Annotated in this window: 50 protein-coding genes, 2 tRNA genes, 2 pseudogenes, 1 riboswitch and 1 other annotated feature (2 of these 56 only partly in view); of the genes and pseudogenes, 19 read left to right on the forward strand and 35 right to left on the reverse strand. The window is 34.1% G+C overall.

Annotated features, from left to right (window positions below):
- Positions 1-1,978, forward strand: the 3' portion of a protein-coding gene (locus tag BB045_RS03710; RefSeq protein WP_070581806.1) for a DEAD/DEAH box helicase family protein. 1,052 nt of this gene lie to the left of the window's left edge; the window shows 1,978 of its 3,030 coding nt (coding positions 1,053-3,030); its start codon lies beyond the left edge, outside the window; the stop codon is at positions 1,976-1,978.
- A gap of 377 nt (positions 1,979-2,355) precedes the next feature.
- Here the strand turns inward: BB045_RS03710 and rlmH are convergent, their stop codons facing one another.
- The 17 genes from rlmH to serS form a co-directional block, all read right to left on the reverse strand.
- The gene (gene rlmH, locus BB045_RS03715; RefSeq protein ID WP_037552500.1) at positions 2,356-2,835 is read right to left on the reverse strand and encodes a 23S rRNA (pseudouridine(1915)-N(3))-methyltransferase RlmH; all 480 of its coding nucleotides are present in this window, start codon (positions 2,833-2,835) and stop codon (positions 2,356-2,358) included.
- A gap of 404 nt (positions 2,836-3,239) precedes the next feature.
- Positions 3,240-4,040, reverse strand: coding sequence for an MBL fold metallo-hydrolase (locus tag BB045_RS03720; RefSeq protein ID WP_070581800.1), 801 nt, complete (start codon positions 4,038-4,040; stop codon positions 3,240-3,242).
- 680 nt (positions 4,041-4,720) lie between these two features.
- Positions 4,721-5,512, reverse strand: coding sequence for a two-component system regulatory protein YycI (locus BB045_RS03725; RefSeq protein ID WP_075140480.1), 792 nt, complete (start codon positions 5,510-5,512; stop codon positions 4,721-4,723).
- A complete protein-coding gene (locus BB045_RS03730) occupies positions 5,513-6,844 on the reverse strand; it encodes a YycH family regulatory protein (RefSeq protein WP_053036258.1) in 1,332 nt (443 codons plus the stop codon).
- On the reverse strand, positions 6,834-8,660 hold the full coding sequence (walK, locus tag BB045_RS03735) for a cell wall metabolism sensor histidine kinase WalK (RefSeq protein ID WP_037552504.1): 1,827 nt from the start codon (positions 8,658-8,660) through the stop codon (positions 6,834-6,836). The genes BB045_RS03730 and walK overlap by 11 nt, the downstream gene beginning before the upstream one ends.
- 12 nt (positions 8,661-8,672) lie before the next feature.
- Positions 8,673-9,374 (reverse strand): response regulator YycF, encoded by a 702-nt coding sequence (gene yycF / locus BB045_RS03740; protein ID WP_011274375.1) that lies wholly within the window; start codon positions 9,372-9,374, stop codon positions 8,673-8,675.
- Between the two features lie 522 nt (positions 9,375-9,896).
- Positions 9,897-9,969: transfer RNA gene (locus BB045_RS03745), tRNA-Asp, on the reverse strand.
- Between the two features lie 7 nt (positions 9,970-9,976).
- Positions 9,977-10,051: transfer RNA gene (locus BB045_RS03750), tRNA-Glu, on the reverse strand.
- 491 nt (positions 10,052-10,542) lie between these two features.
- Complete coding sequence (locus tag BB045_RS03755; protein ID WP_048667871.1) at positions 10,543-11,826, reverse strand: adenylosuccinate synthase; 1,284 nt, start codon at positions 11,824-11,826, stop codon at positions 10,543-10,545.
- 278 nt (positions 11,827-12,104) lie between these two features.
- Positions 12,105-13,505 (reverse strand): replicative DNA helicase, encoded by a 1,401-nt coding sequence (gene dnaB, locus BB045_RS03760; RefSeq protein ID WP_070581794.1) that lies wholly within the window; start codon positions 13,503-13,505, stop codon positions 12,105-12,107.
- Positions 13,506-13,701: 196 nt separating this feature from the next.
- The gene (gene rplI, locus BB045_RS03765) at positions 13,702-14,148 is read right to left on the reverse strand and encodes a 50S ribosomal protein L9 (RefSeq protein ID WP_053036259.1); all 447 of its coding nucleotides are present in this window, start codon (positions 14,146-14,148) and stop codon (positions 13,702-13,704) included.
- Entirely contained in the window at positions 14,145-16,112 is a 1,968-nt protein-coding gene (locus BB045_RS03770; protein ID WP_070581792.1) for a DHH family phosphoesterase, read from the reverse strand. Before BB045_RS03770 ends, rplI begins: the two co-directional genes overlap by 4 nt.
- Positions 16,113-16,139: 27 nt before the next feature.
- Positions 16,140-17,066, reverse strand: coding sequence for a YybS family protein (locus BB045_RS03775; RefSeq protein ID WP_256268657.1), 927 nt, complete (start codon positions 17,064-17,066; stop codon positions 16,140-16,142).
- Between the two features lie 123 nt (positions 17,067-17,189).
- Complete coding sequence (gene metX / locus BB045_RS03780) at positions 17,190-18,158, reverse strand: homoserine O-acetyltransferase MetX (protein ID WP_049394865.1); 969 nt, start codon at positions 18,156-18,158, stop codon at positions 17,190-17,192.
- A gap of 70 nt (positions 18,159-18,228) precedes the next feature.
- Positions 18,229-18,330, reverse strand: a riboswitch (SAM riboswitch).
- Positions 18,331-18,454: 124 nt separating this feature from the next.
- The gene (locus BB045_RS03785) at positions 18,455-18,784 is read right to left on the reverse strand and encodes an AzlD domain-containing protein (RefSeq protein ID WP_070581788.1); all 330 of its coding nucleotides are present in this window, start codon (positions 18,782-18,784) and stop codon (positions 18,455-18,457) included.
- Positions 18,781-19,476, reverse strand: a complete 696-nt coding sequence (locus tag BB045_RS03790) for an AzlC family ABC transporter permease (RefSeq protein WP_070442129.1) — start codon at positions 19,474-19,476, stop codon at positions 18,781-18,783. Before BB045_RS03790 ends, BB045_RS03785 begins: the two co-directional genes overlap by 4 nt.
- A gap of 447 nt (positions 19,477-19,923) precedes the next feature.
- Complete coding sequence (gene serS / locus BB045_RS03795; RefSeq protein WP_049394867.1) at positions 19,924-21,210, reverse strand: serine--tRNA ligase; 1,287 nt, start codon at positions 21,208-21,210, stop codon at positions 19,924-19,926.
- 84 nt (positions 21,211-21,294) lie between these two features.
- Positions 21,295-21,493 (reverse strand) — a binding site (T-box leader).
- A 372-nt stretch (positions 21,494-21,865) separates the two neighbouring features.
- Between serS and BB045_RS03800 the strand changes: the two genes are divergently transcribed.
- Positions 21,866-22,678 (forward strand): NAD(P)H-hydrate dehydratase, encoded by an 813-nt coding sequence (locus BB045_RS03800; protein ID WP_037552514.1) that lies wholly within the window; start codon positions 21,866-21,868, stop codon positions 22,676-22,678.
- 101 nt (positions 22,679-22,779) lie between these two features.
- Here the strand turns inward: BB045_RS03800 and gyrA are convergent, their stop codons facing one another.
- From gyrA to dnaA, 6 genes are all read right to left on the reverse strand, one after another.
- Positions 22,780-25,479, reverse strand: a complete 2,700-nt coding sequence (gyrA, locus tag BB045_RS03805) for a DNA gyrase subunit A (RefSeq protein WP_070632379.1) — start codon at positions 25,477-25,479, stop codon at positions 22,780-22,782.
- A gap of 97 nt (positions 25,480-25,576) precedes the next feature.
- Complete coding sequence (gyrB, locus tag BB045_RS03810) at positions 25,577-27,511, reverse strand: DNA topoisomerase (ATP-hydrolyzing) subunit B (RefSeq protein ID WP_070632382.1); 1,935 nt, start codon at positions 27,509-27,511, stop codon at positions 25,577-25,579.
- 9 nt (positions 27,512-27,520) lie between these two features.
- Positions 27,521-28,636 (reverse strand): DNA replication/repair protein RecF, encoded by a 1,116-nt coding sequence (gene recF / locus BB045_RS03815; protein ID WP_070442117.1) that lies wholly within the window; start codon positions 28,634-28,636, stop codon positions 27,521-27,523.
- On the reverse strand, positions 28,633-28,875 hold the full coding sequence (yaaA, locus tag BB045_RS03820; protein WP_172458781.1) for a S4 domain-containing protein YaaA: 243 nt from the start codon (positions 28,873-28,875) through the stop codon (positions 28,633-28,635). The genes recF and yaaA overlap by 4 nt, the downstream gene beginning before the upstream one ends.
- A gap of 376 nt (positions 28,876-29,251) precedes the next feature.
- A complete protein-coding gene (gene dnaN, locus BB045_RS03825) occupies positions 29,252-30,385 on the reverse strand; it encodes a DNA polymerase III subunit beta (RefSeq protein WP_011274360.1) in 1,134 nt (377 codons plus the stop codon).
- Positions 30,386-30,685: 300 nt separating this feature from the next.
- On the reverse strand, positions 30,686-32,041 hold the full coding sequence (gene dnaA / locus BB045_RS03830; protein ID WP_075140481.1) for a chromosomal replication initiator protein DnaA: 1,356 nt from the start codon (positions 32,039-32,041) through the stop codon (positions 30,686-30,688).
- Between the two features lie 677 nt (positions 32,042-32,718).
- On the opposite strand from dnaA, the gene rpmH reads away from it, so the two are divergent.
- The 10 genes from rpmH (at position 32,719) to BB045_RS03880 (ending at position 40,789) form a co-directional block, all read left to right on the forward strand.
- Positions 32,719-32,856 (forward strand): 50S ribosomal protein L34, encoded by a 138-nt coding sequence (gene rpmH / locus BB045_RS03835; RefSeq protein WP_000240855.1) that lies wholly within the window; start codon positions 32,719-32,721, stop codon positions 32,854-32,856.
- 112 nt (positions 32,857-32,968) lie between these two features.
- Positions 32,969-33,319 carry a ribonuclease P protein component gene (gene rnpA, locus BB045_RS03840; RefSeq protein ID WP_178377501.1) on the forward strand — a complete coding sequence of 117 codons (351 nt, stop codon included), beginning with the start codon at positions 32,969-32,971 and terminating at the stop codon, positions 33,317-33,319.
- Positions 33,320-33,473: 154 nt separating this feature from the next.
- Entirely contained in the window at positions 33,474-34,853 is a 1,380-nt protein-coding gene (mnmE, locus tag BB045_RS03845; protein WP_075140483.1) for a tRNA uridine-5-carboxymethylaminomethyl(34) synthesis GTPase MnmE, read from the forward strand.
- A gap of 119 nt (positions 34,854-34,972) precedes the next feature.
- Positions 34,973-36,850 carry a tRNA uridine-5-carboxymethylaminomethyl(34) synthesis enzyme MnmG gene (mnmG, locus tag BB045_RS03850; protein ID WP_075140484.1) on the forward strand — a complete coding sequence of 626 codons (1,878 nt, stop codon included), beginning with the start codon at positions 34,973-34,975 and terminating at the stop codon, positions 36,848-36,850.
- Positions 36,850-37,572: a 16S rRNA (guanine(527)-N(7))-methyltransferase RsmG gene (rsmG, locus tag BB045_RS03855; protein WP_075140485.1), complete on the forward strand. Its 723-nt coding sequence runs from the start codon at positions 36,850-36,852 to the stop codon at positions 37,570-37,572. The genes mnmG and rsmG overlap by 1 nt, the downstream gene beginning before the upstream one ends.
- A gap of 45 nt (positions 37,573-37,617) precedes the next feature.
- Entirely contained in the window at positions 37,618-38,457 is an 840-nt protein-coding gene (gene noc / locus BB045_RS03860; protein ID WP_037552648.1) for a nucleoid occlusion protein, read from the forward strand.
- A gap of 220 nt (positions 38,458-38,677) precedes the next feature.
- Complete coding sequence (locus BB045_RS03865) at positions 38,678-39,040, forward strand: DUF3147 family protein (protein ID WP_053024873.1); 363 nt, start codon at positions 38,678-38,680, stop codon at positions 39,038-39,040.
- An 18-nt stretch (positions 39,041-39,058) separates the two neighbouring features.
- Entirely contained in the window at positions 39,059-39,457 is a 399-nt protein-coding gene (locus tag BB045_RS03870) for a DUF3147 family protein (protein WP_037551846.1), read from the forward strand.
- Positions 39,420-39,959, forward strand: a complete 540-nt coding sequence (locus tag BB045_RS03875) for a TetR/AcrR family transcriptional regulator (protein WP_037551843.1) — start codon at positions 39,420-39,422, stop codon at positions 39,957-39,959. Before BB045_RS03870 ends, BB045_RS03875 begins: the two co-directional genes overlap by 38 nt.
- 257 nt (positions 39,960-40,216) lie before the next feature.
- Positions 40,217-40,789, forward strand: a complete 573-nt coding sequence (locus BB045_RS03880; protein WP_037551841.1) for a helix-turn-helix domain-containing protein — start codon at positions 40,217-40,219, stop codon at positions 40,787-40,789.
- 56 nt (positions 40,790-40,845) lie between these two features.
- Here BB045_RS03880 and BB045_RS12335 read toward each other — a convergent pair whose 3' ends face one another.
- The 7 genes from BB045_RS12335 to BB045_RS03905 form a co-directional block, all read right to left on the reverse strand.
- A complete protein-coding gene (locus BB045_RS12335; RefSeq protein WP_226955443.1) occupies positions 40,846-41,412 on the reverse strand; it encodes a Spy0128 family protein in 567 nt (188 codons plus the stop codon).
- A complete protein-coding gene (locus BB045_RS12340; RefSeq protein ID WP_256722954.1) occupies positions 41,406-41,684 on the reverse strand; it encodes a hypothetical protein in 279 nt (92 codons plus the stop codon). Before BB045_RS12340 ends, BB045_RS12335 begins: the two co-directional genes overlap by 7 nt.
- Before the next feature lie 132 nt (positions 41,685-41,816).
- Positions 41,817-42,722: a YSIRK-type signal peptide-containing protein gene (locus BB045_RS12345; protein ID WP_371913842.1), complete on the reverse strand. Its 906-nt coding sequence runs from the start codon at positions 42,720-42,722 to the stop codon at positions 41,817-41,819.
- A 308-nt stretch (positions 42,723-43,030) separates the two neighbouring features.
- The gene (locus BB045_RS03890) at positions 43,031-43,225 is read right to left on the reverse strand and encodes a VraH family peptide resistance protein (RefSeq protein WP_075140486.1); all 195 of its coding nucleotides are present in this window, start codon (positions 43,223-43,225) and stop codon (positions 43,031-43,033) included.
- Positions 43,226-43,252: 27 nt separating this feature from the next.
- Positions 43,253-45,136, reverse strand: a complete 1,884-nt coding sequence (locus BB045_RS03895; RefSeq protein ID WP_075140487.1) for an FtsX-like permease family protein — start codon at positions 45,134-45,136, stop codon at positions 43,253-43,255.
- A complete protein-coding gene (locus BB045_RS03900) occupies positions 45,126-45,884 on the reverse strand; it encodes an ABC transporter ATP-binding protein (protein ID WP_075140488.1) in 759 nt (252 codons plus the stop codon). The genes BB045_RS03895 and BB045_RS03900 overlap by 11 nt, the downstream gene beginning before the upstream one ends.
- A 23-nt stretch (positions 45,885-45,907) precedes the next feature.
- Positions 45,908-46,315, reverse strand: a complete 408-nt coding sequence (locus BB045_RS03905) for a YxeA family protein (protein ID WP_075140489.1) — start codon at positions 46,313-46,315, stop codon at positions 45,908-45,910.
- A 352-nt stretch (positions 46,316-46,667) separates the two neighbouring features.
- Between BB045_RS03905 and lepB the strand changes: the two genes are divergently transcribed.
- From lepB to BB045_RS03930, 5 genes and pseudogenes are all read left to right on the forward strand, one after another.
- Positions 46,668-47,240: a signal peptidase I gene (gene lepB / locus BB045_RS03910; RefSeq protein WP_075140490.1), complete on the forward strand. Its 573-nt coding sequence runs from the start codon at positions 46,668-46,670 to the stop codon at positions 47,238-47,240.
- Between the two features lie 238 nt (positions 47,241-47,478).
- Positions 47,479-48,552, forward strand: a complete 1,074-nt coding sequence (locus tag BB045_RS03915; RefSeq protein WP_070442085.1) for a zinc-ribbon domain-containing protein — start codon at positions 47,479-47,481, stop codon at positions 48,550-48,552.
- A complete protein-coding gene (locus BB045_RS03920) occupies positions 48,552-49,958 on the forward strand; it encodes a zinc ribbon domain-containing protein (protein WP_075140491.1) in 1,407 nt (468 codons plus the stop codon). The genes BB045_RS03915 and BB045_RS03920 overlap by 1 nt, the downstream gene beginning before the upstream one ends.
- Before the next feature lie 181 nt (positions 49,959-50,139).
- Positions 50,140-50,340 (forward strand): annotated as a pseudogene (locus tag BB045_RS12575) (GNAT family N-acetyltransferase); the annotation flags it as partial.
- Between the two features lie 71 nt (positions 50,341-50,411).
- Positions 50,412-50,954 carry a GNAT family N-acetyltransferase gene (locus BB045_RS03930; protein WP_142236924.1) on the forward strand — a complete coding sequence of 181 codons (543 nt, stop codon included), beginning with the start codon at positions 50,412-50,414 and terminating at the stop codon, positions 50,952-50,954.
- A gap of 564 nt (positions 50,955-51,518) precedes the next feature.
- Here the strand turns inward: BB045_RS03930 and BB045_RS03935 are convergent.
- Positions 51,519-53,093: a BCCT family transporter gene (locus tag BB045_RS03935; protein WP_075140493.1), complete on the reverse strand. Its 1,575-nt coding sequence runs from the start codon at positions 53,091-53,093 to the stop codon at positions 51,519-51,521.
- Positions 53,094-53,277: 184 nt separating this feature from the next.
- On the opposite strand from BB045_RS03935, the pseudogene BB045_RS03940 reads away from it, so the two are divergent.
- Positions 53,278-53,880, forward strand: a pseudogene (locus tag BB045_RS03940) (GNAT family N-acetyltransferase).
- Between the two features lie 64 nt (positions 53,881-53,944).
- Here the strand turns inward: BB045_RS03940 and BB045_RS03945 are convergent.
- Together BB045_RS03945 and BB045_RS03950 are read right to left on the reverse strand one after the other, a co-directional pair.
- Positions 53,945-54,331: a VOC family protein gene (locus BB045_RS03945; protein WP_048667888.1), complete on the reverse strand. Its 387-nt coding sequence runs from the start codon at positions 54,329-54,331 to the stop codon at positions 53,945-53,947.
- 36 nt (positions 54,332-54,367) lie between these two features.
- Positions 54,368-54,835 (reverse strand): bacillithiol transferase BstA, encoded by a 468-nt coding sequence (locus BB045_RS03950; protein ID WP_048667889.1) that lies wholly within the window; start codon positions 54,833-54,835, stop codon positions 54,368-54,370.
- Between the two features lie 258 nt (positions 54,836-55,093).
- On the opposite strand from BB045_RS03950, the gene BB045_RS03955 reads away from it, so the two are divergent.
- Entirely contained in the window at positions 55,094-55,867 is a 774-nt protein-coding gene (locus BB045_RS03955) for an inositol monophosphatase family protein (RefSeq protein WP_075140494.1), read from the forward strand.
- Positions 55,868-55,982: 115 nt separating this feature from the next.
- Here BB045_RS03955 and BB045_RS03960 read toward each other — a convergent pair whose 3' ends face one another.
- Both BB045_RS03960 and metE read right to left on the reverse strand, forming a co-directional pair.
- Positions 55,983-56,726 (reverse strand): cyclase family protein, encoded by a 744-nt coding sequence (locus BB045_RS03960; RefSeq protein ID WP_053026818.1) that lies wholly within the window; start codon positions 56,724-56,726, stop codon positions 55,983-55,985.
- A gap of 155 nt (positions 56,727-56,881) precedes the next feature.
- A protein-coding gene (gene metE / locus BB045_RS03965) for a 5-methyltetrahydropteroyltriglutamate--homocysteine S-methyltransferase (RefSeq protein WP_075140495.1) crosses the window boundary here: on the reverse strand, positions 56,882-57,671 show its final stretch. 1,460 nt of this gene lie beyond the right edge of the window; the window shows 790 of its 2,250 coding nt (coding positions 1,461-2,250); its start codon lies beyond the right edge, outside the window — the gene reads right to left on this strand; its stop codon occupies positions 56,882-56,884.

Consider the following 57,671-nt stretch of genomic DNA (forward strand, 5'->3'; position numbering starts at 1 on the left):
TTTCGAGCATACCACTGGGCAAGTCGAAACTATTGGAGATAATAAAACTTCTCAAGATTTAAAAACAGCTATAAATGACCAAAAGAAAATTATTATTACTACATTACAGAAGTTCCCAGTAATTTATGATGAACTAGATGATACAGCAGGTAGAAGTTTTGCGATTTTGGTCGATGAAGCGCATTCTTCTCAAACAGGAAACAGTGCACAAAAATTAAAACATGCGTTAGCAGACAAAGAAGCTTCTTTAAAGGAATACCAAGAATTTGAAGAAAACGTTGAAGATCAATCGCTAGATGACCAAGATCAAATTGTTCAAACACTACTATCTCAAGGTCAACATGATAATTTAAGTTTTTTTGCTTTTACAGCTACACCAAAAGAAAAAACCATTGAAATGTTTGGAACAAAACAAGGAGATGGTTCCTATCATCCATTCCATATTTATAGCATGAGACAAGCCATAGAAGAAGGATTTATTCTAAACGTTTTACAAAATTACATGACATATAGTACTTCCTATAAAATTGCAAAGTCGATTGAAGAAGACCCGGAATTGCCAAAGACAGAAGCAGTTCGAGCTATCGCTAAATATCAATCTCTTCATCCTTGGGTACTTAGACAAAAGGCCGAGATTATGATTGAACAATTTAGATCAGTGACACAAAAAGCAATTCAAGGTAGAGGAAAGGCAATGATTGTAACAGCTTCTCGACTCCACGCCGTACGGTATATGCAAGAATTTAAAAAATACATCAAAGAAAAAGGATACACAGATATGGATGTGTTAATCGCTTTTTCAGGTACAGTAGAAGATGATGGAATTGAATATACAGAGCCAAAAATGAACTTAACGCATTCTGGAGAACGTATCCAAGAAAATCAACTGAAAGAAGCATTTCATAGTAAAGATTTTAATTTATTAATTGTGGCAGAAAAATACCAAACGGGATTTGACGAACCTTTACTTCATACAATGTTTGTCGATAAAAGATTACGCGGAGTAAAGGCAGTCCAAACATTATCTCGCCTCAATCGTACTATGCCTGGAAAAACAGATACTTTTGTTCTTGATTTTGTAAATACAGAAGAAGAAATATATGAAGCATTCCAACCTTTTTACGAAGCAACTTCTCTAAAAGAAGAAATTAATATTAATTTAATTTATGATACACAGAGTAAACTTCGTAAATTCCATATATACAATGATGATGACATTCAAACAGTCATGAAATTAAATCATCAAGCAAAACAAAAACAAAATGATCAATTACTTGGTCGATTGAGTAGCGTGTTACGTCCCGTTATTAGTAGATACAATGATCTTCCAGAAGATGTTCAATACGATTTCAGAGTTACACTAAGAAACTTCAACAAATGGTATAATTATATCTCTCAAATTGATCGTACTTTTGACAAAGAATTACTAGAAGAAAGTATTTTTACTGGTTTTTTATTAAAATTCATTCCTAAAAAACAACGCAACTATATCGATATAGGAGACAAAGTAAAGTTAGAATACTATAAATTACAAGAAGATTTCAGAGGAAATATAGAACTCGTCAATGAAGATATGGAAAGTGGGCAATTGGCTCACCCTTCAGAAGTGAGTGCAACTGTTGGACCTGAAGAAGAGTACGATTCTTTAAATGAAATTATACACAAAATCAATGAACGTTTCCCAGATGATTTTACTCAAGGCGATAGAGTACTCGTTGAAAATATGCGAGAAACATTGATAAACAATACAGATGCGAAACTTGTAAACATGGCTCAAAACAACAGCGAAGAAATGTTTGCGAATAGTTTATTCCAACAACAATTCCTAGACTTCTTGATTGATCAATATAATCAAGGAGAAGCTGCATACTCTAAAATGTTTGGCAATAATAGTGATTTTTATGACACTGTTTATCAACTACTAGCAAAAGATTATTACAGATGGCTACGATCACAAAAAGCAGATAATTTTGCTTAAATTAATTATTTTTAAACTAACTTAAAGATTGTTCACAGTCTTTAAGTTAGTTTTTGCTAAATTTTTAATTTAGCTATAGTCTCTCATCCCAAGTTCACTTTCATACGATATGTTTTTTAATATTTAGTTATTCTAAAATTTCTAAATTCTTATAGGATTTTTAAAAGGTCATATTTACTTGCATGGAGAAGCAAATCACCTACATACTCTAATTATAATCTACTCAATAAATGCCTCGTATCTTCATACGTCTCAATAAATTCCTATAACTCCAATTATTTCACTAACTATTTCACTTGCCATTGTTACTCACTTCTGATTTTCAAATAAATTAAAGGATTTTAATATCTGATTAAATTTTTCAAGAAAAAACCGCATCACTTATGATATGCTTCGCCTCGCATGATCTTAAATGCTCTATATACTTGTTCGATTAAGACGACGCGCATCATTTGATGTGGAAATGTCATTTTACTGAATGAAAGTGCGTAGTTGCTGCGTTTTAAGACGTCTTCATGCAATCCATTTGATCCGCCAATGACAAAGACGAAATCACTTTGTCCTTGTGTCATGCGTCGTTGCATTTCCTCAGCCAATCCTTCTGAGGACAACATTTTTCCTTGAATTTCTAAAGTGATGACTGTTGCTTGAGGTTTGATTTTAGCTAGTAGTCGTTGTCCTTCTTTTTCTTTCACTTGTTCAATTTCTTTATCGCTCATGTTTTCAGGTGCTTTTTCATCGGGTACTTCAATAATTTCAATTTTGGAATAAGCACCTAGTCTTTTTTCATATTCTGATATAGCTTGTTTCCAATATTTTTCTTTTAATTTACCCACAGCTAAGATTGTTATCTTCATAAAATCCTCCATAGATATTAATAGTTATCCCACTTATCCACAAGTTATCAACTTGTTAACAGAATTCCCTCTAATTATAACAGTAATGTATACGAATTAAGCTATATTTTTAAAAAATATCCCCATTTTATGTGACTATCCTTGTATATATGTGGATAAGTCTGTGAATAATGTGAGTATTTCTGTGTGTATTATACACAAAAGTGGATAACTTCATTGAATTTTGGGGATAACTTTAAATAAGTCTTAAATATTTATTCACAGATTTAGGCTAAATCTTGTTATTATAAGGTTCCTTTTGAATAATCATGTATAGTCCAAATTATTAGATAATTAACTCAATAAATTAAAAAACAACCTACTCACAAATACTAATTTTGTAAGTAGGTCGTTCGTCTAAATAATTACAATGTATATATCGGTGTAGCTTGTGCTTTATCTGTATCACATAATAGCACTTCTTTTTCAGTATCTATATCGTGTTCATTTAGCACCTGACTAACGCTCATACGTGCTAATTCTTTCATGTTGTTATCTTGTGATAAATGTGAAAGATAAATGCGCTTCGTATTACCTGTAATGACATCAGTCATCGCTAATCCTGCATCTTCATTAGACACATGTCCCATATCGCTTAAAATACGTTGCTTCGTCTTCCAAGGATAACGACACATGCGTAACATATCCACATCATGATTACTCTCAAACATAAAAGCATCACTGCCTTGAATCATACCTTTCATTCTATCTGACACATAGCCTGTATCTGTAATCATCGTAAATTTCTTATAGTTATTGTGGAAAATATAAAACTGTGGATCAATTGCATCATGAGATACATTAAATGATTCAATATCAAAACCTGCAATAGATTTTGTTTCATAAGGATTGAATATAAATTTTTGATCCATTGGAATTTTACTATCTTTCTTCTCAATTGCTTTCCAAGTGTTCTCATTCGCATAAATCGGCAAACCATATTTACGCGCAAGCACACCTAATCCTTTAATATGATCACTATGTTCATGAGTAACTAGAATGCCATTTAAATCTTTTATATTTCTATCAATTTGGCTAAATAAATCTTCCATTTTCTTGCCAGTGAGTCCAACATCTACTAATAGACTGCCATTATCACTTTCAACATAAGTGGCATTCCCCGTACTACCACTCGCCAATACACTCATTCGTATCAAGCGACTCATCCTTTCTACTTCCGACAACTTACTCTATATTTTAGAGTGCCTTCAGTCTAATTCCTTATATTTTGCACTCTATAATTAAAAAAATGAAGTTTCGAACAATCTACATCATTCGAAACAATCCAGTCCTATAAAATACCTTTATATTATACTATACCAATACAAAAATTAAAGTTCCAATTCCATGTTTATGTACAACACTAACATAGATAAATAAAATAAGTGCATGAGACACTAATAGACTCACACACTTATTATACTTCCCACACTCTAAACCACTCCTTCTCTTAAATAAGAGAAGAGAAAGGAGAAGCTTATTTATTTATTAATTATTGAAACAGTGTATTAAATTTTATTGAAGAAGTCTGAAGATTATTACGTAGCGATGTTGCCCAACACTATAAATAACATGTTATTTGTAGATTTAAGAGTTTATACATTTAAGTAAGTAGCACTGATGAGTGATAACGAATGACGTTGCGCGACTCTTATGTTGATTATTAATGTACATAAGTGCATTAGCACTTATGTAAGAAATTCTAAAAATAAACTACGAATGACGTTGTGTGACGCCTGAGGGAGTAGGATGAGTGTCGAGACCGAGGCTCGACCCAGCCCCCTAGGCAAGCATCACAACAGAATGAGTAAATATTCATCTAAGAATTTCTTTACAACCCTGCTCCCTAATTATCAATCACTTTTGGATTTGATGATGTTGCTTCAACATAATAAGTTTTCACGTCTTCTTTACCTTTATGCTTCACTTTAATTTCCCAGTTCGCCTGCAATAATTGCACATTCGTTTCTCTCACAACCGAGTAATATCCCAGTCTTGCGTCCATCACTTCATCGCCTGATTTCAAGTAACGATTAAAGTATAACGTTTCTACTGCTTTACGTGGTGTAATCACTTGCTTCTTAGGATTATTATCACTCTTCGCAGGTTCAATATTATTCATTAACGATTGTTCATAACTTGTCGCTTTACCATCATTGATATTAAAGCGTAGACGCGCTTTATTATTGTTCATCAACGGATAACCTTCATAAGCCTGTTCATATGTCACAGTATCAGATGTAACATCACCAAGTTGATACATCTTACCATTGTAAACATTACTCATGATGTAATCTTTTAAATCACTTAAATTACTATCACTCACATTAACTGTACTATCAATCTCACCAGTTAACGTATTACCAGAATCTTCCGCTTCTAATGACGACTTACCCTTCGCATAACTTTCGAAGTCTTTAGACTTAGCAGTAATCATCTGCATCTTCGTCCCACTTACATCTTTATTTAAAATATCCTTCGAAATTTTAATTTCTTCTTGCTGGAATTTAACCTCATTATCACTTTCAGATTCGTTAATTTGAGACTTCGTCACCTTATTCACGTAAATCAATACGAGTAGGATATTAACTAGAATAAACACGAAAATAAACAATGTCTTCGTTCGTTTCCAATTCATTTATTCAAGCCTCCCATCCTCATAAGCGTACCAATCGCCGTCATATTGAACATACCATGTTGGCACAAACTCACTATTACGTTGCACTTCTATATCATCTTTATCAGGTTGATCATCTTCTTTATAACCAATGACCATATTCGTTACCTTTTCAAAATCAATCGTATGATTATTTGCGAGTGAAGAACGAACACTTTCAACACTATCAAGTGACTTCGTTTTACCTTCTAAAGGTACACTAGAACGCAATAGCGCACGTTTGTAGTCATAAATGCCTTTATCTCCCCAAGTAACCTCTATATCATTTAATTGCTGATCATTGAATGTTGGGTGCCCATTGAGGAAAAGTTGGTACGTTAATTCACCCGATGAATTATCTGTATTGAAAAGACGAAAGTCATCATTGAAGAATCCACCATGTCCATTTATATATTCAAATGTACTTGGAATCGTTGAATCCATATCACTTGAGCTAGATTCATTTTCAGATAGATTTTTATAATGATATTTCTTACTTTCATCATTATAGTTCGCTACGCCAGTGTTATTATTGTACGTTGTCGAACCACTCTTACCGCTTCGAATAATCACTGAGTCGTCAAATAGAATAGCATTCATCGTTTCGACTGGAATCGTATCATAAACCATACGGTAAGAACGCATGTCTTTCGGACGATTTGGCGCAAATATATGCGTTGATTTATCAATCGTATCTTTATTTGTGATTACCTCTGAATATTTCTGCATTTCTTTATTCAAATGATCCATCACTTTAATAAAATGATTAGCTTTCGTAGTCAATGTTACTTTCATTACTTCATGACGATCTTCACTAATCGCATACAACTCTAAATTCTCTTTAGGATTTTGACTTACGATAATACGATTAAATTTGAAGTTTTTAGGTACCTTCGCTGATGAATTCAATACTTGACCTAAATATGTCGTTAGCGGCATATCATAAGTAAAATCTAGCACAGTAAAGTGGTCATTTAACATGGGAATATTTAAATTATAATCTCGATGAATATGTTCCACTTTACTGACTTCATGATTCTTCAATGTACCTGTTATTTGAGACAATTGAGCACGAGATGGTGCCAGCCCTTTAACCTTATCGCCTTTAACTTCTACAATTTGGTACGGAGATATCACATTCTCAATATTGGCAGACATGGGCTTACCAATCGTCTTAGTATTGCTCTTTTTACTATCTGTGCTATCAATATTATTTAAATCTGGTGAAAAATTCCACACCATAAACGTAAGCACAACACTCATCATAACTAATAGGAAAAGAATAATGGATTTAATATGCTCTTTACTCTTCATCCCAATCACCGTCGTCTATAACTTCACATGGAAGTGTAATAAATATCGATGTGCCTTGTCCTTCAACGCTATTCGCCCAAATTCTTCCATTATGCGCTTCTACAATCTCTTTCGAAATGGCAAGTCCTAAACCTGTACCACCCATTTTACGTGTACGTGCTTTATCTACACGATAGAAACGATCAAAGATTTTATCCACTTTGTTAATTGGGATACCTATACCATTGTCTTTAATACGAATCGTCATACGATTGTATAAAGCGTTTTGTTTCACGTGGAACTCGACGCGTTTTTCACCACGAGAATATTTCATCGCGTTAGTAATAACGTTATCAAACACTTGTGTCATCTTATCTGGATCAATTTCAGTAAAGATGGTTTCAGAAGGAATTTCACGTACAAACGTCGTGTCTTTCGCGGCCATTTCATGACGATTAATAATCTTATTAATGAACATGTTGAAGTCGACAATTTCCTTCGTAATTTGTTCAGATTCGTTATCCATTTTCGATAACTGTAGTAAATCATTAACAAGACGAATCATTCGCTCTGTCTCTTCACGTGTTACCGATAAGAAAGATGGTGCTAAATTATCATCTTTCCAAGCACCTTCTTCAAGTGCCTCTATGTAACTGTTCATTGATGTTAAAGGCGTACGTAATTCGTGAGATACGTTCGCAACGAATTCACGACGTTCACGTTCAACTTGTTGTTGTTCTGTAACGTCATGTAATACGGCGATGTAACCTGTCACAAATCCAGTTTCTTGAACAATCGTACTGAAATTCACACGTGCGATGATGCCTTCATCTTCATTCATATCTAATAAGAAGCTATCGTTATTCTCTTGAATTTCATCCAATGAGAATTCGTCTTCTAAATGCAATACACTTAGCATGTAATAACCGATTAAGTCTTCCTTAGACATACCTAACATTTTTATCGCCATATCATTGACGATACGCACTCGACCACGTCGGTCTGTTGCGATAATACCGTCACTCATATGCGTGATAACTGAGTCTAAACGACGTTTCTCACTCTCAGTATTCGCTTGTGCCTCTTGAACTCGCTTAGACAAGTTGTTGAAGGCTAAAGCTAATTCACCGATTTCGTCATTACCATATATCTTAACGCGTTGCGTATAATTACCTTTAGACATCTCTACCGTCTGATTACGCATGTCAGTAATCGGCCTTGTAATCGTCCTCGCGATAAAGAAACCAAGTATAACGGTAATGAAGAGGGAAATCGCAGTACCGATAATGAATATTTGGTTAATATTATTCAACTGATTATATACATCATTAATATTCGATTCTATGTAAATATTACCAATCGTCTCGTTGCCATTCTTTACGGGTAAGTTGTAAATCCAAATTCGCTCTTTACCGCTACCATAGTCTTTTAAAACATTGTGACTATTTGATTCACCTAGCGATAAGGCTTTTTGAACGGAGTTATCGTTAACCTTTTGATTAATCATATTATGTGATGATATCTTCGCTGTAGCCATGATAATTTGATCTTTATCAATAAAACGAATTTCTTCAATTTCTTGACGGTTGGCATACTCATTTAATAAACTTTGAACTTCTTTTTGAGCGTTAGAGGGATCATCTCTGTATATCCGCTCAATGTTAACTTCAAGCTGTGTCGCATACTGTTTAATATTCTTCATGAAGTTATTTGTCAGTTCTTTTTCTAAACTATTAGTGAAATACAGACCGATGATCTGCATTCCAATAATAATCAATAACACATAAACAATAACAAGCTTGGTGTGAAGGGATTGTAACTGTTTCAGCCACTTCATAGTCGCAAGCCCCTAATCATGTTGTTGGAGAAAGTATCCAACGCCTCTACGTGTCACAATATATTCAGGGTGTGAAGGATCATCTTCAATCTTCTCACGTAAACGACGAATCGTTACGTCTACTGTACGCACGTCACCGAAGTAATCATAACCCCATACTGTTTGTAGTAAATGTTCACGTGTCATGACTTGACCCATATGTTTAGAAAGGTAGTGGAAGAGTTCAAATTCTCTGTGTGTTAATTCAATATCTTCCCCACGCTTTTTAATCGAGTAAGCATCTGGGTAAATGACAATATCTTTAATTGTAATTTCATTTGTCGTACCACTTACTTCTTGAGCTGGTTGTGAATAATGGCGACGTAAGTTCGCTTTCACACGTGCGATTAATTCACGTGTGCTGAACGGTTTCGTAACATAATCATCCGCACCAAGTTCAAGACCTAATACTTTATCGATTTCAGAGTCTTTCGCTGTTAACATAATAATCGGCATTTCGAATTTCTTACGTACTTCACGGCACACTTCCATACCGTCACGACCAGGTAACATGATATCTAATAATACGATGTCTGGTTCTTCCTCGTAGATTAAATCTACTGCATCATTACCATCATAGGCACAGTAAACATCATATCCTTCTTTTTTCAAATTAAATTCTAAGATGTCCGCAATTGGCTTTTCGTCATCTACAACAACAACTTTTCTTGCCATATCTATAAACCTCATTTCTCAAATTGTAGTTCTATATTTTATTATTCGTTCTTATGAATTAGTAAAGATTAAACTGTGATTTGATGCGTTTTTAATAAGTTTATAGCGCATATTAATCTACTATATAATTTACCATTAATATTCATGTAATTCTATTTTCATATTTAAAATTATAGAATAATATTCGTTTAAAGTTTACCACTCTAATTTAATATTACAAATAAGTTGAACCCTTTGAATACGGGACAAAAGTCGTAGTGACGCCCATTTAACCCATTATTACAGAATGATGATACGACTCAATGGTTTAGTAGCAAGCTTTCAATTTTAAACATAAGAATAATATTAAGATTCTGTTGCGACGTCATACTTTTGTAATGCTAAATAATGTATTACGATATTAAGCTTTTAGTATATTTTTTGATTTTTTGAAAAGGATATCTAAAAAGTTTAAAATGTGGATTTACATGAGTAAGTAAAATGAAGGCATAAAAAAATGCCTATCCTTTTGGATAAGCAATACGGTCTCGACGGGAATCGAACCCGCGATCTCCTGCGTGACAGGCAGGCGTGTTAACCGCTACACTACGAGACCTAAAAAATGGTGACTCCTACGGGACTCGAACCCGTGTTACCGCCGTGAAAGGGCGGTGTCTTAACCGCTTGACCAAGGAGCCGTTCTTAAGCACAAGATAGATTATAGCACAGGCTTTATTTTGAAGACAAGACATTTTTTACATAATTTTAATATTTTTTTATAATTCCTTAATTTTTTGGATAAACGTTGTAATAACAATGGTTTTAAGGTTACAAATGCTATATTTATCGATTTTTTACACTTATATTTTTATAAAAAACGGGGGTGCGACAGAAATAAAATTTTCTCAAAGTTTATTTCGTTGTTACCTCGTCAAGGATGACTAGGTTTGAAAAAAGCTTGATTCAAGGGCATTTTTCAAATCAGTCAGCTACTGACAAAATGATAAAGTAGGCTGAGACATTTTATTTTGTCCCAGCCTCACTAATTATTAATATTGTTGGAATGATAGACGGGTTACAGTGAGCAGGTTTTTCGGCAGAAATACTCAAAGTTCGACAAAACCTGAGAAACAGTTTTGCTCACTTTTCGATTCTGCTCAAAACCTAAACGCTCACTTGCGCATCTTTTTTACCACAATTGTTCTAATAGGTTTGTTTGGTCACGGTCTGGACCTACTGAGAAGATTGAAATACGTACATTACATAATTCAGAGATGCGTTCTAAGTATTTACGTGCATTATCTGGTAATTCTTCTAATGTACGGCAACCAGTGATATCTTCTTCCCATCCTGGTAACTCTTCAAAAATTGGTTTACAACGACGTAATTGATCTAAGTTAGCAGGATATTCTGTAATTTCTTCTCCATCTAATTCGTAAGCAGTACAAATCTTCACTGTATCAAGACCTGTAAGTACGTCGATAGAGTTAATAGATAAGTCTGTAATACCACTAACACGACGAGAGTGACGTAATACAACTGAGTCAAACCAACCTACACGACGTGGACGTCCTGTTGTTGTACCGTATTCACGACCAACTTCTCTAATATGATGTCCATCTTCATCAAATAATTCTGTAGGGAATGGACCATCGCCTACACGAGATGTATATGCTTTACATACACCAATCACTTTAGATACGAAAGTTGGGCCTACACCTGTACCAACTGTTACATTACCTGCAACAGGGTTACTTGAAGTTACAAAAGGATATGTACCATGGTCAATATCTAACATAACACCTTGTGCACCTTCAAATAAAACTTTTTCTTCAGCTACAAATGCATCATCTAAGATTTTAGAAGTATCTGTAACAAACTCTTTCAAACGTTGACCTGCAGCATAGTATTCATCAAAGATTTCATCGAAACGTGGGCAAGTTTCATTAAACATGCCTTTGAAGTATGCATTTTTAACTTCAATGTTTTCTTTTAAACGTCTTTCAAATGTTTCTTTTTCTAATAAGTCAGCCATACGGATACCAATACGTTGCGCTTTATCCACATAAGCTGGTCCGATACCTTTCTTAGTAGTACCGATTTTATTATCACCACGACGACGTTCTTCATATTCATCTTGTGCTAAGTGATATGGAAGAATGACTTGCGCACGGTTAGAAATACGTAAGTTTGAAGTAGATACACCACGTTCATTTAAACCGTCTAATTCTTTTAATAATGCAACTGGATCTACAACTACACCGTTACCTATAACTGCAAGTTTATCTTTATAAAATATACCTGATGGCACTAAATGTAATTTATAAGTTTCTCCACCAAATTGAATCGTATGACCTGCGTTATTACCTCCTGAAAAACGTGCAATAACATCTGCTTGTTCCGCTAAGAAATCTGTAATTTTACCTTTACCTTCGTCTCCCCATTGTGTCCCAACAACTACGATTGATGACATGTGAGCACCTCCAAAGTTTTCTCAATTAACCATTAAGTATTCTATCAATACGAACCTCATAATGCAAATAAAAATCGAACATTAATTTTAGCGTATAATAGTTCTACACTCTAACGTCAATTTATTTAACAAAACTGTTAAAACCTTGATAATACAATGATTTAAACTCATTTACCAAAAAATCATTACACATACTTACGCTCAGATTCTATCATCAAAACAAAGTAAAAACCGTACATTAAATTATATTATTAATTTAATGTACGGAAAAATATTTTTTATGACATTTCTGCATGTGCATAATCAATGTCTGTAAATTTATTATATTGTTTCATGAAGTGTAACTTCACAGTACCAGTCGGACCATTACGTTGTTTAGCGATAATGATTTCAATTTCACCATTTTCATCATTCGATTGTGGTTCGAAATTTCCACCGTCACCGTCATCTTCGCCTTCACCGCGATTATAATAATCATCACGATATAAGAAGGCAACGATATCCGCATCTTGCTCGATAGAACCTGATTCACGAATATCACTCATCATTGGTCGTTTATCTTGACGTTGTTCCACGCCACGAGATAACTGACTTAGTGCAATAACTGGACATTCTAATTCACGAGCAATCGCTTTTAAAGTACGTGAAATTTCAGATACTTCTTGCTGTCTGTTATCAGAAGCACGTGAACCACTACCTTGAATTAACTGTAAATAGTCAATCACAATCATGTCTAAACCATGTTCTTGTTTTAAACGACGGCATTTAGAACGTAAGTCTGTAATTCGAATACCAGGTGTATCATCAATGAAGATCTTGGTACGTGATAATTTACCGACTGCTATTGTAAATCGATTCCAGTCTTCTTCTGTCATCGTACCTGTACGTAGTCGATTGGAATCCACATTACCTGAACTACAAATCATTCGTGTTGCTAATTGGTCTGCCCCCATCTCAAGTGAGAAAATGCCGACAGTATAATTACCTTCATGTGTCGCTACCTTTTGAGCAATGTTAAGAGCGAAGGCAGTCTTACCTACTGAAGGACGAGCAGCTAAGATAATTAAGTCATTTCTGTTAAATCCAGCTGTCATTTGGTCTAAATCACGATAACCCGTAGGAATACCCGGAGTTTGACCACTATTTTGGTCGAGCTCTTCAGCTGTTTCATAAACTTGTCCTAATACATCTCTAATATCCTTAAATCCATCACTTTGACGATTAGAGGATAATTCAAGAATACGTCGCTCGGCATCACTTAATATCGCATCTAATTCAAGTTCATTATCATAACCATCGTTGGCAATACTATCCGCAGTTTGAATTAATCTGCGTTTTAATGCATGGTTTGCGACGATATTAGTATAATACTGAATGTTACGTGTCGTAGGTACATTATTTGAGAGTTCCGCTAAATACTGAGGACCACCAGCCTCGCTTAATGTACCTTCTTTCGTTAATTGATCCATTAACGTTACGACATCAATTTCATCACCATCTTCATTTAAGTTCATCATTGCTCTGAAGATGTGTTGGTGGGCACCTCTATAAAAGGACTCAGGAAGGAGCACTTCCTGAGTCGAATTAATCAATTGTGGATCTAAAATAATTGCACCTAAGACAGATTGTTCAGCTTCATTATTATGTGGCATTTGCTTTTGCTCATACATATTATCCATTAATCATTACACCTCTAAATCCATCTTAATTTTCACAAATCATAGTGCAACATTGTTATTTGAAAATTTTTAGTCATTAGTTCACGTAGCGTAGTTGAATGACGCTCAAATACACAATTTTTAATGAACTTAAGTGCTTTAGCACTTAAGTAAGTAGTTCTAATGATTATAATCAAAGAACTACTTTACCCGCTTCTTACTTCTCTACAGTGTGAACACGGATTGTACCTTCAACTTCTTTGTCTAATTTAACAGGTACATTTGTATAACCTAATGCATGGATACCTTGAGGTAAATCCATTTTACGTTTATCAACTTTAATATCATGTTGTGTTTTAAGTGCTTCAGCAATTTGTTTAGTACTTACAGAACCAAACAATTTGCCTCCTTCACCAGTTTTAGCACTCACTTCAACTTCAATTTCTTCTAATTTTGATTTTAAGGCTTTAGCGTCATCAATTTCTTTTTGTCTATCCGCTTCAGCACGTTTATTTTGTTGTTCCAATTGTTTCAAATTACCTGGAGTTGCTTCAACAGCATAATTATTTTTAATTAAAAAGTTATTTGCATACCCTACTGGTACATCTTTAATTTCGCCTTTTTTACCTTTACCTTTAACATCTTGTGTGAAAATTACTTTCATGCGTCTTCACTCCTACTCATTTGTTCTGTAATTGCTTGTTGTAATTGTTCAATCGCTTCTTCAATTGATAATCCTTTCAATTGTGTTGCAGCGTTAGTTAAGTGACCACCGCCACCTAAGGCTTCCATCGTTAATTGAACATTAATAGAGCCTAATGAACGTGCTGATATACCGATTAAGTTATCTTCACGTTTAGCTACTACATAAGAAGCTTCTATACCTTCTAAACTTAACAACTCATCCGCAGCTTGTGCAACTGTAACAGGATGATAAATTTTTTCGTTAGAACCATGTGCAATTGCAATGCCATTATCTTGAACTTCAACCGTTCGAATAAGTTCTGAACGATTAATATACGTATCGACGTCATCTTTTAAGAAGTGTTGCGTTAATATCGTATCTGCACCATGGGCACGTAAATAGCTTGCCGCGTCAAACGTTCTAGAACCTGTACGCAATGTGAAGTTACGTGTATCAACAATGATACCTGCATACATAACAGTAGATTCTAAACGTGTTAAACGTTGTTCAGTTGGTTGATATTCTAATAATTCTGTTACAAGTTCTGCAGTCGAACTTGCATAAGGTTCCATATATACTAATAATGGGTTAGAAATAAAGCTTTCTCCTCGTCTATGATGGTCAATCACGACTTTACGATTAGCTTTATTTAGAATGTTCTCATCTAATACCATTTCTGGTTTATGCGTATCCACAACGACAATTGTAGATTTAGATGTCATCATATCCCATGCTTCATCTGATGTAACAAATCGTTCTTTCAACTCAGGTTTCTTATCGATTTCATCCATCACTCGGCGTAACGTTGGATCAATATCTTCCTCGTTTAAGACAACATAGGCCTCTAAATTATTCATTAATGCGAATCTTGAAACCCCAATTGCCGCACCTATAGCATCTAAGTCAGGACGTTTATGTCCCATAATGATAACTTTATCGCCTTCAGTTAAGATATCCTTTAATGCGTGAGAAATAACACGCGCTCTTACACGTGTACGTTTTTCCATCGGGTCAGTCTTACCGCCATAGAATCGCACGTTTCCGTTCATATTCTTGATAGCTACTTGGTCACCACCACGACCTAATGCTAAATCTAGACCAGATTGTGATAATTCACCAAGATCGATTAAGTTCTCTGTACCTTCTCCGACACCGATACTTAGTGTTAGTTGAGCACGATAACCGACACTCTTTTCACGTAATTGGCTAAGGATTTCAAAGTTAGATTCTTCGATTTCGGCTAATATTTTTTGATTTAAATACGCTACGAACTGGTCAGAATTATATCGTTTAAAGTAAATATTGTATTCTGATGCCCAACGACTAATCACTCGTGTTACCATTGAGTTGATTTCAGAACGTTGCGTATCGTTCATATTTTGCGTAATTTCATCGTAGTTATCTAAGAATAACGTTGCGATGATTGGTTTTGATTCTTCATATAACTCATTAGTTTGTACTTCATCTGTAATATCGAAGAAATATAAACAACTTTCTTCCTCTGAATGACGAACGTGGTAATGATATTGACCATGTTCGATTTCAACTTCTTGTACCTTTTCAAGCTGCTTTAAAATATTCGGAAAAACTTCATTGACTGGTTCTGAGATGACATTCGTTTCTAAGTGTTCAGACATGTACTGGTTAATCCATTCAATATGGTCATCAGCATCAAGCACGACCATACCAATAGGTAATCGTTTAATAGCTCTGTTGCTTCCAGCCGAGATGTGACCACTTAAGTTATCCACATAATTATCCATTTTCAATAAGGCTTGTCTGACTAACACGATGCTAATAATAATCATCACGACTAAAATAGCTGCTGCAATTATAGCGACTAATGGTTTAAAGATAAACCATACAACTACAAGTGCAATCGAAGTGAGTACCATTAAAATAAATGGTATCAGTAGAGCCTTCTTAGTGGATTGACGGTTCATTATTCCACCTCTATTCACTTTTTAAAGTCATTTTTTAATCATTCGTTTTAAATTAATTCCTAAATCAAGTACGCCAAGTAATGCAATGATATGTGTTGCTGGTGTAATAATTGTCCCCACAACCATCAGCAATATCGTTACAGCGTTTGGCATACGTTTTGCTTTACCAAAGAAATGAATTACACTCAATCCTTGGATATACATCAGTAATGATAACACAACTTCGAAATTTAACACGATACTTTGGAAAGTACTTGGTTCAGTAGCGAACATTACACAAAGTAAAACAACCATATATACCCATAGTAATGAACGGTTAAGCTGCCAAGCAAATAAAGGTTTAAAAATTGGTGTAGCTACTTTAAATTTACGAAGAATTGGAAATGTAATAATTAAGTTAATTAAGACTAAAATAAAGACCGTAATGATAATAAAACTTGGAAGTTGAACTGCCATTTGACGGAAGCCTTCTTCTAAGATTGTTTTATAATCTGCTTCAACACCTGATGTTACAACAGCATTATGCATTGTATCTTTAAAAGGCTTAATTAATGTCGTAGCGCTAGGTATCTTTTTAAACGTTTGTAATAACATAAATGCGACTAAAGTAAATATACTTAAATATGTTGTAGCTATAAATAAGATGCGTTCTTTAGAGACACGTTCTTTTAATAATTGGCCAATAATAAAGCTAAGTATTAAAACTAAAATCATGGCACTTAATACAAATGTATTACCCAACAATGTGGTAAGAATAACTGTGATCAAAGCTCCAATTCCAAATGATGGAATAGACTTATTCCATAAAATAATACCTGGAATTGTAGCGAATAAACATAGAATTAATCCAAGTACTGGTAATACATACGTAACTAAAGCAACCATAACAAGTGCAATTGTTCCTATAATTGTCGCTTTAGGATGTACTTTTGAAAACAAATTCGCCACTCCTATACTATTTTGACTATAACTTCTATTTTAACCTCTAAGCAAAATTAAAACAAATTGTGAAGATTGAGGTATAGCATAAGACTATAACAATGTGTTTTTACTTCCATAGCGACCTACCCGCTTCGTCTATTTCCGCTTAAATTTCGTTACTTTAAGAAAATGATACAAGTTAGGTGCCCAATCATTAAAATTTAATAAAAAGCCATCATGACCTACATTATCCGGAACAAAGAAATGACGATGATATTTAAATCGTTCCCCTACTGCCCTCACTTGATCATCTGGATATAATAAATCATCCGTAAATCCCATTGTTAAGACCTTAGTATCTAGAGATTGATAAACATCATCTACATTCGTACGTCCGCGATCAACATTATGGCTATCTAAAACATTTAGCATTGTTAAATAACAGGACAAATCATAAGTTTCTTTAAATTTATTACCTTGATGTCGTTGATAACTCACCACTTCATCTGGTGAAAAGCGTTGGTCATAACTTTTAGATGAACGATACGTTAGAAAGCCTAATTGTCGTGCAATACTAAGACCTTCTTTGCCACCAAGATGAATCGCTTCTCGTGCAATTTCATTGAAAGCACGACTATATGACGACGTCTTATCAGTTGCTGCTAGAATAACCGCCTTATCCACTTCGAATTGTTGATTATATAGAAGCTCCATGACTTGCATGCCACCTAGACTACCACCAATTAAAATATTAATCTTGTTGAAGCCAAGTGCGCGTATGCCCAATTCAATAGCTTTTACAATATCTCTCAAAGTTAAATGCTTTGGAAAATTTGGATTAGTTAAAGGAGAACTTGAACCAAAGGGACTACCAATAACATTAAACGTTAGAAATTGATAATCATAAATCGGCATATAACCACCGTCTATAATTTCACGCCACCAACCAGGCTCGTCATCTGTGCCATATGTTAGATGATTACCAGTAAGTGCGTGACACACTACAACAAGCGGTTGACCAGCATAGCCTACATGTTCATAACGTAATTGTAAATTATCAATCATTTCACCTGATTCAGTTGTAAAGGGTCCTAAATTTAATGTTTCTACTGTGTAATTGGTCATATGGTTACCTCCTTTTAAATAAAAAATCGCCTATACTCTATTATTAAAGTATGAGGCGATTTGTCTCCATTACTTATCATTCGAGTATCTCGTTGGTAGTAGCACCGTGCGTATGCATCGCCGGTTGCTGAAGTTTCTCAGGGCCGTGTCCCTCCACTTCTCTTAATAAGTTTTTTAACTCTATTCATTTACTGCGTATTTATAAAATAGTATCAATGTACCATTTACGTTCTAGACTTTTATTTTATCTAATTGTATAACCAATTTCAATCGTTAGTTGTTGGGTTCTGCCTTTTCTAAAAGAAGAAACGTAAATCTGCTATAAGAACAATACCCACTAATATTGTTGTCGTAAGACTTCGTGTAAAAAGTGCAACAAAAACAGTCGGAATTGTTACTAAAACAAATGGGATATTGAGTGTATATCCTGCTACGCCCTCTTGTTGCTCGATAATGCCATCTAAGATAAGTGCTGTAAATAATGTAATTGGTATAAACGATAACCATTTAATTACCGTTTCTGAAAGTTGAATACGTGAAATCATTAAGAATGGGACTACTCGAATAATTAAAGTTACAAGTCCACACAACACGATTAATATAAACATGTGCCAAGATGTTGTCATTTATCCATCACCACCCCTAATGTTGCTGCTAACATAGATGCAATTAAAATTGCGACGTATGACGGCATGAACCAGCTTAAACTGAGCATCATCACGATGACAAATACGATAAGTACTATGTAAATTTTAAGTTTAGATGAAGTGATTGATTCAAATTGTGCCATTGTTAAAAAGATAAACATCGCGGTAATCGCAAAATCGAGACCTAACATACCTGGATTAGATATGTATTTACCGAGTAACGCACCAACAATACTTGCTAGTGCCCAAAATGAATATGCAGTTAGATTCAATCCATGTAACCAACGATCGTTTATCTTCTCCCCTTTTAAATGAGGCGTGATTGCAACGCCAAAGGTTTCATCTGTCAAAATTGAAGATAAGCCTAGTCGATTCCAGATACCATAATCTTTATAATTAGGTGCTAACGTCATTGAAAGTAGGAAGAAACGTGAATTGACAATCAATGTTGTAAGGACAATGGCAGAAATCGGTGTTCCAGTAGCCACAAGCGCACATATAATAAATTGTGCTGCACCAGCATACACAAGCAAACATAATAATAGTATTTCGATGATACTAAAGTGTTGTGAAGCCGCCACTATTCCAAATGATAGTCCAATTCCAACGTAGCCTAATAAAGTAGGTATACATTCTTTAACGCCCTGTTTAAATGTCACATGTGATGGCATCTTTGTAACCTCCTTTATTCTTATTAATTTTATAAAGTAATATACTAATATTTTCAGTCTAATATACGGATGCTAGAGTGGCAACAACATTAGACGCAGGGTTGTGTGACATTAGACTGAACGACTACTTAGAAATGTTGATTTGAAAGGATTTTAAATGTGTCTGTTTTTGTAGACAACGGTTTATTTATCTCTTAAAAAGTAGTCTAAATTAGCCTTTTTACTTCATCCCTTTATTAAGAAAAAGTGGAATTTTATGCAATTAATTATTAGAAATATACTAAGAGGAGATGGACTAAATTTAATATATTAGAATCTCATATGTAAGGACGAAAAAAACTGAGAAAAGCTCGGTAAGAGCATTTTCTCAGTTTAGTAAGCTACTACGAATTTGCGATGTAGCCTTAACATATTTATTTTAATCTGTACTTCTTACTAACTAATGAATTAGTCGTTTACTGGACGGATTTCAGTTTTACCACCCATGAATGGTACTAACGCTTCTGGAATTGTTATTGAACCATCTGCATTTTGATAGTTTTCAACGATAGCTGCAAATGTACGACCTACAGCAAGTCCACTACCATTTAAAGTATGTGCTAATTCTGGTTTAGAAGCGGCATCACGTTTAAAGCGGATGTTAGCACGACGCGCTTGGAAATCAGTACAGTTTGAGCAAGAACTAATTTCTTTATAGTTGTCATAACTTGGTAACCATACTTCTAAGTCGTATGTTTTACTAGCACTGAAACCGATGTCGCCAGTACATAAGATAACACGACGATATGGTAAACCTAATTCTTCAAGAATTGCTTCAGCATTTTGTGTCATATCTTCTAAAGCGTCCCAAGAATCTTCAGGTTTTTCGATACGAACCATTTCAACTTTGTCGAATTGGTGTAAACGGATTAAACCTCTTGTATCTCTACCAGCTGATCCTGCTTCACTACGGAAACAAGCTGTTTGAGCAGTGAATTTTTCTGGTAATACGCCTGGTTGGATGATTTCATCTCTATAGAAGTTTGTTAATGGAACTTCTGCAGTTGGAATTGTGTATAAACCTTCTTTTTCAACTTTGAATAAATCTTCTTCAAATTTAGGTAATTGACCAGTACCAAACATTGTATCTGCATTAACTAATTGAGGTGTCATCATTTCAGTATAACCGTGTTGCGTTGTATGTTTAGTAAGCATGTAGTTCATTAATGCACGTTCTAATAATGCACCATCTTTAGTTAAGTATACGAAACGCGCACCTGAAATTTTTGCAGCACGTTCAAAATCTGCCATTTTTAATTCTTCTACTAAGTCCCAGTGTGCTTTTGGTTCAAAGTCAAATTCACGAGGTGTACCCCATTTTTTAACTTCAACGTTTTCTTCATCAGAATCCCCTTGTGGTACATCTTCAGCAATTAGGTTAGGGATACGAATTAAGATATCTCTAACTTTATTATCCACTTCGTTAAGTTTAGCGTCGTTTTCTTTGATTTCGTCACCAAGTTCACGCATTTCTTTGATAACGTCGTCTGCATTTTCTTTGTTACGTTTCTTTTCAGCGATTTCTTCACTTACTTTGTTACGACGTGCTTTCATTTCTTCAGTTTTACCGATTAATTGACGACGTTCATTATCTAATTCTAATACTTCGTCAACTACTTTAGGATCATCTCCACGTAGCTCAATTTTGCTCTTAACTGTGTCTGCTTGTTCTCTGAATAGTCTAATGTCTAACATGTAATACTCATCCTTCCCAATTTTTGAAAAATTTAATTTCGGATAACATGCGTATTTTCAATAAAAAAAGACCACATCCCCTTTACAAGGGACGTGGTCTACGCGTTGCCACCCTATTTAACAATTTAACACTACATATGTATCAAATTGCACTTTCCTTAAAATAACGGTTATTACCGGTTGTTCACAATTGTAGGTAGATTCGCATAACAATCAATTACTTGTTCACACTCAACACAAGCTCTCTGAAATTAATTAATTATGTTACTTGTCCCACGAACAATAACTTATTAAGTTATTTTTAATATAGCAAACTCCTTTATAATTAGCAAGTAAATTGTAAATAATATTATATTCATGCTAGTCGTAAACACCCTCTATTAACCAACATAATCACTTCCCATCATTCATTACAAAATAATCTTCATAATAGTGTTGACGAAAGTCATTCACAGGTATAATATTTTCTATTGTATTTAAAAAGGTCATAAACAAACATTCAAATTTAAAACTCAACAGGCGAGTTAGTTGTTGATGCTTTCGCTACGCATCTCATCGTCACTTAAAATTTGAGTTATATATAGAATTGACAATAATCACATTTTTACAATTTAGTATTATACGTTCGAAACATCTTCAAGGGAGGGTTTAATTCATGGAAACATTAACAACAGTTAATATTCCGAAAAGAAAAGAAGAGACACATAAAGGTGACTATGGAAAGATTTTACTTATAGGTGGGAGTGCCAATTTAGGGGGAGCAATCATGTTGGCTGCGCGTGCATGTGTTTATAGTGGGAGTGGATTAATTACAGTAGCTACACATCCTACAAATCATGCTGCACTTCATTCTCGTTGCCCAGAAGCGATGGTTATCGATATTAACGACACTAAAATGTTAACTAAAATGATTGAGAACACTGATAGTATTTTAATTGGGCCAGGCTTAGGTGTCGATTTCAAAGGTAATAACGCAATTACATTTTTACTACAAAATATTCAGCCACATCAAAACTTAATTGTTGATGGTGATGCTATAACGATATTTAGTAAATTAAAACCTGATATCCCAACTTGCCGTGTTATCTTCACGCCACATCAAAAGGAATGGGAACGTTTGAGTGGTATCCCTATTGAAGAACAAACTTATGAACGTAATAGAGAAGCTGTAGATAAGTTAGGTGCTGCAGTTGTACTGAAAAAACACGGTACTGAAATATTCTTCAAAGACAAAGAATATAGACTTGGCATTGGTACACCGGCAATGGCGACTGGTGGCATGGGAGATACGTTAGCTGGTATGATTACAAGCTTTGTTGGACAATTTGATGATTTTAGAGATGCGATAACTAGCGCAACTTATACACATAGTTATATTGGAGAAAAATTATCTGAATCTATGTATGTCGTACCACCTTCACGTTTAATTAGTGAAATTCCATACGTTATGAAAGAATTAGAAAACTAAATAAGCTATAAAAATAAGACTTCCCTGGTATTAGGGAAGTCTTATTTGTTGAAGGAATCAATATTGTTGTAACTTTCTATTATTGATTAACCTTCCATTCTTTAGTTTTCGTCATCTTCATCATTGTTAGGTGCATTTTCAATGTCTTCATTTACACGATCCATGAAGTCTTGTCTAACTTCAATACGTTCATCTGTTGCATCTTCATCAGATGAAACTGTAGTCTCTTCGTCCGCTTCAGTATGAAGTGCGTTACCTGGTGTATCATCATCAATTACTTCTTCACTAGAACTTTCTGTACTTTCTGCATTTGATTCGCCATTTTCAGTTTGAGCAGCCTCAGTCGCATCTTCATCTTCTGTTTTATCAATAACTTTAGCAACTGTTGATACAAATTGATCATCGCCTAATTTCATTAAGCGAACACCTTGAGTTGCGCGACCATTTTGAGAAATATCTTCTACTTCTAAACGAATGATAACACCACTATTTGTAACAATCATTAAGTCTTCTTCGCCATTAACAGTTGTGATACAAACGATATTACCATTACGTTCAGTAATCTTCGCAGTCTTGATACCTTTACCACCACGATTTGATAAGCGATATTCACTCACTGGCGTACGTTTACCATAACCATTTTCAGTGACGACTAGCACTTCATCTTCGCTATCGGCATGGGCAACATCTAGACCTACAACGACATCATCTTCACGTAATGAGATACCTCTTACACCTGCAGCAGTACGACCTAATGGACGTAAACTTGTTTCTGCAAATCTAATTAATGAAGCATGGGATGTTCCAATTAAGATATCTTGGTTACCATCTGTAAGACGTACTGCAATTAATTCATCGTCTTCTTTGAATCCAATCGCAATCTTACCGTTCTTATTGATATGTGAGAAATTGCTTAAAGCAGAACGTTTCACAATACCATTTTTAGTTGCAAATACTAAGTAACTATCTTCATCTTCAAGGTTTCTAACAGCAATCATCGTACTGATTGTTTCATCATTATCTAATTCAATCGCATTAATGACTGGAATACCTTTAGATTGGCGAGATAATTCTGGAACTTCGTATCCTTTAAGTTTATAAACACGGCCTTTATTCGTGAAGAATAGAACGTGGTCATGTGTACTTAACGTTACAAGTTGGCTTACGAAATCTTCTTCCAATGTATTCATACCTTGAACACCGCGTCCGCCACGGTGTTGTGAACGATACGTTGAAACTGGTAAACGTTTAATATAGTTATTATGGCTCAATGTGATGACGATTTGTTCTTCAGGAATTAAATCTTCATCTTCTAAATCATCTAAGCCACCTAATTGAATTTCTGTACGACGTTCGTCACCAAAACGTTCTTTAATATCAGTTAACTCATCACGAACTAATTGAAGTAAAACTTCGTCATCGGCTAAGATTTCTTCAAGTTCAGAAATATAACCGAGTAATTCGTTGTATTCATTTTCAATTTTATCTCGTTCTAAACCAGTTAAACGTCTCAAACGCATATCTAAAATAGCTTGCGCTTGACGTTCAGATAATTTAAAACGCTCTTGCAATGTTTCCATAGCGACTTTATCTGTTTCTGATTCACGAATTGTCGTAATAATCTCATCGATATGATCTAACGCTATACGTAAACCTTCTAAGATATGTGCTCGGTCTTTCGCTTTTTTCAAGTTGTATTCAGTACGACGACGTACAACTGTCTTTTGATGTTCTAAATATTCAACTAAAGCTTGTTTTAAATTGATTAATTTTGGACGTCCATTAACAAGTGCAATCATATTAACACCAAATGAAGTTTGTAATGGCGTCTGTTTATATAAATTGTTTAAAATAACATTGGCATTTGCATCTTTACGAACATCGATTACTACTCTAACGCCAGTACGTAAACTTGTTTCATCACGTAAATCAGTAATACCTTCAATTTTCTTTTCACGAACAAGTTCTGCAATCTTCTCAATCATACGCGCTTTATTAACTTGATACGGGATTTGAGTCACTACGATACGTTGGCGACCGCCACCTCGCTCTTCAATTTCCGCACGTGCACGCATTTGAATTGATCCTCGACCTGTTTCATAAGCACGTCGGATGCCACTTTTCCCTAGAATTAAACCAGCTGTTGGAAAATCAGGGCCTTGAATATCTTCCATAAGTTCTGCAATCGTTACATCTGGATTCTTACTTAAATGTAAAACACCATTGATGACTTCAGTTAAATTGTGAGGAGGAATATTTGTTGCCATACCTACAGCGATACCTGATGCACCATTAACTAATAAGTTAGGGAAACGAGAAGGTAAGACTTCCGGCTCTCTTTCAGTACCATCATAGTTATCTAGAAAATCGATTGTATCTTTGTTAATATCACGCAGTAATTCTAACGTAATCTTAGTCATCTTCGCTTCAGTATAACGCATGGCAGCGGCACCATCGCCGTCCATTGAACCAAAGTTACCTTGACCATCGACAAGTGGATAACGATAACTGAATGTTTGTGCCATTCTGACCATGGCATCATAGATTGATGAGTCTCCGTGAGGGTGATATTTACCCATTACATCCCCAACGATACGTGCTGATTTTTTATATGGTTTATCAGGAGTCATACCTTGTTCATTTAAGCCATATAAGATACGACGGTGTACAGGTTTTAAACCATCACGTACATCAGGTAACGCACGTGAAACGATAACGCTCATTGCATAGTCTAAGAATGATTCGCGCATCTCGCTGGTTATATTTCGTTCATTTATTCTTGATTGAGGTAAGTCAGCCATCAAGATATCCTCCTTCTATAATCAATTCACTTAAAATAGCAAGACTGCAAGCCATTATGCTGTACAGTCTTCAAGATTTTCAATACTAGACGTTAACTTAGAAATCTAGGTTCGCATATACTGCATTGTCTTCGATAAATTGTCTACGATTTTCAACTACATCACCCATTAACATTTCAAATGTTTGGTCCGCTTCAATCGCATCTTCTAATTTAACTTGTAACATCATACGGTTTTCAGGATTCATAGTCGTTTCCCATAATTGATCCGCATTCATTTCTCCTAAACCTTTATAACGTGATATTTGCCATTTAGGTGTAGGGCTTAATTCTGATTTCAATTTATCAAGTTCACGATCATTAAATACATAATATTTTTGTTTGCCTTGTGCTAATTTATACAATGGCGGTTGTGCAATATACACATATCCCGCTTCGATTAGTGGTCTCATGAAACGATAGAAGAACGTTAGTAATAAAGTTCTTATATGCGCGCCATCCACATCAGCATCTGTCATGATTACAATTTTATGATAACGTGCTTTAGAGATATCGAACTCGCCACCAATACCAGTACCAAAGGCTGTAATCATTTGACGTATTTCATTATTGTTAAGAATACGGTCTAAACGTGCTTTTTCAACGTTTAAGATTTTACCTCTTAATGGCAAGATAGCTTGTGTTTTAGAGTCACGACCTTCTTTTGTAGACCCCCCGGCAGAGTCACCCTCTACTAGGAAGATTTCACTTTCTTCAGGTTTCTTACTTGAACAGTCTGCAAGTTTACCTGGTAAGCTTGAAATTTCTAAAGCTGATTTACGACGTGTCACTTCACGTGCTTTCTTTGCTGCGACACGTGCACGTGATGCCATAATTCCTTTTTCCACAACGATGCGTGCAACATTTGGATGTTCATATAAGAAACGTTCAAAATGCTCGGCAAACAATCTATCAACAATTTGACGTACTTCAGAGTTACCTAATTTCGTTTTAGTTTGTCCTTCGAATTGAGGATCACCGTGTTTAATTGATACGACGGCTGTTAAACCTTCACGTGTATCTTCACCAGACAATCTTTCTTTATCGTCTTTAATAATCTTACTTTGTGTTCCATAGCTATTTAATATACGCGTTAAGGCACGTTTGAAACCATCTTCATGCGTACCACCTTCATAAGTATGAATATTATTCGCATAAGATAATAAGTTTGTTGCATAACCGCTGTTATATTGCATAGCAATTTCTATTTCTACATCATCTTTAGTTTGATGAATATAAATAGGTTCTTCATGAATAGGCTCTTTATTTTCGTTTAATAGTTCAACGTAAGATTTAATACCGCCTTCATAGTGATATGTATCTTCGCGTTGCTCTACATCTTCACGCTCATCTCTTAAAGTGATTGAAATACCTTTGTTCAAGAATGCAAGCTCTCTAATACGCTTTTGTAGCGTTTCATAGTTATAAACAGTTGTTTCAGTGAATATCTCACTATCTGCTTTAAAGCGAATGACTGTACCTGTTTTACCAGTGCTACCTACTTCTTTAAGATCAAATTGAGGTACACCTTTTTTATATGCTTGATGATAGATAGTATCGTTACGATGAACGTATACCTCTAAATCTTCAGACAATGCGTTAACAACTGAAGAACCTACACCATGTAGACCACCAGATACTTTATAACCGCCACCGCCGAATTTACCACCAGCATGCAGTACAGTTAAGATAACTTCAACTGCTGGACGACCCATTTTTTCTTGAATATCAACAGGAATGCCTCGACCATTGTCAGCTACTTTAATCCAATTGTCTTTTTCAATAATAACTTCGATTTGATTTGCATAACCAGCAAGTGCCTCGTCGATACTGTTATCCACGATTTCCCATACTAAGTGGTGCAAACCTCTTTCTGAAGTTGACCCTATATACATACCAGGTCTTTTACGAACGGCTTCTAACCCTTCTAATACCTGTATCTGTCCAGCACCATAGTTATCTATGTTGTTTACATCTGACAATGTATTCACCATCACTTTCTATTACTTTATAATTTCACCTTGATTGATTCGATAAAGCTTAGCATTATTCATAATTTCATGATCTATGCCGTCTACAGATGTTGTTGTTACAAAGGTTTGTACTTTATGTTGAATCGTGCTTAATAGATGTGTTTGTCGAGAATCATCTAATTCGCTTAACACATCATCCAATAATAAGATTGGATATTCTCCAACTTCAATATTCATTAACTCTATTTCTGCTAATTTAATGGATAATGCAGTCGTACGTTGTTGCCCTTGAGATCCATATGTTTGTGCATCCATATCATTTACATTAAAGCCTAAATCATCTCTATGTGGTCCAAATAAACAGACGCCTCTATCCATTTCTCGCTTAATATTGTCATTCAATAGCGTAATCACTTCGTCCAATAACGTCTGTTCACCTTTGCTCATATCACTGAGTTTAATACTTGGTAAATAAGTTAATGACAACGTTTCTCTCTCATTCGTGATACCTGCATGAATCGGTTTAGCCAATGATTCTAATTCTTTGATGAAATGCTCTCGTCTCAACGTTACATTTAAAGCATATTGTGCAAATTGTTGGTTTAAGACTTCTAACATTGTAGTGTCTTGCTTCTGGCCCAATTGCAGTTGCTTTAAGTAATTATTCTTCTGTTTGAGAATACGCTGGTATTGAGCCAAATCATTTAAATATACTGCAGATATCTGACCTAATTCCATATCAATAAAGCGTCTTCGTATCTGAGGGGATCCTTTAACAATATTTAAATCTTCTGGCGCAAAAAGAACCACGTTAAGATGTCCAACATACTGAGTTAGTCGACTTTGTTCTAAGTGGTTCACTTTTACTTGTTTACCTTTTTTAGTTATAAACATCGTTAGTGGCATCGTTCCATGTCTATAATTTAGTACACCGTCTATTTTAGCATACTCTGAGTTAAACCGTATAAGCTCCTTATCATTCGATGTACGATGACTTTTGGCTAAAGCTAATGTGTAAATTGATTCAAGCAAATTCGTCTTCCCTTGTGCATTTTCTCCGATCAGAATATTCACATCAGGATGACATTCGAGCGTAACTTCTTCATAGTTACGATAATTTTCTAATTGGAGTGTTTTAAGTTTCATTGTTCACCTTGATGAATAATGATTACAGAATCAATTTCAGGGATATCTGGGAAATCAATTCGATCTTGGTTAGCTAGTTTTTTACCACGACGTGTTTCGCGCTCGCCATTAATTAGAACTTCAACATCTTGTAAGAACCATTTAGCTTGTCCACCTGATTCAATAATGCCTTCCGTTTTAAGAAATTGGCCTAACGTAATATCGCCTTCAACTACTACTTCTTGAACCAAAATAATCACTCCGTTTCTTTATGTGTCATTAATATATTATACCTTTTTTAGGTTTAAATTTCATTTAAAATGGGATGTGAAACCGTTTACTTCACAATATCTTTTTACATATTTAATTTTAGTAGGAAAATTAGTTATAATTTTCAATTTGAAGCGGCTTTTTTAAAGAAAATTGAAGATTACAAATGAGGTTGTATAGAGAATAGCCTGATTTTTTAATTTTAAGGGCCATTTTAGCTTGATGATATATTATTTAGAGTTATCCCACTAGTGAATAACTTTTGTGTCTATATTAAAGGCTGATTGAGCTTAAATTAAATAAAAAAGGAGTTAGGACGGAATTCCTTTTGAATTCGTCGTAACTCCAAATTAATAGCTTTTAAAACTAATACGTTCTAATTGGTAAAATTAATTGTGTGACAGAATCATCTTCTTTTGGTTTAAGGATGAATGGTTTCATCGTACCAAAGAATTCAACTTCAACTTCATCATTATCAATCGCTTTTAACGCATCCATCATATAACGAGAGTTGAAAGAAATCTTCAAGTTGCCACCCTCTACATCCGTTGCTGTAACTTCTTCTTTTACAGTACCAATCTCAGGTGATGTAGATGATAATTCTACAACATCATTACCTGTACTTAACTTAATAACGTTGTTACCACCTTCTCGTGCCAATAAAGAAGCACGATCGATTGCGTGATAGAATTCACCGTTGTCTAAGCCTAATTTAATTTCGTAATTCTCAGGGAATAAACGTGTTGTATCAGGATAATGTCCTTCTAATAAGCGAGAAATAAAGTTTACATTTCCAACTTTAAATAAAACTTGATTTGAAGCAAAGAAAATATCAATCTCTTCATCGCTATCACTCATAATTTTATTTAATTCTGATAAAGCTTTACCTGGAATGATGACATTTTTATTTTCAGAGTCATCTTCTAATTTCAACTTTCTTACAGCCAAGCGGTGTGAATCGGTCGCAGTGCATATTAATTCATTATCTTGTATAAGCCAGTTAACACCAGTAAGTACTGGTCGTGTTTCTGAGGTGGACACTGCGAAATTTGTTTGTGCAATGATATTTTTTAATACTTTTACTGATAATTGGATTGCATCATCACGTGATACTTGAGGTAATAATGGATATTGATCAGGATCTAAACCACTTAAGTTAAATTCAGAATGTCCTGAAGTAATCAGTGTTTGAAATTGTTCATTTGTTGATAATTTAACATCTTTACCTGGTAGTTTTTTAATAATATCTACGAAGAAACGACCAGGAAGTACAACTGAACCTGTTTCAGAAATAGTGACAATATCCTCACCATCTACTTGTTTAGGGATTGTAATTTCAATAGATATCTCAGAATCTGAACCAGTAAGGATGACTTCGTTATCTTTAGCATCGATTTTGATACCCGTTAAAATTGGTAATGTTGTTCTTGGTGAGATGGCTTTTAATGTGTCATTTAATTGATTAATAAAATAATCTCTTCTAATTGTGAATTCCATCATTAATTTAAACTCCTTCCAGTCGTTTATATATAATTATATAGGTTTTAAATTCATAGTAATAGTAGTAGGGTTTGTGGATTAGTGGATATGTTAAGAAAATCCTTGTGTGCCAAAGTTATACACATGTGGATAAACTGTTGATGTTGTGTATTACTTTTAAACATTATCCACAATTACGAATAAAATGTTTATGACGTTTATCATTAATCAATGCTTCTTATACCATAATAACTTGTTACTATTTTTTATTTCCCACTTTATCATTCATAATCTGTTGTATAACAGTTTTCAACTTTTATTTTATTGATTGCGAATTTCTTTTTCCAAATCTTCAACTTCTTGTTTAAAAATCGTATCGGTTTTAATATCTTTAGCGATTTTTTCGTGCGCATGAATTACTGTCGTATGATCTCGACCACCGAATTCTTCACCAATCTTAGGTAATGAAAAATCAGTAAGTTCTCTTGATAAATACATCGCAATTTGACGTGGATAAGCAATTGATTTTGTACGTTTTTTTGCGCTGAAATCTTCGATGCGAACGTTGTAGTAATGTCCAACGACTTTTTGAATATCTTGGATCGTAATTTTTTTAGATTTAGGAACTTGAATAATATCTTTGAGCGCTTCTGCTGCTAATTCAGTCGTAATAGGTCTGCCTTGAAGTTTAGAATAGGCAAGCAAACGTGTGAGTGCGCCTTCTAATTCACGGATGTTTGATTGAATTTGATTAGCAATATAATTTAAAGCTTCAGCAGGAATTTCTAAATTCTCTTCTTCGATTTTTTTCTGAAGAATCGCCATACGCGTTTCATAGTCAGGAGGAGTAATATCAACGATTAATCCCCATTCGAAACGAGAACGTAAACGGTCTTCTAATTTTGCAATTTCTTTAGGTGGACGGTCACTTGAAATGACAATTTGCTTCTTATTTTGATGTAATTCATTAAATGTATGGAAGAACTCTTCTTGCGTTTGTTCTTTATTCTGAATAAATTGAATGTCATCAATCAGTAACACGTCGATGTTTCTATACTTCTCTCTAAAGGCTTCAGGTTCATTGTTACGAATTGATTTGATGAAGTCATTTGTGAATTTTTCACTTGAAGTATATAGTACTTTAGCATTTGGTTGATTGCTAAGAACATGATGACCGATCGCATGCATAAGATGTGTCTTACCAAGACCAACGCCACCATATATAAATAGAGGGTTGTATGCTTGTGCTGGTGCTTCAGCAACTGCAAGACTTGCTGCATGTGGAAATCTATTACCAGGTCCAATGACGAAAGTATCAAATGTATTGTGAGTATTGAATTGATCTGTGCCTTCATGACTATCTTCAATGATTTGACGTTGAGGTTCGCTTGGCGTGTTAGATTTACGACTTGTCTCATCAAGTTCAGCTAATTGTTCAGCAGTGAAAAATTTGGGTTCAACTTCATAACCAATAACATCTTTCATAATTGTTTGGATTACTTCTTTGTAGTTTGAATTTAACCATTCTGCGTAAAATTCATGAATTACAAAGATGATTGCAATATTATCACGAATTTCTTTGAGTTCTGTATCTTTCAAAAAAGTATTAAATGTCGATTTAGATATTTCTGATTCAGCAACTTCTAATACTTTTTTCCAAATTTCTTGTTCTGACATAAAATAAACTCCATCTTCTTTTAAATTTAGGACTTATACACAGACATTTAGACAAGTGGATAAAAATAATCACAGCATGTTAATAATTATCCACAAGTTAATAACATTCAGTGGATAACTTTATATATGCTATGATTTATTCACACTAAATACGTATATAAAATCAATAAATAAATCCTTTAAAAATAATGAGTTAGACGACTTATCCACATAATTATACTTTTTAACTTAGAGAGATGTCAAATAGGTGTGAATATGTTGTTAAATTTGGTATAAATCTGTTAATAATTAATATATTATCCACAGAAGCTTGAATCTCGTATGTGTATAAGTGGATAATTTTAAAAAACTAATTTTATGTACTACAACAGCTTTGGGAAATAATTTATAAAGATGAATTTAAAATGAATAAAGTGTGTGAGACGCACGTTTGACGAAATGTATAAATATTAAAAATGGTTGTTGACAAGTGATTAAAAAATAACATCTTAATGCAAATGCTACTTGCTTTATAAATAGTAATTTGTTATATTGTAGTAGTTGTTTGAATTATGACTAGATAAAATTGAATTAAAACAAGAATTCTGATATCAGAAATTATAATTTATCTATTAAAATAATCAGGATCACTACAAGAGCAAGTGAGCTGGATAAATATGTAGATGGAGGTGTTTTGCATGGTAAAACGTACTTATCAACCAAATAAACGTAAACATAGTAAAGTTCATGGTTTCAGAAAACGCATGAGCACTAAAAATGGCCGTAAAGTTTTAGCACGTCGTCGTCGTAAAGGCCGTAAAGTTTTATCAGCATAAGATCACTGACTTCTCAGTGGTCTTTTTTTTCGTTTGAATAGGTATAAATTGAGATACGCTATATCAAAACTAACTTTAGCTAAGATGGCAAAGAATAAAATAAGCGAGTGATGTGAACGTGGAGAAGGCTTACCGTATAAAAAAGAATACTGATTTTCAAATGATTTATAAAAGAGGAAAATCGGTAGCAAATAGACAGTTTGTTGTTTATACCTACAATAGTAATAAAGATCATTTTCGATTAGGTATTAGTGTATCTAAAAAAATAGGCAATGCAGTGATTCGAAATAGAATTAAACGTGCGATAAGAGAGAATTTCAAAATTCATAAAGAAGATATTATTGCACGTGATATTATCGTTATTGCTAGGCAACCAGCTAAGGATATGACTACACTTGAAATCCAGGGTAGCTTAGAACATGTATTAAAAATTGCAAAGGTCTTTAATAAAAAGATTAGATAGAAGGGTAGGGGGAGTTTTAGACGCCTGTTAGTCTGACGTTAGACAAACCGAAGTCTTACCTTATGAGCGATAAATCAACTTATTAGCAATTTTTATAGAAACAAATTACAATGTTATAATGAAATTTTACTTGAATAAGGAGGCGAGGATAATCATGGATTTTGATACGATAACTAGTATTTCAACACCTATGGGTGAAGGAGCAATCGGTATTGTCCGTTTATCTGGACCACAAGCCGTTGAAATTGGAGATAAGCTATATAAAGGAAAGAAAAAGTTGCAAGACGTAGATTCACATACGATTAATTATGGTCATATCGTAGATCCTGAAACAAATGAAGTTGTTGAGGAAGTTATGATATCTGTGCTAAGAGCACCAAAAACATTTACACGCGAGGACATTATTGAAATTAATTGTCACGGTGGTATTTTAACAATTAATCGAATATTAGAACTTACAATGACGCATGGTGCAAGAATGGCAGAGCCAGGTGAATATACAAAGCGTGCATTCTTGAACGGGCGTATCGATTTATCACAAGCTGAAGCTGTTATGGATTTTATTCGTTCTAAAACAGATCGTGCTTCTAAAGTTGCCATGAACCAAATCGAAGGGCGACTAAGTGATTTAATTAAGCGACAACGTCAATCCATTTTAGAAATTCTCGCGCAAGTAGAAGTGAACATTGATTATCCAGAATATGACGATGTTGAAGATGCTACAACTGAATTCCTATTAGAGCAATCTAAAAAGATTAAAAACGAAATTAATCTATTATTAGAGACTGGAACACAAGGTAAAATTATGAGAGAGGGTCTTTCAACCGTTATCGTTGGTAAACCAAATGTAGGGAAATCGTCAATGTTAAATAACCTTATTCAAGATAATAAAGCCATCGTAACTGAAGTTGCAGGTACAACTCGTGACGTTTTAGAAGAATACGTCAATGTTAGAGGTGTACCATTAAGATTGGTAGATACTGCAGGTATTCGTGACACTGAAGATATCGTTGAAAAAATTGGTGTCGAACGTTCACGCAAAGCCTTAAGTGAAGCAGATCTAATCTTATTTGTATTAAATAACAATGAGCCATTAACACAAGAAGATCGTACATTATATGAAGTTATTAAAAATGAAGATGCCATTGTAATTGTTAACAAAACTGATTTAGAACAAAACTTAGATATAAATGAAGTAAAAGAAATGATTGGTGATACTCCACTTATCCAAACATCTATGCTTAAACAAGAAGGTATTGATCAACTAGAATTACAAATACGAGATTTATTCTTTGGTGGCGATGTTCAAAACCAAGATATGACGTATGTATCTAATTCAAGACATATCTCTTTATTAAAGCAGGCTAGAAATGCCATTCAAGATGCGATTGATGCAGCTGAATCAGGTATTCCTATGGATATGGTTCAAATTGACTTAACGCGTACTTGGGAATTATTAGGTGAAATTATTGGTGAATCTGCTAGTGATGAATTGATTGATCAACTATTTAGTCAATTCTGCTTAGGAAAATAATAGTTTATACCTTATAGCTATGTAACGTTTAAGAAATGATAAATATTAAAGAAACTGAGACGGTAGGAAGTCTTATTTATAAAATTAAGGACAAAGGAAATTTAAAGGAGGTCAATTAGGTGGTTCGAGAATATGATGTAATCGTCATTGGTGCTGGACATGCAGGTATTGAAGCAGGTTTGGCATCTGCAAGACGTGGCGCAAAAACACTAATGCTAACAATTAATCTAGATAATATTGCATTCATGCCATGTAACCCATCAGTAGGTGGTCCAGCGAAAGGTATTGTCGTTCGAGAAATTGACGCATTAGGTGGACAAATGGCTAAAGCGATTGATAAAACACATATCCAAATGCGTATGTTAAATACTGGTAAAGGACCAGCAGTACGTGCGTTACGTGCTCAAGCAGACAAAGTGTTATATCAACAAGAAATGAAACGTGTCATTGAAGATGAAGATAATTTAGACATCATGCAAGGTATGGTGGATGAATTAATTATTGAAGACAATGAAGTAAAAGGTGTCCGCACAAATATCGGTACTGAATATCGCGCTCAAGCGGTTGTTATTACGACAGGTACATTCTTACGTGGTGAAATAATCTTAGGTAACATGAAATATTCAAGTGGTCCAAATCATCAACTTCCATCTATCACTCTAGCTGATAATTTAAGAGAATTAGGTTTTGAAGTTGTGCGCTTTAAAACGGGTACACCTCCACGTGTAAACGCGAAAACAATTGACTATTCTAAGACGGAAATTCAACCTGGTGATGATGTAGGTCGTGCATTTAGTTTTGAAACTACAGAATATATCCTAGACCAATTACCTTGTTGGTTAACATATACCAATGATCGTACACATAAAGTCATCGATGATAATCTACATTTATCAGCTATGTATTCAGGTATGATTAAAGGAACAGGTCCTCGTTATTGTCCATCAATTGAAGATAAATTTGTGCGTTTTAATGATAAACCTAGACATCAACTTTTCCTAGAGCCTGAAGGTCGTAATACAAATGAAGTTTACGTTCAAGGACTTTCAACAAGCTTACCAGAACACGTACAACGTCAAATGTTAGAAACGATTCCTGGTCTTGAAAAGGCAGACATGATGCGTGCGGGTTATGCCATTGAATATGATGCGATTGTGCCAACGCAATTATGGCCAACATTGGAAACTAAAATGATTAAAAATTTATATACGGCTGGACAAATCAATGGTACTTCAGGATATGAGGAAGCGGCTGGTCAAGGTATTATGGCTGGAATCAATGCTGCAGGTAAAGTGCTTGGTACCGGAGAAAAAATCTTAAGTCGTTCAGATGCATATATTGGTGTTTTAATTGATGACTTAGTTACAAAAGGTACGAATGAGCCTTACCGCTTATTAACATCTCGTGCAGAATATAGATTATTACTACGTCATGATAATGCTGACTTGCGTTTGACTGATGTAGGTTATGAATTAGGTATGATTTCAGAAAAACGTTACGCGCGTTTTAATGAAAAGCGTCAACAAATTCAAGATGAAATCCAACGTTTAACTGATATTCGTATTAAACCAAATGAACACACACAATCTGTCATTGAGGCAAATGGTGGTTCACGTCTAAAAGATGGCATTCTAGCAATTGATCTATTACGACGTCCTGAAATGACATATAATACAATCTTAGAAATTCTAGAAGAAAGTCATCAATTACCTGAAGCGGTTGAAGAGCAAGTTGAAATTCAAACGAAATACGAAGGCTATATCAATAAATCATTGCAACAAGTTGAAAAAGTTAAACGCATGGAAGAGAAAAAAATTCCGGAAGACTTAGATTATAGTAAAGTGGATAGTTTAGCGACTGAAGCTCGTGAAAAATTAGCTGAAGTTAAACCATTGAATATTGCACAAGCATCACGAATCTCTGGTGTTAACCCAGCAGACATCTCAATCTTACTTGTTTATTTAGAGCAAGGTAAATTGCAAAGGGTGAAAAATTAATGAATGGCGTAGAATGGCTAGCTAAAGAATTAAGTGAACATGGAATTGAATTGTCAGATAAACAAAAAGAACAATTTCAAACATATTATCGTTTACTTGTAGAATGGAATGAGAAAATGAATCTCACAAGTATTACAGATGAACATGAAGTTTATTTGAAACATTTCTATGATTCAATTACACCGAGCTTTTATTATGATTTCAATCAGCCTTTAACCATCTGTGATGTTGGTGCAGGTGCAGGTTTCCCAAGTATTCCATTGAAGATTGTTTACCCTGAATTGAAAGTAACCATTGTAGATTCTTTAAATAAACGTATTCAATTTTTAAATCATCTAGCTGCTGAACTTGGCTTAACACAAATTAGCTTTGTACATGATCGCGCTGAAACATTCGGTAAAGGCGTAAACAGAGAAACGTATGACGTAGTTACAGCACGTGCAGTAGCCAGACTTACAGTGTTAAGTGAATTGTGCCTTCCTTTAGTTAAAAAGGGTGGCCAGTTCATCGCATTGAAGTCTTCTAAAGGAGAAGAAGAATTAGAAGAAGCACAATTTGGGATTAGTATATTAGGTGGCGTCTTTAGTGATTCTTATACATTTGATTTACCAGAAGATGCTGGTGAACGACAAATGATTATTATAGATAAACGTCGTCAAACATCTAAAAAATATCCTAGAAAACCTGGTACGCCTAATAAATCTCCTTTACTAGAAAATTAATAGCACCTACATGTTAAAATTAATTTTAAGAGGAGTGAATGGATAATGAAAAAGCCTTTTTCAAAATTATTTGGATTGAAAAATAAAGATGACATCGTTGGATACATTGAAGAAGATCGCAATTCTAGCGTCGAATCCATTCAAATTGAGCGTATTGTACCTAACCGTTATCAACCAAGACAGGTGTTTGACTCAAGTAAGATTACTGAACTTGCTGAATCTATTGACGAGCATGGTTTATTACAACCCATCGTTGTAAGACCGATTGAAGAGAATATGTATGAAATTATTGCGGGTGAACGACGTTTTAGAGCACTACAGTCACTGCATAAATCTCAAGCAGATGTCATTATACGTCATATGAATGATGAAGAAACAGCAGTTGTTGCATTAATTGAGAATATTCAACGTGAAAATTTATCTGCTGTTGAAGAAGCGGAAGCTTATAAAAAGCTTCTTGAGATTGGTGGCACAACGCAAAGTGAATTAGCTAAAAGTTTAGGTAAAAGTCAAAGTTTTATCGCAAATAAATTGCGATTATTGAAATTAGCACCTAAAGTGATTAGTCGTTTAAGAGAAGGCAAGATTACTGAGCGTCATGCTCGTGCTGTCTTATCTCTTAAAGAGGACGATCAAGAAAAGCTAATTGAACAAGTGATTAGCCAAAAATTAAATGTTAAACAAACAGAAGCACGTGTTAAACAGAAAATTGGACCAGAAAAAGTAAAGGCTCAATCTTTCCAATTCTCTAAAGATTTAACACAAGCCCGTGACGAAGTTGGAAAAAGCATTCAAGCCATTGAACAATCTGGTATACGTGTAGAACAACGTGATAAAGAACATGATGATTATTACGAAATTAAAATAAAAATTTATAAAAAATAGATGAAAAGTGTGTATAATGCTATTCCTTGAAAAATAGGTTTTAAAGTTATACCACTTAATAATAGCACTAAGATGATTAAAAGTTGAATCATTTTAGTGTTTTTTATGTTCATATAGCATTCATTTTTATTATAAAGTGCTGTTTACATAGCTAATAAATAGATTTACAATATTATTAAACGAAACGTATCGTTTAATAATTAAAGAAGAAGGGTTTATTGTGTTCGGAATATCCATTTCTAGTGCTATTCTTCATTTTGTTATTGGAGGTCTTGCAGTGGCGATTGCATCTATAATGGCTGAGAAGGTCGGTGGTAAAATGGGTGGCATTATCGCTACTATGCCGGCAGTCTACTTAGCTGCAATTATAGCCCTTGCGATAGATCATCGTGGCAATCAATTAGTTCAAATGTCAATTCATCTTAGTTCTGGTGCCATTATTGGAATTATATCGTGCATCATAACAGTCTTTTTAACGTCTCTTTATATTAGTAAAAGAGATTATAAAAGAGGAACAGGATTTGCATTAATATGTTGGCTTGTAATTTCTCTAAGTATATTTGTTGTTAGACATATGAATTAATCATTGGAGGCTTTTGTAATGAAATTAGCATTAATTAAATTCTTGGTTGGGGGACTTGCAGTTACGCTGAGTTATATTATCTCTGTTATTTTACCTTGGAAAGAACTCGGGGGTGTGTTTGCTACATTACCTGCAGTATTCTTGGTTTCATTGTTTATCACAGGAATGCAACATGGCGATGTTATTGCTAAGCACGTAAGTAGAGGTGCAGTTTTTGGCATGACGGGCGTACTTATTAGTATACTAGCAACATGGGCGATGCTATATTTTACAAATCAATGGCTACTTAGTATTGTTATTGGATTTATTGCATGGTTTGTAAGTGCAGTAATTATTTTTGAAGCGGTTGAATTTATTACGCATTTAAGAAGGGGAAAACATGGCTGGAAGACCGAAAGATCCGACAATCAATCATAAAATTTTTAATGAATTAGATCGAATGTTGGCTACGACACATTTTAGAGACATCACTATCGATCAAATTTCTGAAAACACAGGTGTGTCTAAAGCTACAATATATCGACGTTGGAAAGATAAATCTTCAATTATTGTAGATATGTTCGTGAGTAGAACACAGATTTTTGAAAATGAAAATAAAGATCTACACACGGGGTTGTATCAATTCTTAATTAAAATAATGGAAATTTATAAAACGAATTTAGGGCGTGCGGTTATTGAAATATTAATTAGTAATCAACAAGTTGAAGCACGTGAGTTGTTTATGAAGGGTTATTTTAAAAGTAATCGAAAATTATTGAAATCAATCATAGCACATCACATAAAAGAAGAGGATCAAGATTTATTTATAGATATGATTTTCTCACCAATTTATTTCAATATTTTAATTAAACCGGAAACACTTGATGAAGCATATATTGAAAAAATGCTAGACGTTATCTTAAAATCTTTTAATCAATAATATCTTAATTAACAAAAGGAACTGCGTTTAAACAAATAGCGCAGTTCCTTTTTTAGACGTCGGGAAGTCTTATAAACACTGATAAATCAGCATGTAAAAGGACTTTGACAATGAAAAAGATGCGAATGACAAAGAAATTTGGTAGTTTTTTATATGAAGAAACGTTTCTATGGAGTTGAAGTGAGATACAACTATTAATGTCTATCTTGCTTCTAATCTAGGCAAGATTAATCTAAATGGTTAAGGAGTTATGGGTGATGGAAATCGGTCAACAAATTCGGAAATATAGAGAAAAAGAAAATTATTCTCAAGAGTACCTAGCTGAGAAATTATATGTTTCGAGACAAACGATTTCTAATTGGGAGAATGAAAGAAGCTATCCAGATATCCATAATTTATTAATGATGTGTAACTTATTTAATGTTTCATTAGATGATCTTGTCAAAGGAGACGTGAAACGTATGGAACATGAAGAAATTAAAAAAGACATGGATTTTTGGACATGGATGATGCTAATTTGGACGTTATTAGCATGTGTTTTAATAGGACCGCTTTTATTTTATTTAAGTTGGTGGGGTGTTGCGATAACCTATGTCATTTTTTCTATAGGTTTTTATAGTTCTACAAGGATAGATAAAATTAAATATAAACACGGCATGGATAATTACGATCGAATCGTAGCTTTTATGAATGGTCAAGATCCTAATGAAGTTCAGACTACTAAAACACGCAATTTCATTACGAGTATCTTATCATTTATCTTTGTAGTAGGCGCATTTGTAATCATATGCTGGTTGAGTATTTATCTATCATTTAAATTTTTACCATAACAATTTAAAGGCCTATGAAACGCAATGCTTCATAGGCCTTTAGTAATTATAAGTGATTATTTATTGCGTAATCTTCTTCTACCAATTAATAATACGCTACCTAAACCTGCAAACATTGTTGCTAATAATGATTTATTCATATTAGCGTCGTCGCTACCAGTATTTGGTAGGTGTTTCGGTTGATTTGGTTGTTTAGGTGTTGGTGGCACATGATGTATCGGTGGCACACCTGGTTTTTCAGGTGGGTTGCCTGGTGGGTTAACTGGAGGTTGACCCGGTGTTTTAGGCGGATTATGTGGTGGTTTGTTTGGCGTTGGTGGTACTGGTGGTTCAACAGTGTTGTTAAATTCAGTATCATTTACTCCATCGGATTTACCGCCTGAACTGTTGTAAGTTACAGCTGCTTGTAAATTATCTGTTTCTGGATTTTCAGTAACTACCACTGTTGCTTTGATAGACATTGTATCATAAGCAATATTTGAATCTGTTCTCACTTGTTCACTGATTCGGTAAACGTAAGTGCCTACTTTATTGAATTTAATTGGTAAGAAATTCACTTTACCATTCGCATCATTTGTTGCTGATTGTACTGGATGATCAGGATTGTTTAAATCCGTTAAGATGAATGTGTAATCTCCACCTTAAGTTGACCACCCTCCAATTTCTTAGTCACTTTGAATTCAAAGTTTACTGGTACTGGTTTTACTTTGTTTACACGTTTTTCTGATGGTTTAGGAGGTGGTACTTCATTGCCACCTTTGGCTGGGTTAAAGAACTGAACAGATTGGTTCGCTACTTTAGTGATGTTCTTGTTTGCTTTGGCACTGTCTTTAATGACCCCGATAATATCTAATTTGTAGTAACGCCCAAATGGAATTTGCGCATTATCTAACACATGATCTTTAACTAGACTTTCTTTAGATGTAGCTGTGATGACACCATTCTCATCTATATTATCAAATAAGTTTGTAACGTCTTGTCCAGTAATACCGTCATATACCTTAATACTTTGAACAACTACGCTTGTTTAATCATAGTCATTAGTAATGCCTAATTTATTAATTTTGTTCTCTTTTAAAAAAGTAAAATTAATATAGCCATATTTAGCTTTTTGAGGGTCACGAGCAGCTACTGCTCTTTCTAAAGAATTCTCACCAATGGATACTGTACCAGGTGAATTGATTTGTTTCGTTTCCACTACAGAATTTGTCTCACCGTTAACTAACTTAATCGTTACGTCATTAGAGTCGTCGTAGGGTTTAGATAAACGATAGTAATATTTAGTTTGATATGTAGCATTAAATTCTTTAAGATCTGTTATCTCAAATGTAAATTGATTTGGATCAGTACTTTTTTCAAATACGACGTTTGGTGTTGGGATAGTATTTGAATCTTTAGGTTGTGGAGTGATAACATCTCTACTTTTAACAGATGCACCATTGGCATCATCCATATTAGGTGTTGCAGTTGTTGTTGTGTCCTCTAGAACGCCTTCTGAAGCAATTGCTGACGTTGCAGAACGACGTGAACGTGTATGTGTTGTTGTCTTCTCTACTTGAGATGAAGCGGCAATGGTTTGTGCATTTGCATTTTCGTTACCTGAGTGAGTTGTCTTACTAGTTGTTTGTGGTTGCGTTTCTGTTTTTGTTGTATTTTCTAAATTTTTCAGGGGAATAGATTGAGATGGTAAAGCTGCATTTTGTACGTCTTCATGTGTTGAATTATTGACTTTCTTTTCAAAAGATTGTTGATTGGAAGCCGTGTCCGTTGTTGACGTACTATTATGTAATTCACTTGCATGAGCTACATCTTGAAAGTCCATAAATAAAAAGGCATCTAATAATACGGAGCCTGTTCCTATTGAAAACTTTCGAATAGAGAAGCGATACTTTGTTTTTTTATTGAATAACTTGATGTCTTTTCTTAAATAAATAAAATATTTCTGTCAATTTAATAATAAGATATATAAAATAAAAAACAATATTAATATATAATAATCATAATTATTAAAATAAAATGAAAAAGGGGTAGGATAGAATTCCTTTGAATTCTATCCTACCCTAACCTGCTTAGCTTGTAGAATTTCTTTGTGAAATTCTCTATGTTGGGGACCCGAACCCCGTATGTATGAATAGAGCTGAGAATCGCTTGATTTAAGGCACTTTCTCAGCTCAGTTAACTACAGTCTATTTGCAATGTAGCCCTTTAATATATTTGTTCTAAATGATTTGATTTTCAATATTAGTTATTAGTCTTTTCTTCATAACGTTTTAGAATATAACCACCACCAAGTAAGCCTACTGGTACTCCAATAAATGGTGTCGCAATGCCACTTAAGATCAAGACGATAAGTACTAACATAAGACCGTTAAACCAATTGACTTTCAAACTTAATAAATCCTCGTAAGATTTGCGAATTAATTCTTTAATATTCATTTAAACAACGTCCTTTCTTTTCAATTATTAAATAGAGTGTTTTACAATTCGATTTGCATGGATAAATGAGATTGTTGCAAAGATAAGGTAAACAAGTGAATAAACAATCATCACAATGATAATCGGTGTTGGAGAGTATTCTCCCATTATTTTCATAAATACCATTGCAGCAAATAGTGCGTGTAATAATGCGATGATTAAAGGTAAACCGAAGTTGAATAGAATCTTTAATGCTAGACCTTTCGTCATATCCGTGTGTGTGAAGCCGATACGTCTTAATATGCGATAATTGTTAATTTCATCTTCGGTTTCATCCATTTGTTTAATATAGATAATACATCCCGCTGCGATGAGAAACGCTAATCCCAAGAATGATGTGACAAACATTAGAATGCCGTTACTTTCATCTAGCATTTTCTTCGTGTCATTTTTTAATTCAACATTTGCACTTACTTTCTGAGCTAGTTTTTCCGCTTTAGAGAGGTCTTTATGATCTGTGATATTAAAACCGTAATGATGCATTAGTTGGTCCTTTATTTTCAATTTATTGAAATTATCTGGACTTACTTTTAAGACAGGACCTCCTATAGAAACGGTCGACGGAATTACCTCATTGTCATCCTTTTTATTCACGTTTAATGTCATTTTTTGTTGACCTTGAAGTGTCATATCTTCATTCGTATGAACACTTACAATGCCAGAAAGTGGTCCTTGTAGGTTAGTAATAGTAGCATGGTTACCATTAATATTTTTATCTGGCATAACAACGATACCAACATTTTGCATACCTTCGTTTGTTTTACTTTTTAAGGCATCATTTTTAAATAATTTCGTATTACTACCTTCAAAAGTTTTCTTGTCATATTGAATATGATTTTGTTTTAATAATTTTTCATACTTTTGAGCTGATTGCGCTTTAGCAAAGTTAACATCTTGAGGTGAGGATACTTGAATCATATAACCTGTATTTGCTTTGCTAATTGCACCAAAACATAGAATAGTTACTGTCACTGCTGAAATAATAGAAATAATTGTTAGTGACATCGCATTTTTCTTCATGCGATGCATAATTGATGAAGTAAATACGACATCTGTAATTGAAATGCGTCCATGTTTAGATTTTTTCAGTGATTTAAATATGATAGATACTGAACTTCTGAAAAACAAATATGCGCCTACTACAGTTAAGAATAAAATAATAAACGGCGTTAATAAGGCCATTGTTAATTCTTGAAATTTACCAAACATTTCTGTAGACATATAATAACCTAACATCATCATTATGAGTCCAAGAATACCAGCAATACATTCTGGCGTGGTGATTTTCGCTTTTACTGCTTCTGTTTTCATACTGTCTTTCATCATAGAAAGTATGGTTCTTCGTTTTAAAAAGATAGCATTTTCTAACATAATTAAAATAAACGCTAACATTAGCATTATCATTGTTTGAATTAAAGCAGCTACTTCAAATCCTATAGATGCATGAATGTGTAAATGCATCAGTTTTATTAGTATTGAAAGCAATAATTTTGAACCCAAAATACCAATAATAACGCCAATAATGCCTGTACTAATAACTAAAGTGATTTGTTCGATAGCAAGCATTCTAAGAATGTTACCATGTGTTAGTCCAATGAGTTCGAATAATGCAAATTCGCGTGTTCTACGTTTAATAAATAATTGGTTCGCATACATTAAGAAAATAATAATTGTAATAAATAGGAAAACTGCGCCTACTTTAGCACCTTCTTGGATTACTTTTGGAGAATCACCATTATTAATACTATCTGTGTACTGCAAAGTGACAAAGCTAAAGTATAAAATAATACTAAAAATGAGTGAAAAAAGATACAGTGCATAATTTTTAAAATTACTTTTTAAGTTTTTGAGTGTAATTTGATTAAACGTCATTTGCGACACCACCTAAGGCTGACTGTAATTGAATGATTTCATCATAAAATTCACGTTTAGATTTATCTTCTTGATGGATTTCTGAATGAATATTGCCATCTTTTAACATAATGACACGCTGTGCAAAACTCGCTGCAGATGGGTCATGAGTTACCATGATTATCGTGCTATTGAATCGCTCATTCATATCTTCTAGACGGTTAAGTAAGTCTTGTGCGCTTTTCGAATCAAGTGCTCCTGTCGGTTCATCGGCAAAGATGATAGATGGTTTATGAACGAATGCACGTGCGGCAGCGGTACGTTGTTGCTGACCTCCAGAAATTTCACTAGGATATTTATCACTTAAATCATAAATACCAAGTGCCTTTGTGATGTCTTGATAGTTTTTTTCCATTTCATCTTTTTTCATTTTTTGGACAGATAATGGTAACATAATATTTTCTTTGACTGTTAATGTAGGTAAAACGCTATAATCTTGGAAAATAAAACCAAGTTCTTTCTTACGAAATTGTGCTAATTGCTTATCTTTGAGTTGATTAACTTCATTGCCACTTACTTCTACAGTTCCTCCAGAAATACTATCGATGGAACTAATGACATTGAGGAGGGTAGTCTTACCTGAACCTGAAGGTCCCATTATGGCAACGAATTCTCCTTTATCCACTGAAAAGTTGATGTCGTTTAGGGCTTTATACTTTTGCTTACTTCCATATACTTTTGATAAATGATTGACGTTTAAAATTGGCATGTCGATCACACTCCTTGTTTGATTTATAATTTTTCTTTTGTTTTAGTTGGAATTTCTGATTTTTTAACTTCTTCGTATGACAGAATTGTGTGAGATTTTTCGCGTACAACTAAGTAATGATTTTGTTTTAATTTTTTGGATGCTGTGTATTCAATTTTTTTAGATTTACCATCTTTCGTGTAACCAGTTTGATTGTAATGATAGATATAGAAGTCTTTTTCTTTATTAATGACTTCCACTTTAGATGGTTTCTGAGTCTTAACGTAATATTCATATGTTTGGGCTAAAGGATTGAGCTTGTTCCAGTCATTGATTGAGCGATTGTTAGGATGTTGATTGGAATAAGCATTTAATCCAAACAATCCTCCGATAACAATAATTGCAATGACGGCAACTGCAATGAATATATTTCTTAAGGTTTTCAATATCATCACTCCTTGTTTCTATTACACTTATAATTGTAGAAGGGTTGCGTCAGTACTGCCTTTATCTAACCTTACAAAGTCGATGTCATTTCTTACGAATATGAAAGATTAGATTATTTTTTGAAAATGTAAGTAAGAAGGCATTCTTAAATGTGATAACTTGAATAGTAATCTTGTGAGAGGTTTGTTACGATGAAGCTATCAATAAGCACATTGAGGATGATTTTCTTGATGAGCTTAATTTTCAAAACGAAGTAAATTGATTAACGTTACGCTTTTTAAAGATGAGTGAAACGACTTTGCAATATATTTGTGATAAAGTAAGTTGTGTTTATAAAAGATGATAGGCGGGATTTAATTGAAAAAAGAGATAATTGAATGGATTGTAGCCATTGGTGGCGCACTCTTAATTGTAGGTATTGTATTAAAGTTTATTGGAACATCATACACAGTATCAGGTTCATCGATGTATCCAACTTTCCAAGATAGAAATAAAGTGATAGTTAGTAAGATTTCGAAAACATTGAACCACATTGATAATGGTGATGTCGTTGTCTTCCATGAAGATGCACAACGTGATTTTATTAAGCGTGTGATTGGTACGCCAGGTGATAAAGTTGAGTATAAAGGTGATCAATTATATGTTAATGACAAAAAGGTATCAGAGCCTTATTTAGATTATAATAAGAAGCATAAACAAGGTAAGTATTTGACAGGTACATTTAAAACAAGCCAAGTGAACGGTGCAAATGGCAAAAATAAAATCCCTAAAGATAAGTATTTAGTTTTAGGTGATAATAGACAAAATAGTGTAGATAGCCGTTTTAGTGAAGTTGGTTTAGTAGATAAAGACCAACTTGTAGGTAAAGTTGTTTTAAGATATTGGCCATTTAATAAATGGGAAGCTGGTTTTAACCCAGGCACATTTTAGAAAAAACAATTAAATAATTAAAATTTTATTGGCGGTGGAGTCTTAGACTTCATCGTTTTTTTATTTCAGTTTAGTCAAGGCAATATTTAGATTATTATATTAAATACGCACATCTAAATAATGCTTTTTAAAATATATAATTATTTTGATAAAAAGTTTAAAATAATATAGAAAGCAACACAAAATAAATGATATACTTTTTGAAGATTAAAAAAATAATAAAATTGGAGGGATTCCTATGCAATGTCCAAATTGTGGAAATGCTATCGAACCTAACGATTTATTTTGTGGAGAGTGTGGCCATAAAATAGATAGACAGTCTCATACTATTAATTCTGCTGAAAAAGATATCTCTAATGCTGAAGCTAATGGTAGACGACACGATTCAACTGGATCATTAGGTGAAGGTAACGAAACGACATCAAATCAAAGTGATTATTTATCAAGAACAAACGAATCGAAACAGGATAAACATCCTAATGAAGATGGTAAAGTGCGAGATCATCAGCATGTACCTGAACATACTACATCGACACAACAACATCAAATGCATCAACCTCAATCAAATCAGCACCAACAACCTCACAACAATGCATCACATACATATCACAATCAACCACAATACGATCAGTCATATTCAAACCATCAACAACCACAACAAACAAGCCAATTTAGTGACCATGCAAAAGAAGTGACAGAAGAAAGTAAAGGTTTCTTTAAAAGTGCTTTCGCTTCACCTGATCAAGTACTAAAAAGCCAACAAGCATTTAGTTTTAAATTGTTATTTTCTTTAATCATTGTCGGTTTATTAGTCGTAGCACTGTTGCTTGCTATTGTAATTCCTTCATCAGTTGGAATGTTTGAAACACCGAAAAGCCAAATTATCTTTTCTGTTGTTTTAGGTATCATTTTATTCCTAGCAGTGATAGTGGGAGCAACATATGGTATTACGCGCTTAGTAGTTAGACAGCCAATTACATTTAAAAAAGTATTGTCAGATTTTGTACTTATTAATAGTGTTTCAGTCGCAGTACTATTGATTGCACTTATTTTAATGTTCGCTAATTCTTTTAGCTTTGGTGGCGCATTATTTATACTATCCATTTTATTAATCGTTGTTTCAGGTGTTTACATGATTGCCAAATATAGTGCAAATCATCATACTCGCTTTTCAAGTTTTTACGGTGTGATTATTTACATTATTGTGTTTTTCTTATTTGTGACTATTTTCGGTGAATCTTTATTTAACCAAATCTTTGGAAACTTAATCAGTGAGTTCAATAATCTATTTGATGGGAGTTCGATTTACTAATGAAATATTGTAGTAATTGCGGTCAACCTCTTCGCGAAGGTGTGAAGGTATGTACAAATTGTGGGAAACCCGTTCAGCAATCTAAAACAAATCACTCTAACACACAGCAAGATCATCACAACCAAAGTCGACAAGATAAGCATGAGCAGCATCAATATCAAAGGTATAATAACCATAATCAAAACGGTTATACAGACAGACATGATCAACAACCACGTAAAGGCGATAATAAAAAGACTTGGATTATTATTGCAGTTATAGCTGTATTGCTAATTGCTTTGATTCTTGCATTTTCAGTATTAAAAAATCAATTTTCTCCGGAAAAGCAAGCATCTAATATTGCACAAGCAATCAAGAAAGATGACGAAAAGGCATTAGCCAAAGAAGTTACAACTCAAAATGACCAAAAATTAAGCAAACAAGAAGCACGCGCATATTTAAATTACATCAAAACAGAAGATGACTTAAATAATGTCGGTAGTAACGTAGAACAAAGCGCGAAAGAAATTAAAGATAATCGTTATAATAATTTATCTGTAGATGCTAATGGAAATAGTGTGTTAAATATTTCAAAGGATGGCAAGAAATTCCTATTTTTTGATAATTATTCATTCAATGTTCCACAAAAATCAGTGAGCATTTATCCAAGTAGTAGTGGAGATATTACTTACGAATATAATGGTAAAAAGCGTACGACAACGGTTACGGAAGATGACGAAAAAACGTTAGGTACGTTCCCAATCGGTGATTACAATTTAAAAGCAACAAAAGACATCGATGGTAAGAAATTCAAAGGTGCGTTAATGATTAACATGAGTGATGATGCTACTGCTTATGAATCATTTAAACAAAAACGTTTCACAGTCAGCGTTGATGGCGGCTATATGTTAAACAATGTGAAAATATACGCGAATGATAAAGAAATTGGAAGTGAATCATCTTCTGAAACATTTGGACCATATGACCCTGATGAAGAAGTAACTGTTTATGCACAAGGTACTTATGAAGGTAAAACGTTCAAATCAGATTCTGTTAATGTGACTAGTTCTGGGGAAGACGATGATGACGTAACAGATGTCACAGTTACGTTTGATGATGATGAGATTGATAAGTATATCGATGACAAAATGGATGCTGAGTCTGATAGTGATAGCGATGATTCTGATTCAAGTTCAGGCGAAGTGACACGTGATAACGTCATTGATAAAGTAGAATCATACGAAGGTCATACGTTAGATACGGATACTTACACATACAAAGAACCAGAAAAAACAGATGATGGTAAATGGGGCTTCTCATTTACTGACAAAGACGGAGATTTAGCCGGATCATATACAGTTGACACTGACGATGGTTATGTAACTGAATACGATGAAGATGGTGAAGAAGTCGGTTCTGGTTATTAATAAATGAATAGTTATTATCATAATGAGGTTGAGCGATTGAATTTAATTGCTCAGCCTTAATTTTTCAGGATTTTTGGAGCATAATAATTTATGAGCTTTAATACTAATTAAATCAATTTATGTTACTATATATTTAATTTACCGAATAATTTGAAAATTCAAACTGGAGGCGATAGATATGATGTTTGGTTATCAAGTGAATGAACATGTGACGTTGAAGATATTAGAAGAACGAGAAACGGAGCAACTTTTCAAATTAGTTGATGCGAATCGGGATTATTTAGGCGAGTTCTTGTCATTTGTAAAATATACAACGGAAGTTATGCACAGTAAGAAGTTTATTCAGTCGGCACTAGAACAGTGCACTCGTGGTGATGGCTTTCCATATCCTCTTTAGTAGCGGTTTTTCTTTGAGATTTATTAATAATTAAATACATAGGCGGGATAGTTATGATTTTTGGTTACCAAGTAGATAAAGATATTAAATTAAAGATATTAGAAGAACGAGAAGCAGAACAGTTATTTAAATTAGTAGATAGCAATCGTAACTACTTAGCAGAATTTCTACCTTTTGTCGAACATACAAAGAAGGTGGAAGATAGTAAACACTTTATCCATTCAGCGTTGCAACAATTTATCGATGGTAATGGATTTCATTGTGGAATATGGAGTAATAAAGAACTGATTGGGGTCATAGGATTGCACTATTTAGACTTAGTTAATAAAACAACTTCGATTGGTTATTATTTAGCTGAAGACTTTCAAAAGAAAGGCATCATGACTAGATGTACTAAAGCACTTATTCGTTATGTATATGAAGAATATGATATTAATCGTATTGAAATACGAATGTCTACCAAAAATAAGAAAAGTCGAGCTATACCTATAAGACTGGGATTTACACAAGAAGGCGTATTGAGAAGCGATGAGTGTTTATTAGGGGTATTCTCAGATAGTTATGTATATAGTCTGCTCAGAGAAGAATATTACAAATAATCAATCATCTAATTTACAAAATATTTAGTTTATTCAATAACTTTAAACATAAAATCAACAAAGTATCCGACATTTCATGAGGGAGAATACGGGATGCTTTGTTCTTTCATAAATAATTATTTAATATCAATCTAACAAGTTAACACAAAGTATTATTTTAAAATTGAGATTAGACATTTATTTTTTCAACTTTGCAACAGAACCCAAAATAGTATAGATAGCCAATTTGATGTGGTTGGTCTTGTTGATAAAAAATTGTAGATAAAGTAGTTTGGAGATATTGGCCATTTAACGAATGGAAACTAATTTTTAATCCAGGAACATTTGAAAAATAAAGTCACAACGAACGTATCTAATTCGTTGTGATCACTTATTTTATCGTATTGTTTATGTATATATACCATACAAACCAAAAAAGTAAGATAGAATTCATTTTGAATTTGTCGTCCCCAAAAAAGAGGACTAAAGTTGAAAAAAGCTTGCGACAAATGCATTTTCAATTTAATCATCGACTACCATCAATATATAAAACCTGAGACATTTAATAATGTCTCAGGTTTTGTCCTATTTAATTTTAGATTGTTGGTTTGTGTTATTTTTAATATAGTTCTTTTTACGTTGATGATCAGGTTGTAAGGTTAAACCTAAGAATTTTCTTTCTTGATTTGCATCTTTGAAAAATGAAATCATCATTAAAATAACAACAAAACTAAATGGTAATGCTGAAATAATAGCAGCTGATTGCAGAGCATCTAGACCTGTCGATCCACCAGATAGTAAAAGTACGTAGGCAATCGCTGATAACATGACTCCCCAAACAATCTTAACAAAACCGGATGGATTTAAACGTCCAAATGATGTTTGCATACCTAATACAAATGTAGCTGAGTCTGCGGATGTAATAAAGAACGAGCCTACTAATATAATAGCGATAAACGATAAAATTGTACCCATAGGCATTTCATTGAAAATACCAAATAATTGTGTTTCAGGTGGCATACTAAAGGTGTGTTTAGATTGCTTACCAATTTCAATACCAGTAATACCAAAGGCTGTAAACCATAGCATACTAATAATTGTAGGAACACCTAATACTGCTATAACGAATTCACGAATTGAACGACCTTTTGAAATACGTGCAATGAAGATACCTACAAATGGTGACCAACTCATCCACCAGCCCCAATAATAAATCGTCCATGACTGTAACCATTCATGTTTTTGTGAATTAAGTGGAGCAACATCAAAGCTATTAAAAATAAGGGTATTCAAATATTCACCAATTGAGGATGTAAACATATTCATAATTAAAATTGTAGGACCTACAATTAGAATAATAATAAGTAACATCGCAGCTAAAAGCATATTTAAATTACTTAAATACTGAATACCTTTGCTTAAGCCACTCCAAGCACTAATTAAGAATAAAACTGTAACAATAAGAATAATAATGCCTTGAATAAGCTTATTGTTTGGTACTCCAAATAAATAATTTAGACCACCATTAATTTGCATGGCGCCAACACCAAGTGACACTGCAACTCCGATAATAGTAGCAAAAACAGCTAGAACATCTATAACAGTACCTAATGGACCTTCTACTTTATTCCCGAAAATAGGACGTAATGTACGAGAAATGAGTCCTAAGTCATTTTTTCTAAACTGTGTATATGCAAGAGCCAAAGCAACAATACCGTAAACTGCCCAAGGATGTAGTCCATAATGTAAGAAACTTGAACGCATAGCTTCAGCTAGAGCAGCTTCTGTTTCTTTACTCGCTGTTGGTGGAGATAGATAATGTGAAATGGGCTCAGAAGATCCATAGAATACAAGTCCAATACCCATACCTGCACTAAATAGCATTGTTAGCCATGAAATAGTATTAAATTCTGGTTTATCATCAGGTTTTCCTAATTTAAGCTTTCCAATTGGATGAAAAATAAGTGTGATACAAAATATCAGAATAATACTAATAAGTAACATATAGTACCAACCGAATGTTTCTGTAATAAAACTTCCGATTGCTCCTGAAATTGAACCAAATTGATTAGGGAAGATGGCTCCAATAATTACCAGTAACCCTACAGTAACTGAGGCAAAAATAAATACATTTGAAAACTGTTTTGATTTGTTTTCCATGTATTTAACTCCTTTCAAATTTAATAAAGTAGATGTATAAAAGCTTAACATATATAGTTAAAAGAATAATGAATAAGTTTAAAATTTTACAAACATGTAATAAGTTTATACCTTTGAATTGTGTAATATGTTGCTTTGGTTATAATTTCTTTCATGTTTTTAAAAAATATAGGAGATTCTAATTATATTTGGATATCAAATTAATGAACTTTTGAAATTAAAAATATTTGAAGAACGAGAAGTGAAGCAGAATAACCATTTAAATTAATAGATAGTAATCGTAAGTATCTATCAGAATTTCTACCTTTTGTTGAATAAATAAAGAAGGTTGAAGATAGTAAATTTTATCTATTCACTATTGCAACAGTTTACACGCGAATAAGAAATGAGGAGTTGTATTTAAAAACCGCACTGATGCGGATATGGATTTCATTGCGGCATATGGTATGACAAGGAACTTGTAGGAGTCATCGGCTTGCATTATTTAGATCTTGTTAACAAACGAACGTCTATCGGTTACTATTTGGCAGAGCACTTTCAGAAAAAAGGGATTATGACAGCATGCACAAAGGCGTTGATTCGCTATGTGTACGAAGAATTTGATGTAAATCGTGTGGAAATTCAAATGTCGACGCGCAATCCGAAAAGCAGGGCCATACCTGAGCGACTTGGTTTTACGCAAGAGGGCGTGTTGAGAGATAGTGAACGTCTACGTGGAGCGTTCTCAGATAGTTATGTGTATAGTCTATTAAGAGAAGAATATGGGGATGTTAAAGAAGAGTGGTAAGTAGAAGCTTATAAAAAAACGCTTAACAGTTTGTAGTAATAAACTATGTTAAGCGTTTCATTCTTTATTGTTCTACTATTTGAATTAAATTACCGCAAGTATCGTTGAAAATGGCCATTTTAGCACTACCCATTGTAGTCGGTTCAACGGTAAAGTGAACGCCTTTTTGCGTTAATGCATCATAGGTTTGTTGTACATTTTCTACGCCGAACATCGTAATAGGTATGTTGGCTTCGAATAGACGTTGTTGATAATCACTTGCAATAGGGTTGCCATTTGGTTCTAAGACCAATTGAGCACCATCTGGTTGATTCGGAGATACTAAAGTAAGCCATCTAAATCCTTCGCCTACAGGTTCATCTATTTTCTTTTCAAAACCTAAAATGTCTGTATAAAATTGTAAAGCTTCTTCTTGATTATCTACAAAGATACTATTCGCAATAATATTCATATTTATCCCCTCAAAGTATTTATTATGAAACTTGGATTACTTGGCCTGTTTAAGCACACGAGCCATTTCTTCAATTTTGCCTGCATGTAATGGGACGTGAATGGCATTTAACACTAATAATTCGTTAAGTGTTTTGCAGCCAGCAATCGGTTGTTCAAGTTCTTGTGATAGTTGTTCATCAGTAAGTTGACGAGCACGATCTGGAATTGTTTTTAAGTCCTCTTTAATCGATTCAATTGATGGTATGTCTTGTTCTTCCCAGTTTGCAGGACTAGAACCATAACCAAATAATTTAGTATACGTTTCAATATCAACGGCATTTTGAGCACCCATTGATAAAGCAGAATCGAAGATAGTTAAAACATGTCCAAATTGCCAATGTAAAGTATTTGGAAAAACATCATTCTCTTTATCTAATACTTTCTCAACGTTCCAATTATCATAAACTGATAATAGATAATTCACACCTGTATCAATAACATCATAAACTGTTTTATCACTCATTTAATCTCCCCCACATTCTTTAAAAATTAACTACTGAATATTTACCCGTTAAACATTCTTGTCAATCTAGTGGTAAGATAGTGTTATTAAAGAAAATGATTAAATGGCAGAGTATTTAATAGATATTTTGTTAGAAAAAACATATAAACTTCATACAAGAACTTAATAGGTTAACGAATCTTAGGTATAGTTGAAAAAGGATAATTTTTTAAAATTAAAAAAGCAATTATTAAACTGAAAGTAAGAGGTGAGAAGGGCGTGTATGTCATTCAAGATATTGACCATCGTATTGAAACATGGATAGTGCATATTGCTAAAAAAGTAAATGTGATGTTACAAGATGTGGCTGTTGAAACTAAAAAGCATGACTTAGATTTAGTGACGAATATTGACAAAGAAGTTCAAGCGGATTTCACTCAACTTATTAAAGCAAATTATCCAGAACACCAGATTATGGGTGAGGAAAAAAGTAACAGTGAAGTAGATATGTATCGTGGTTATGCTTGGGCGATAGATCCTATTGATGGAACAACCAATCTTGTTAAGCAAGGTAAGGATTATTGTTTAATTGTAAGTTTATTCTACGATGGCGAGCCTTTACTAGCCTATACATATGAATTTTATCAACAGAAATTATATAAAGCTGTTCAAGGTCAAGGTGTGACGATTAATGGCGTGCCACTTCATGTAGACAAGTATCATCATCTCAACGATGCTTTGATTTCTATTGATCCGAAACGTGCGAGTTCTGAATTACTCAAAGCGTTGATTTCACATGCGCATGGTTTTCGATTTATTGGTGCTGGTGGCATTGGTGCATTGCGTACAATCACTGGTGATTTCGGTGCAAGTATTGATATGGGAGCAAACCTGTGGGATATGAGTGCACAAATATTATATGCGAAAGAGTTAGGGTTAGTTGTAACAGATATTCAAGGCAACTCTACCGATTTAAATCATGTTAAAGGTGCGATTATCGCGCATCCGGATATTCACGAAGACATCATTAATATTATAAAAACGTATCAATAAAATATCCTGCCACATCCCGATACTAGAATGTAATGGGTGATGTGACAGGATTTTATATAATATTAGGAAAGGTTTGGCTTTGATCGCTCGTTATCAAGCCTTCAAGTGTCATTATTTAAGGTTTAATCGCAAATGCACGTACTGGGAACCCAGGTGCGTCTTTCGGTTTCGGACTAATGGCATAAATGACCGCACCACGCGTTGGCAATTGGTCTAAATTCGTTAACAATTCAAGCTGGAACGTATCTTGTCCAAGAATGTAACGTTCTCCAACGATGTCACCATTTTTAACGGTATCTACCGACGCATCTGTGTCGAATGTTTCGTGGCCAATTGATTTTACGCCACGTTCTTCGACTAAGAACTTCAAGGCATCTAAGCCCCAACCCGGTAAATGTTGATTACCATCAGAATCTTTATTTTCAAATTGTTCAATATCTGGCCAACGTTTCGACCAGTCAGTACGTAATGCTACAAACGTGCCTTCTTCAATACGTCCGTTTTTAGCTTCCCATTGCTCTAAATGGTCACGTGTGACGATAAAATCAGCATTTTCTGCAGCTTCTTTTGAAAAGTCTAAGACGATAAGGGGCAATACTAACTCTTTCAAGTCTAGCTCTTCTAAGTAACGTTTATTCTCTACAAAGTGAATAGGTGCATCGATGTGTGTACCATATTGAGTGACGATATTCCAACGTTGCACGTAAAAGCCGTGCTCTTTGACTGTGAAAAGAGTGGAAACTTCACCTTTTTCAAATTCACTAAATCGAGGTATTTCAGGGTCAAAGGTATGTGTTAAATCAACCCATTCAGCTTCTTTCAGTTGATTTAGTTGATCCCATAATGGATAGTTTGGCATGTTCAACACCTCCAATTGTAATTGTTATTCTATGTTGATTTTGGCAGTGGCTGACTGAACTGACTCATCGCTTTAGGAAAAGCTCGCTTCAGTTCTAGTCAGCTGTGCTGGGGCAGTACTACGAAATCACCAGTGATTTCTGTACTGCTCCCTCCCTACGCGGGTTTATTTTGATTATTTGATTCACGTTTTTTACGAACTGTATTTACAAGTACAGTAAGAGCGTCTTTTACTTCATCTTCTTTACGTGTTTTTAAGCCGCAGTCTGGGTTAACCCAGAATAGTGAACGATCAATTTGTTGTAAAGAACGATCAATCGCTGTAGCGATTTCATCTTCTGTAGGGATACGTGGACTATGAATATCATAAACACCTAAGCCAATACCTAAATCGTAGTTAATATCTTCAAAATCTTTGATTAAATCACCATGGCTACGTGATGTTTCAATTGAGATAACATCAGCATCTAATTCATGGATAGCATGGATGATTTGACCAAATTGAGAATAACACATATGCGTATGAATTTGCGTTTCATCTTGTACTGAAGATGTTGCTAATTTGAATGAATTTACTGCATCTGCAAGATATTGTTCATGGTATTCAGAGCGTAATGGTAAACCTTCACGTAAAGCTGGTTCATCTACCTGGATTACTTTTATACCCGCTTCTTCTAGCGCTAATACTTCTTCGTCAATGGCTAAAGCGATTTGGTCTTGAACGACTTTACGTGGTACATCTACGCGTTCGAATGACCAATTTAAGATAGTTACAGGGCCAGTAAGCATACCTTTCACTGGTTTGTCAGTTAAACTTTGCGCATATACAGTTTCTTTGACTGTTAGTGGTTCAGTCCATTTTACATCTCCGTAAATTACCGGTGGTTTAACTGCGCGTGAACCATATGATTGTACCCATCCAAATTTTGTTACTAAGAAACCTTGA

Origin of the sequence: Staphylococcus sp. MB377 (genome assembly GCF_001922505.1) — a bacterium.
In the GTDB taxonomy this organism is placed as follows: Bacteria; Bacillota; Bacilli; order Staphylococcales; family Staphylococcaceae; genus Staphylococcus; species Staphylococcus haemolyticus.

What these genes read in the sequence shown, in the direction of transcription:
- rplI (WP_053036259.1), bottom strand. Translation starts at nt 14,148, where the DNA reads ATGAAAGTAATTTTCACACAAGATGTTAAAGGTAAAGGTAAAAAAGGC.
- dnaA (WP_075140481.1), bottom strand. Translation starts at nt 32,041, where the DNA reads ATGTCAGAACAAGAAATTTGGAAAAAAGTATTAGAAGTTGCTGAATCA.
- BB045_RS03935 (WP_075140493.1), bottom strand. Translation starts at nt 53,093, where the DNA reads ATGGAAAACAAATCAAAACAGTTTTCAAATGTATTTATTTTTGCCTCA.
- rpmH (WP_000240855.1), top strand. Translation starts at nt 32,719, where the DNA reads ATGGTAAAACGTACTTATCAACCAAATAAACGTAAACATAGTAAAGTT.
- BB045_RS03915 (WP_070442085.1), top strand. Translation starts at nt 47,479, where the DNA reads ATGCAATGTCCAAATTGTGGAAATGCTATCGAACCTAACGATTTATTT.
- BB045_RS03960 (WP_053026818.1), bottom strand. Translation starts at nt 56,726, where the DNA reads ATGCCAAACTATCCATTATGGGATCAACTAAATCAACTGAAAGAAGCT.
- BB045_RS03890 (WP_075140486.1), bottom strand. Translation starts at nt 43,225, where the DNA reads ATGAATATTAAAGAATTAATTCGCAAATCTTACGAGGATTTATTAAGT.
- recF (WP_070442117.1), bottom strand. Translation starts at nt 28,636, where the DNA reads ATGAAACTTAAAACACTCCAATTAGAAAATTATCGTAACTATGAAGAA.
- BB045_RS03785 (WP_070581788.1), bottom strand. Translation starts at nt 18,784, where the DNA reads ATGACAACATCTTGGCACATGTTTATATTAATCGTGTTGTGTGGACTT.
- BB045_RS03870 (WP_037551846.1), top strand. Translation starts at nt 39,059, where the DNA reads ATGAAATTAGCATTAATTAAATTCTTGGTTGGGGGACTTGCAGTTACG.
- metX (WP_049394865.1), bottom strand. Translation starts at nt 18,158, where the DNA reads ATGACCAATTACACAGTAGAAACATTAAATTTAGGACCCTTTACAACT.
- gyrB (WP_070632382.1), bottom strand. Translation starts at nt 27,511, where the DNA reads ATGGTGAATACATTGTCAGATGTAAACAACATAGATAACTATGGTGCT.
- serS (WP_049394867.1), bottom strand. Translation starts at nt 21,210, where the DNA reads ATGTTAGACATTAGACTATTCAGAGAACAAGCAGACACAGTTAAGAGC.
- BB045_RS03905 (WP_075140489.1), bottom strand. Translation starts at nt 46,315, where the DNA reads ATGATATTGAAAACCTTAAGAAATATATTCATTGCAGTTGCCGTCATT.
- BB045_RS03720 (WP_070581800.1), bottom strand. Translation starts at nt 4,040, where the DNA reads ATGAGTCGCTTGATACGAATGAGTGTATTGGCGAGTGGTAGTACGGGG.
- rlmH (WP_037552500.1), bottom strand. Translation starts at nt 2,835, where the DNA reads ATGAAGATAACAATCTTAGCTGTGGGTAAATTAAAAGAAAAATATTGG.
- mnmE (WP_075140483.1), top strand. Translation starts at nt 33,474, where the DNA reads ATGGATTTTGATACGATAACTAGTATTTCAACACCTATGGGTGAAGGA.
- yycF (WP_011274375.1), bottom strand. Translation starts at nt 9,374, where the DNA reads ATGGCAAGAAAAGTTGTTGTTGTAGATGACGAAAAGCCAATTGCGGAC.
- BB045_RS03950 (WP_048667889.1), bottom strand. Translation starts at nt 54,835, where the DNA reads ATGAGTGATAAAACAGTTTATGATGTTATTGATACAGGTGTGAATTAT.
- BB045_RS03730 (WP_053036258.1), bottom strand. Translation starts at nt 6,844, where the DNA reads ATGAAGAGTAAAGAGCATATTAAATCCATTATTCTTTTCCTATTAGTT.
- BB045_RS03725 (WP_075140480.1), bottom strand. Translation starts at nt 5,512, where the DNA reads ATGAATTGGAAACGAACGAAGACATTGTTTATTTTCGTGTTTATTCTA.
- BB045_RS03900 (WP_075140488.1), bottom strand. Translation starts at nt 45,884, where the DNA reads ATGCCAATTTTAAACGTCAATCATTTATCAAAAGTATATGGAAGTAAG.
- BB045_RS03920 (WP_075140491.1), top strand. Translation starts at nt 48,552, where the DNA reads ATGAAATATTGTAGTAATTGCGGTCAACCTCTTCGCGAAGGTGTGAAG.
- BB045_RS03880 (WP_037551841.1), top strand. Translation starts at nt 40,217, where the DNA reads ATGGAAATCGGTCAACAAATTCGGAAATATAGAGAAAAAGAAAATTAT.
- gyrA (WP_070632379.1), bottom strand. Translation starts at nt 25,479, where the DNA reads ATGGCTGACTTACCTCAATCAAGAATAAATGAACGAAATATAACCAGC.
- BB045_RS03945 (WP_048667888.1), bottom strand. Translation starts at nt 54,331, where the DNA reads ATGAATATTATTGCGAATAGTATCTTTGTAGATAATCAAGAAGAAGCT.
- BB045_RS03895 (WP_075140487.1), bottom strand. Translation starts at nt 45,136, where the DNA reads ATGACGTTTAATCAAATTACACTCAAAAACTTAAAAAGTAATTTTAAA.
- dnaB (WP_070581794.1), bottom strand. Translation starts at nt 13,505, where the DNA reads ATGGATAATATGTATGAGCAAAAGCAAATGCCACATAATAATGAAGCT.
- BB045_RS03875 (WP_037551843.1), top strand. Translation starts at nt 39,420, where the DNA reads ATGGCTGGAAGACCGAAAGATCCGACAATCAATCATAAAATTTTTAAT.
- BB045_RS03755 (WP_048667871.1), bottom strand. Translation starts at nt 11,826, where the DNA reads ATGTCATCAATCGTAGTTGTTGGGACACAATGGGGAGACGAAGGTAAA.
- BB045_RS03770 (WP_070581792.1), bottom strand. Translation starts at nt 16,112, where the DNA reads ATGAACCGTCAATCCACTAAGAAGGCTCTACTGATACCATTTATTTTA.
- BB045_RS03800 (WP_037552514.1), top strand. Translation starts at nt 21,866, where the DNA reads ATGGAAACATTAACAACAGTTAATATTCCGAAAAGAAAAGAAGAGACA.
- rsmG (WP_075140485.1), top strand. Translation starts at nt 36,850, where the DNA reads ATGAATGGCGTAGAATGGCTAGCTAAAGAATTAAGTGAACATGGAATT.
- walK (WP_037552504.1), bottom strand. Translation starts at nt 8,660, where the DNA reads ATGAAGTGGCTGAAACAGTTACAATCCCTTCACACCAAGCTTGTTATT.
- dnaN (WP_011274360.1), bottom strand. Translation starts at nt 30,385, where the DNA reads ATGATGGAATTCACAATTAGAAGAGATTATTTTATTAATCAATTAAAT.
- BB045_RS03790 (WP_070442129.1), bottom strand. Translation starts at nt 19,476, where the DNA reads ATGCCATCACATGTGACATTTAAACAGGGCGTTAAAGAATGTATACCT.
- noc (WP_037552648.1), top strand. Translation starts at nt 37,618, where the DNA reads ATGAAAAAGCCTTTTTCAAAATTATTTGGATTGAAAAATAAAGATGAC.